Annotated in this window: 55 protein-coding genes, 1 pseudogene and 2 riboswitches (1 of these 58 cut by a window edge); of the genes and pseudogenes, 28 read left to right on the top strand and 28 right to left on the bottom strand. The window is 74.1% G+C overall.

Features of this window, described 5'->3' with window-relative positions; genetic code table 11:
• Both ACI79K_RS11680 and metF read right to left on the bottom strand, forming a co-directional pair.
• Positions 1-1065, bottom strand: the 5' portion of a protein-coding gene (locus tag ACI79K_RS11680; protein WP_456589507.1) for an AI-2E family transporter. 138 nt of this gene lie to the left of the window's left edge; the window shows 1065 of its 1203 coding nt (coding positions 1-1065); the start codon lies at positions 1063-1065; the stop codon falls past the left edge of the window.
• Between the two features lie 40 nt (positions 1066-1105).
• The gene (gene metF, locus ACI79K_RS11675; protein WP_456589508.1) at positions 1106-2011 is read right to left on the bottom strand and encodes a methylenetetrahydrofolate reductase [NAD(P)H]; all 906 of its coding nucleotides are present in this window, start codon (positions 2009-2011) and stop codon (positions 1106-1108) included.
• A gap of 133 nt (positions 2012-2144) precedes the next feature.
• On the opposite strand from metF, the gene ACI79K_RS11670 reads away from it, so the two are divergent.
• The 3 genes from ACI79K_RS11670 to ACI79K_RS11660 are packed head-to-tail and all read left to right on the top strand — an operon-like array spanning position 2145 to position 5787.
• Complete coding sequence (locus ACI79K_RS11670; RefSeq protein WP_456589509.1) at positions 2145-3341, top strand: polyprenyl synthetase family protein; 1197 nt, start codon at positions 2145-2147, stop codon at positions 3339-3341.
• Positions 3341-4837: a phytoene desaturase family protein gene (gene crtI, locus ACI79K_RS11665; RefSeq protein WP_456589510.1), complete on the top strand. Its 1497-nt coding sequence runs from the start codon at positions 3341-3343 to the stop codon at positions 4835-4837. The genes ACI79K_RS11670 and crtI overlap by 1 nt, the downstream gene beginning before the upstream one ends.
• The gene (locus ACI79K_RS11660) at positions 4834-5787 is read left to right on the top strand and encodes a phytoene/squalene synthase family protein (protein WP_456589511.1); all 954 of its coding nucleotides are present in this window, start codon (positions 4834-4836) and stop codon (positions 5785-5787) included. The genes crtI and ACI79K_RS11660 overlap by 4 nt, the downstream gene beginning before the upstream one ends.
• Here ACI79K_RS11660 and ACI79K_RS11655 read toward each other — a convergent pair.
• The 3 genes and pseudogenes from ACI79K_RS11655 to ACI79K_RS11645 all read right to left on the bottom strand — a co-directional run.
• Positions 5784-5945: pseudogene (locus ACI79K_RS11655) on the bottom strand (lycopene cyclase domain-containing protein); the annotation flags it as partial. The gene ACI79K_RS11660 and the pseudogene ACI79K_RS11655 overlap by 4 nt on opposite strands.
• Positions 5946-5989: 44 nt before the next feature.
• Positions 5990-6334, bottom strand: coding sequence for a lycopene cyclase domain-containing protein (locus ACI79K_RS11650; RefSeq protein ID WP_456589512.1), 345 nt, complete (start codon positions 6332-6334; stop codon positions 5990-5992).
• A 43-nt stretch (positions 6335-6377) separates the two neighbouring features.
• Positions 6378-6701, bottom strand: a complete 324-nt coding sequence (locus tag ACI79K_RS11645) for an Rv2175c family DNA-binding protein (protein ID WP_456589513.1) — start codon at positions 6699-6701, stop codon at positions 6378-6380.
• A gap of 13 nt (positions 6702-6714) precedes the next feature.
• Here ACI79K_RS11645 and ACI79K_RS11640 point away from each other — a divergent pair, with 13 nt between their 5' ends.
• The 4 genes from ACI79K_RS11640 (at position 6715) to ACI79K_RS11625 (ending at position 12486) form a co-directional block, all read left to right on the top strand.
• Positions 6715-7869, top strand: a complete 1155-nt coding sequence (locus tag ACI79K_RS11640) for an alpha-hydroxy acid oxidase (RefSeq protein WP_456599768.1) — start codon at positions 6715-6717, stop codon at positions 7867-7869.
• Positions 7870-7873: 4 nt separating this feature from the next.
• A riboswitch (ZMP/ZTP riboswitch) is annotated at positions 7874-7958 on the top strand.
• A 23-nt stretch (positions 7959-7981) separates the two neighbouring features.
• Positions 7982-9448, top strand: coding sequence for a glycine hydroxymethyltransferase (locus ACI79K_RS11635; RefSeq protein ID WP_456599767.1), 1467 nt, complete (start codon positions 7982-7984; stop codon positions 9446-9448).
• Between the two features lie 148 nt (positions 9449-9596).
• A complete protein-coding gene (pknB, locus tag ACI79K_RS11630) occupies positions 9597-11582 on the top strand; it encodes a Stk1 family PASTA domain-containing Ser/Thr kinase (RefSeq protein ID WP_456589516.1) in 1986 nt (661 codons plus the stop codon).
• 4 nt (positions 11583-11586) lie between these two features.
• Positions 11587-12486: a deoxyribonuclease IV gene (locus ACI79K_RS11625; protein WP_456599766.1), complete on the top strand. Its 900-nt coding sequence runs from the start codon at positions 11587-11589 to the stop codon at positions 12484-12486.
• Between the two features lie 108 nt (positions 12487-12594).
• Here the strand turns inward: ACI79K_RS11625 and ACI79K_RS11620 are convergent, their stop codons facing one another.
• Together ACI79K_RS11620 and ACI79K_RS11615 are read right to left on the bottom strand one after the other, a co-directional pair.
• The gene (locus ACI79K_RS11620) at positions 12595-13596 is read right to left on the bottom strand and encodes a threonine aldolase family protein (protein WP_456599765.1); all 1002 of its coding nucleotides are present in this window, start codon (positions 13594-13596) and stop codon (positions 12595-12597) included.
• A gap of 27 nt (positions 13597-13623) precedes the next feature.
• Entirely contained in the window at positions 13624-14961 is a 1338-nt protein-coding gene (locus ACI79K_RS11615; RefSeq protein ID WP_456599764.1) for a class II 3-deoxy-7-phosphoheptulonate synthase, read from the bottom strand.
• 240 nt (positions 14962-15201) lie between these two features.
• Between ACI79K_RS11615 and ACI79K_RS11610 the strand changes: the two genes are divergently transcribed.
• Positions 15202-17352, top strand: a complete 2151-nt coding sequence (locus ACI79K_RS11610; protein WP_456599763.1) for a methyl-accepting chemotaxis protein — start codon at positions 15202-15204, stop codon at positions 17350-17352.
• 63 nt (positions 17353-17415) lie between these two features.
• On the opposite strand, the gene ACI79K_RS11605 is transcribed toward ACI79K_RS11610, so the two are convergent.
• From ACI79K_RS11605 to ACI79K_RS11585, 5 genes are all read right to left on the bottom strand, one after another.
• Positions 17416-17709: a GlsB/YeaQ/YmgE family stress response membrane protein gene (locus ACI79K_RS11605; protein ID WP_456599762.1), complete on the bottom strand. Its 294-nt coding sequence runs from the start codon at positions 17707-17709 to the stop codon at positions 17416-17418.
• A 133-nt stretch (positions 17710-17842) separates the two neighbouring features.
• The gene (locus ACI79K_RS11600; RefSeq protein WP_456589522.1) at positions 17843-18316 is read right to left on the bottom strand and encodes an STAS domain-containing protein; all 474 of its coding nucleotides are present in this window, start codon (positions 18314-18316) and stop codon (positions 17843-17845) included.
• Positions 18317-18423: 107 nt separating this feature from the next.
• Positions 18424-19632 carry a PucR family transcriptional regulator gene (locus tag ACI79K_RS11595; RefSeq protein ID WP_456589523.1) on the bottom strand — a complete coding sequence of 403 codons (1209 nt, stop codon included), beginning with the start codon at positions 19630-19632 and terminating at the stop codon, positions 18424-18426.
• Between the two features lie 55 nt (positions 19633-19687).
• Positions 19688-20170: a polyadenylate-specific 3'-exoribonuclease AS gene (locus ACI79K_RS11590; RefSeq protein WP_456589524.1), complete on the bottom strand. Its 483-nt coding sequence runs from the start codon at positions 20168-20170 to the stop codon at positions 19688-19690.
• A gap of 154 nt (positions 20171-20324) precedes the next feature.
• Positions 20325-21086, bottom strand: a complete 762-nt coding sequence (locus ACI79K_RS11585) for a lysophospholipid acyltransferase family protein (protein ID WP_456589525.1) — start codon at positions 21084-21086, stop codon at positions 20325-20327.
• A 110-nt stretch (positions 21087-21196) separates the two neighbouring features.
• Here ACI79K_RS11585 and ACI79K_RS11580 point away from each other — a divergent pair, with 110 nt between their 5' ends.
• The 3 genes from ACI79K_RS11580 to ACI79K_RS11570 are packed head-to-tail and all read left to right on the top strand — an operon-like array spanning position 21197 to position 23933.
• Positions 21197-22015 carry an alpha/beta hydrolase gene (locus ACI79K_RS11580; protein ID WP_456599761.1) on the top strand — a complete coding sequence of 273 codons (819 nt, stop codon included), beginning with the start codon at positions 21197-21199 and terminating at the stop codon, positions 22013-22015.
• The gene (locus tag ACI79K_RS11575) at positions 22012-22692 is read left to right on the top strand and encodes a hypothetical protein (RefSeq protein ID WP_456589527.1); all 681 of its coding nucleotides are present in this window, start codon (positions 22012-22014) and stop codon (positions 22690-22692) included. The genes ACI79K_RS11580 and ACI79K_RS11575 overlap by 4 nt, the downstream gene beginning before the upstream one ends.
• A 2-nt stretch (positions 22693-22694) precedes the next feature.
• Positions 22695-23933: an ornithine cyclodeaminase, nickel-pincer nucleotide-dependent gene (locus ACI79K_RS11570; protein WP_456599760.1), complete on the top strand. Its 1239-nt coding sequence runs from the start codon at positions 22695-22697 to the stop codon at positions 23931-23933.
• Here ACI79K_RS11570 and ACI79K_RS11565 read toward each other — a convergent pair.
• From ACI79K_RS11565 to ACI79K_RS11550, 4 genes are read right to left on the bottom strand one after another with little or no spacing between them, the layout of a single operon-like run.
• Positions 23930-24919, bottom strand: coding sequence for an ROK family glucokinase (locus ACI79K_RS11565; RefSeq protein WP_456589529.1), 990 nt, complete (start codon positions 24917-24919; stop codon positions 23930-23932). The two genes, ACI79K_RS11570 and ACI79K_RS11565, sit on opposite strands and share 4 nt — an antisense overlap.
• Positions 24916-25263, bottom strand: a complete 348-nt coding sequence (locus ACI79K_RS11560) for a hypothetical protein (protein ID WP_456599759.1) — start codon at positions 25261-25263, stop codon at positions 24916-24918. Before ACI79K_RS11560 ends, ACI79K_RS11565 begins: the two co-directional genes overlap by 4 nt.
• The gene (locus tag ACI79K_RS11555; RefSeq protein WP_456599758.1) at positions 25260-26408 is read right to left on the bottom strand and encodes an ArsA family ATPase; all 1149 of its coding nucleotides are present in this window, start codon (positions 26406-26408) and stop codon (positions 25260-25262) included. The genes ACI79K_RS11560 and ACI79K_RS11555 overlap by 4 nt, the downstream gene beginning before the upstream one ends.
• A gap of 5 nt (positions 26409-26413) precedes the next feature.
• Positions 26414-26845, bottom strand: coding sequence for an SRPBCC family protein (locus ACI79K_RS11550; protein ID WP_456589532.1), 432 nt, complete (start codon positions 26843-26845; stop codon positions 26414-26416).
• Between the two features lie 157 nt (positions 26846-27002).
• Here ACI79K_RS11550 and ACI79K_RS11545 point away from each other — a divergent pair, with 157 nt between their 5' ends.
• The gene (locus tag ACI79K_RS11545; RefSeq protein WP_456589533.1) at positions 27003-28796 is read left to right on the top strand and encodes an AMP-dependent synthetase/ligase; all 1794 of its coding nucleotides are present in this window, start codon (positions 27003-27005) and stop codon (positions 28794-28796) included.
• Between the two features lie 42 nt (positions 28797-28838).
• Here ACI79K_RS11545 and ACI79K_RS11540 read toward each other — a convergent pair whose 3' ends face one another.
• The 5 genes from ACI79K_RS11540 to ACI79K_RS11520 all read right to left on the bottom strand — a co-directional run bounded on the left by ACI79K_RS11540 (position 28839) and on the right by ACI79K_RS11520 (position 35053).
• The gene (locus ACI79K_RS11540; protein WP_456599757.1) at positions 28839-29963 is read right to left on the bottom strand and encodes a glycosyltransferase family 4 protein; all 1125 of its coding nucleotides are present in this window, start codon (positions 29961-29963) and stop codon (positions 28839-28841) included.
• Positions 29960-31225, bottom strand: a complete 1266-nt coding sequence (locus ACI79K_RS11535) for a M48 family metallopeptidase (RefSeq protein ID WP_456599756.1) — start codon at positions 31223-31225, stop codon at positions 29960-29962. Before ACI79K_RS11535 ends, ACI79K_RS11540 begins: the two co-directional genes overlap by 4 nt.
• Positions 31226-31465: 240 nt before the next feature.
• Entirely contained in the window at positions 31466-32545 is a 1080-nt protein-coding gene (locus ACI79K_RS11530; RefSeq protein ID WP_456599755.1) for an NlpC/P60 family protein, read from the bottom strand.
• Between the two features lie 17 nt (positions 32546-32562).
• Positions 32563-32739: riboswitch (cyclic di-AMP (ydaO/yuaA leader) on the bottom strand.
• Between the two features lie 176 nt (positions 32740-32915).
• On the bottom strand, positions 32916-33224 hold the full coding sequence (locus ACI79K_RS11525) for a hypothetical protein (protein WP_456599754.1): 309 nt from the start codon (positions 33222-33224) through the stop codon (positions 32916-32918).
• A gap of 83 nt (positions 33225-33307) precedes the next feature.
• Entirely contained in the window at positions 33308-35053 is a 1746-nt protein-coding gene (locus ACI79K_RS11520) for a D-alanyl-D-alanine carboxypeptidase family protein (RefSeq protein ID WP_456599753.1), read from the bottom strand.
• 196 nt (positions 35054-35249) lie between these two features.
• On the opposite strand from ACI79K_RS11520, the gene ACI79K_RS11515 reads away from it, so the two are divergent.
• Positions 35250-37025, top strand: a complete 1776-nt coding sequence (locus ACI79K_RS11515) for a DEDD exonuclease domain-containing protein (protein ID WP_456599752.1) — start codon at positions 35250-35252, stop codon at positions 37023-37025.
• Complete coding sequence (locus tag ACI79K_RS11510) at positions 37022-37309, top strand: Lrp/AsnC family transcriptional regulator (protein ID WP_456589540.1); 288 nt, start codon at positions 37022-37024, stop codon at positions 37307-37309. Before ACI79K_RS11515 ends, ACI79K_RS11510 begins: the two co-directional genes overlap by 4 nt.
• 11 nt (positions 37310-37320) lie before the next feature.
• Here ACI79K_RS11510 and trpD read toward each other — a convergent pair whose 3' ends face one another.
• On the bottom strand, positions 37321-38379 hold the full coding sequence (gene trpD / locus ACI79K_RS11505; protein WP_456589541.1) for an anthranilate phosphoribosyltransferase: 1059 nt from the start codon (positions 38377-38379) through the stop codon (positions 37321-37323).
• A complete protein-coding gene (locus tag ACI79K_RS11500; RefSeq protein ID WP_456589542.1) occupies positions 38376-38804 on the bottom strand; it encodes a hypothetical protein in 429 nt (142 codons plus the stop codon). Before ACI79K_RS11500 ends, trpD begins: the two co-directional genes overlap by 4 nt.
• A 132-nt stretch (positions 38805-38936) precedes the next feature.
• On the opposite strand from ACI79K_RS11500, the gene ctaE reads away from it, so the two are divergent.
• The 4 genes from ctaE to qcrB are packed head-to-tail and all read left to right on the top strand — an operon-like array spanning position 38937 to position 43201.
• Complete coding sequence (ctaE, locus tag ACI79K_RS11495; RefSeq protein WP_456597193.1) at positions 38937-39554, top strand: aa3-type cytochrome oxidase subunit III; 618 nt, start codon at positions 38937-38939, stop codon at positions 39552-39554.
• 7 nt (positions 39555-39561) lie between these two features.
• Complete coding sequence (qcrC, locus tag ACI79K_RS11490) at positions 39562-40407, top strand: cytochrome bc1 complex diheme cytochrome c subunit (protein ID WP_456589544.1); 846 nt, start codon at positions 39562-39564, stop codon at positions 40405-40407.
• Positions 40404-41516 carry a cytochrome bc1 complex Rieske iron-sulfur subunit gene (qcrA, locus tag ACI79K_RS11485; protein WP_456589545.1) on the top strand — a complete coding sequence of 371 codons (1113 nt, stop codon included), beginning with the start codon at positions 40404-40406 and terminating at the stop codon, positions 41514-41516. The genes qcrC and qcrA overlap by 4 nt, the downstream gene beginning before the upstream one ends.
• Entirely contained in the window at positions 41516-43201 is a 1686-nt protein-coding gene (qcrB, locus tag ACI79K_RS11480) for a cytochrome bc1 complex cytochrome b subunit (RefSeq protein ID WP_456599751.1), read from the top strand. The genes qcrA and qcrB overlap by 1 nt, the downstream gene beginning before the upstream one ends.
• Before the next feature lie 761 nt (positions 43202-43962).
• Here qcrB and ACI79K_RS11475 read toward each other — a convergent pair.
• Positions 43963-44367 carry a cytochrome c oxidase subunit 4 gene (locus tag ACI79K_RS11475; RefSeq protein ID WP_456599750.1) on the bottom strand — a complete coding sequence of 135 codons (405 nt, stop codon included), beginning with the start codon at positions 44365-44367 and terminating at the stop codon, positions 43963-43965.
• 51 nt (positions 44368-44418) lie between these two features.
• Positions 44419-45318, bottom strand: a complete 900-nt coding sequence (ctaC, locus tag ACI79K_RS11470; protein WP_456599749.1) for an aa3-type cytochrome oxidase subunit II — start codon at positions 45316-45318, stop codon at positions 44419-44421.
• Between the two features lie 318 nt (positions 45319-45636).
• Between ctaC and ACI79K_RS11465 the strand changes: the two genes are divergently transcribed.
• The 3 genes from ACI79K_RS11465 to asnB are packed head-to-tail and all read left to right on the top strand — an operon-like array spanning position 45637 to position 48320.
• Positions 45637-46002: a metalloprotease gene (locus ACI79K_RS11465; protein WP_456597188.1), complete on the top strand. Its 366-nt coding sequence runs from the start codon at positions 45637-45639 to the stop codon at positions 46000-46002.
• Complete coding sequence (locus ACI79K_RS11460; RefSeq protein ID WP_456599748.1) at positions 45992-46348, top strand: DUF3817 domain-containing protein; 357 nt, start codon at positions 45992-45994, stop codon at positions 46346-46348. The genes ACI79K_RS11465 and ACI79K_RS11460 overlap by 11 nt, the downstream gene beginning before the upstream one ends.
• 40 nt (positions 46349-46388) lie before the next feature.
• A complete protein-coding gene (asnB, locus tag ACI79K_RS11455) occupies positions 46389-48320 on the top strand; it encodes an asparagine synthase (glutamine-hydrolyzing) (RefSeq protein WP_456599747.1) in 1932 nt (643 codons plus the stop codon).
• A 208-nt stretch (positions 48321-48528) separates the two neighbouring features.
• On the opposite strand, the gene ACI79K_RS11450 is transcribed toward asnB, so the two are convergent.
• The gene (locus tag ACI79K_RS11450) at positions 48529-48876 is read right to left on the bottom strand and encodes a HesB/IscA family protein (protein ID WP_456589552.1); all 348 of its coding nucleotides are present in this window, start codon (positions 48874-48876) and stop codon (positions 48529-48531) included.
• A gap of 152 nt (positions 48877-49028) precedes the next feature.
• Between ACI79K_RS11450 and ACI79K_RS11445 the strand changes: the two genes are divergently transcribed.
• Positions 49029-49646 carry a DUF3043 domain-containing protein gene (locus ACI79K_RS11445; RefSeq protein WP_456589553.1) on the top strand — a complete coding sequence of 206 codons (618 nt, stop codon included), beginning with the start codon at positions 49029-49031 and terminating at the stop codon, positions 49644-49646.
• Between the two features lie 97 nt (positions 49647-49743).
• Entirely contained in the window at positions 49744-50727 is a 984-nt protein-coding gene (locus tag ACI79K_RS11440; RefSeq protein WP_456599746.1) for an aldo/keto reductase family protein, read from the top strand.
• Between the two features lie 39 nt (positions 50728-50766).
• Here the strand turns inward: ACI79K_RS11440 and ACI79K_RS11435 are convergent, their stop codons facing one another.
• Positions 50767-50979: a hypothetical protein gene (locus tag ACI79K_RS11435; protein WP_456589555.1), complete on the bottom strand. Its 213-nt coding sequence runs from the start codon at positions 50977-50979 to the stop codon at positions 50767-50769.
• Between the two features lie 123 nt (positions 50980-51102).
• Between ACI79K_RS11435 and ACI79K_RS11430 the strand changes: the two genes are divergently transcribed.
• From ACI79K_RS11430 to ACI79K_RS11415, 4 genes are all read left to right on the top strand, one after another.
• Positions 51103-51549 (top strand): phage holin family protein, encoded by a 447-nt coding sequence (locus tag ACI79K_RS11430; protein ID WP_456589556.1) that lies wholly within the window; start codon positions 51103-51105, stop codon positions 51547-51549.
• Entirely contained in the window at positions 51546-51995 is a 450-nt protein-coding gene (locus ACI79K_RS11425) for a DUF3618 domain-containing protein (protein WP_456589557.1), read from the top strand. The genes ACI79K_RS11430 and ACI79K_RS11425 overlap by 4 nt, the downstream gene beginning before the upstream one ends.
• Entirely contained in the window at positions 51992-52264 is a 273-nt protein-coding gene (locus ACI79K_RS11420) for a DUF4235 domain-containing protein (protein WP_456589558.1), read from the top strand. The genes ACI79K_RS11425 and ACI79K_RS11420 overlap by 4 nt, the downstream gene beginning before the upstream one ends.
• A gap of 87 nt (positions 52265-52351) precedes the next feature.
• A complete protein-coding gene (locus ACI79K_RS11415) occupies positions 52352-53491 on the top strand; it encodes a YihY/virulence factor BrkB family protein (protein WP_456589559.1) in 1140 nt (379 codons plus the stop codon).
• Positions 53492-53504: 13 nt separating this feature from the next.
• On the opposite strand, the gene gcvT is transcribed toward ACI79K_RS11415, so the two are convergent.
• Entirely contained in the window at positions 53505-54623 is a 1119-nt protein-coding gene (gene gcvT / locus ACI79K_RS11410) for a glycine cleavage system aminomethyltransferase GcvT (RefSeq protein WP_456599745.1), read from the bottom strand.
• Positions 54624-54830: 207 nt separating this feature from the next.
• Here gcvT and ACI79K_RS11405 point away from each other — a divergent pair, with 207 nt between their 5' ends.
• Complete coding sequence (locus ACI79K_RS11405) at positions 54831-56342, top strand: leucyl aminopeptidase (RefSeq protein ID WP_456589561.1); 1512 nt, start codon at positions 54831-54833, stop codon at positions 56340-56342.
• Positions 56343-56401: the final 59 nt, after the last annotated feature.

Here is a 56401-nt window from a genome sequence, read left to right as displayed (position 1 = left end):
CTCCCGGCCGCGCAGGTAGTCCACGACCCGGGCCACGCAGGCGGCGATCGGCACCGCCAGGAAGGCGCCGAGGACGCCGTAGGTCACGCCCCCCACCGTGACCGCGAGGATGATCGCGAACGGGTGCAGCCGCAGCACAGGGCTCAGGATCAGCGGTTCGAGCAGGTTCCCCTCGGCCTGCTGCACCACCACGACGAGGGCCAGCACCAGCAGCGCCGTCGTCAGCCCCTGGTCGGCCAGCGCGACGAGGACGGCCAGCAGCCCCGAGACGAAGGCCCCCACGATGGGGAAGAACCCGCCCAGGAAGACCAGCACCGCCAGCGGCATGGCCAGCGGGACGCCGAGGAGGACCAGCCCGATCCCGATCGCCACGGCGTCCACGAGGGCGACGATCAGCTGGCCGCGGAAGTAGGCGCCGAGGGTCCAGAACAGCTGCCCGGACACCCGACCGACGTGCTGCCGGGTGCGCTCGGGCAGCAGGCTGATGATCCCCGACCAGATGCGCCCCCCGTCGCGCAGGTAGAAGAACAGGGCCACCAGGAACAGGACGACGGCGGTGGCGACGTCGCCGAGCGTCCGCGCCACCTGCAGCCCGCGGTCGACGACGTCGCTGCCGCCGCCGCCGAGCGCACCGGCTGCCTGCTGGGCCATGTCGGCGAGCCCACCGTCGCCGACGTCGAAGGGCAGCGAGAAGGGCGTGTCAGCGACCAGCTCCGCCAGGTCGCTGAGCGCCTCCTCGACGCTCTCCGCCAGCGCCGGGATCTCGTCGGCGAAGCGCGGCACCACGAACCAGATCGCCAGCCCCAGCAGCCCGAGGAGGGAGATCAGCAGCAGCAGCGCGACGACGGTGGAGGGCAGCCCCTTCCGCTTCAGCCAGGCCGCGACCGGCCAGAGCACGGCGGCCGGGAACAGGGCGATCGCCAGCGGGGTGGCGACGACGCTGACCTCGCGCAGCAGCAGGTACGCCAGCACCGCCAGGGCGAGCACACCGAGCGCGGCCCAGGCCCGCCGCCCGGCGCGCACCAGCCAGGAGTACCGATCCACCTGCTCCTCTTCCGCGACCATGGGGCCTCCATGCCCCGTCGCGCGCCCGGGCAGACCCTGGTCAGCGGACGGCCGGTGCGCTCCCGGCCAGGTTGGCGAAGACCTCACGCGTGGCGGTGGACCGGTTCATGGTGATGAAGTGGATCCCCGGCACCCCCTCGTCGAGCAGCCGCCGGCACAGGTCGGTGGCCACCTCCACGCCCAGCGCCCGCACCGCGGCCTTGTCCTCCGGCCGGTCGCCGTCCAGCGCGGCGAACCGGTCGGCGAGCTCCGCCGGGAACGCCTGACCGGACAGCTGGACGATCCGGGTGATCTGCCGGACGTTGGTGACCGGCATGACCCCGGCGATGACCGGGACGTCGCACCCGCGGGCGACGACCCGGTCCCGCATCCGCAGGTAGTCCTCGGCCCGGAAGAACATCTGGGTGATGGCGAAGTCGGCACCGGCCCGGCACTTCGCCACGAACATCTCGACGTCGGTGTCGAAGTCCGGCGAGCGCGGGTGGCGCTCGGGGAAGGCGGCGACGCCCACCGAGAAGTCGCCGACCGAGCGGATCAGCTCCACCAGCTCGGCGGCGTAGCGCAGCCCCTCCGGGTGGGCCACCCACTCCGCCTGCGGATCGGCACCCGGTGGGTCACCCCGCAGGGCCATGATGTTGCGGACCCCTGCCGCCGCCAGGCGGCTGATCACGTGCCGCAGCTCCGCGACGCTGTGGTCGACCGCGGTCAGGTGCGCCAGCGGCGTCATCGTGGTGTCCGCCGCGATCCGCTCGGTCATCGCCACGGTGCCCTCGCGGGTCGAGCCGCCGGCGCCGTAGGTGACCGACACGAACGAGGGGTGCAACCGCTCGAGTTCGCGCAGCGCCGTCCAGAGGAGCTCCTCACCCGCCGGGGTCTTCGGCGGGAAGAACTCGAACGACCACGTCGGGCGCTCGGTGGCCAGGAGCTCACGGACGGTGGGTGTCACGGCACCCGAGGGTACGGGCGGTGCGGCAGCCCGCCCGCGACCGTCCTGTCGGAGAACTCCCCCGGCAGGTGCATCCGCAGCGCTCCCGCGCCCGGAAGATGGCGTGTCCCGACCACCGAGCGACGGAGGAACGATGCAGCGGAGCACCCCCGCCGCCCTGCTGGTGCGGCGGCACCCCACCGGATCGGGCGATACTGACCAGATGATCGTCGGGGCGCAGCCGCGCGAGTCCGCCCGCCCCGCACCTCCGCTGTCGGTGGCCGACCTGGACCGGGTGCGCGCCGCGGTCGCCGAGGCGCTCACCCGCTTCCTCGACCAGCAGCGCAGCACGCTCGCCGCGATGGACGCCAGCCTCGTCCCGGTGGTCGACGAGGTCTGCGCCGTCGCCGCGGGTGGCAAGAAGCTGCGCCCCTCGTTCGCCTACTGGGGATGGCGGGGAGCGCGCGGACAGGGCCCGGGCGCCGGCGAGGACGAGGACGCCGTCCTGCGCGCGGTCGCGGCCCTGGAGTTCGTGCACGCCAGCGCGCTGGTGCACGACGACGTCATGGACGCCGCCGGCACCCGGCGCGGCCGCCCCACCACCCACATCGGCTTCGCCGACCGGCACACCACCCACGGCTTCTCCGGCGACCAGGACCTCTTCGGCGTCGGCGCGGCGATCCTCGTCGGCGACCTGGCGCTGGTCTGGTCCGACGAGATGCTGCGCTGCTCGGGCATCTCGGAGCCGGCCCTGGGCCGGGCGCGCGCCGTCTGGGACGCCATGCGCACCGAGGTCACCGCCGGCCAGTACCTGGACCTGCTGCGCGCCGCCGGTGGGCTGCCCGGGCCCGACGGCGCGCTCACCGTGGCCCGCTACAAGAGCGCGGGGTACACGGTGCAGCGCCCGCTGCAGCTGGGCGCCGCCATCGCCGGGGCCGGCCCGGCCGTGGTCGAGGCCTGCTCGGCCATCGGGCTGCCCCTGGGCGAGGCGTTCCAGCTCCGCGACGACCTGCTCGGGGTCTTCGGCGACCCCGAGGTCACCGGGAAGTCCGTCGACGACGACCTGCGCGAGGGCAAGCAGACGCTGCTGGTCGCGCTGGCCGAGGAGGCCGCCGACGACGCCGGGCGCCGGCTGCTCGGCGACCTGCTCGGCAACCCCGCGGCCGGGCCCGACGAGTTCGAGGCGCTGCGCGCGCTGCTGGTCACCACCGGCGCCCGCGACCGGGTGGAGGAGCGCATCGCCGCCAGCACCGCCCGGGCCCGCCAGGCCATCGCCGAGGCACCCCTCGCCGAGGACGCCCGCGCGGCGCTGGACGCGCTCGCGGTCGCCGCGACGTCACGCACCGCCTGATGGTGCGCACCGTTCCGGGTCGCACCGACCGCGTCGTCGTCGTCGGGGCGGGGCTCGCGGGGTTGGCCGCGGCGCTGCGCCTGCGCGGGGCCGGCCGCGAGGTCACCGTCGTCGAGCGCGCCGGGGGGCCCGGCGGGCGGGCCGGGCGCATCGAGCGCCGCGGTTACGCGCTCGACACCGGGCCGTCGGTGTTCACCGCGCCGGAGATCGTGGCCGAGACCCTCGCCGCCGTCGGCGAGCGGCTGGAGGACCGGCTCGAGCTGCGCGCGCTGCGGACGAGCTACCGGGCGCAGTTCGCCGACGGCACCTCGCTCGACGTGCACGCCGACCCCGCGGCGTTCGCCGCCGAGGTGGCCGCGCTGTGCGGGCCGGCCGAGGCCGCCGCCCTGCGGCGCTACCTCGCCGACCTCGCCGAGCTGTACCGGCTGCAGCTCACCACGTTCATCGACCGCAACCTGGACTCGCCGCTGGACCTGCTGGGCCCCGAGCTCCTGGCGCTCGCCCGCCGGGGTGGCTTCGGCCGGTTGTCCCGGCACGTCGCGCGGTACTTCGCCGACGACCGGCTGCGCCGGCTGTTCAGCTTCCAGGCCCTCTACGCCGGGGTCTCTCCCTTCCGCGCCATCGCCGCCTACGCGGTGATCGCGCAGCTCGACATCGGTGCCGGCGTGTGGCACCCGGTGGGTGGGATCGGCGCGGTGCCGCGCGCGCTGGCCGGCGCCGCCGCCGACGCCGGGGTGGTCCTCCGGTACGACACCGCCGTCGGCGAGCTGGAGACGCTCGGCAACCGGGTGACCGGCGTGGTCCTGGCCGACGGCGATCGGCTGCCCGCCGACGCCGTCGTCGTCACCACCGACGCGCCGCACGCGCTGGTGCCGGGGCTGCGCGGCCCCCGCCGCCCGGTCTACTCGCCCTCCTGCGTCGCGCTGCACCTCGGCGTGCGGGCCGAGCTGCCGGGGCAGGCGCACCACACGATCAGCTTCGGGCACTCCTGGCGCGGGGTGTTCGACGAGCTCACCCGCGACGGCCGGCCGATGAGCGACCCCAGCCTGCTGATCAGCATGCCCTCGGTCACCGACCGGTCCCTGGCCCCCGAGGGCGGGCAGGTGCTCAGCGTCGTCGCGCCCACCCCGAACCTGGACCCGCGCAGCGGCGGCAACCCGGACCTGGACTGGGCGGCCCTCGGGCCCCGCTACCGGGACGAGCTGCTGGCCACCCTGGAGGCCCGCGGGTTCACCGGCGTCACCGGCGCGATCGAGGTGGAGCACATGGACACCCCGGCCACCTGGGCCGCCCAGGGCATGGCGGCCGGAACGCCGTTCGCGCTGGCGCACACCTTCGGCCAGACCGGCCCGTTCCGCACCCCGACGCTGCCCCGCCGCGGCCCCGAGAACGTGGTGCTCGCCGGGTCGTCGGTGCAGCCGGGCGTCGGGGTCCCCATGGTGCTGATCAGCGGCCGGCTGGCCGCCGAGCGGATCACCGGGCCGGTGGCGCGGTGAGCCCGCTCCGGCCGCCGGGTACCCAGGCCGCCCGGCAGGCGCAGCTGGCGGCCGCCTACCGGCACTGCGCCGCCATCGCCGCGGAGCACGGCAAGAGCTACCACCTGGCCACCCGCCTGCTCACCCCCGAGCGGCGGCCGGCGGTGCACGCCCTCTACGCCGCGGCGCGGGTCGCCGACGACTTCGTCGACCACCCCGGCGCCGACCCGGCCGGCGACCTGATGACCTGGTCGGCGGCGCTGCTCACCGAGCTGGAGACGGGCTGGTCCGACGACCCGGTGCGGCTCGCGCTGGTGCACACCTACCGGCGCTACGGCATCCCGGTCGAGCACCTGGTCGACTTCCTCGCCGCCATGACCAGCGACCTCGACGTCACCGGCTACGCCGACCTCGACGCGCTGGACCGCTACATGTGGGGGTCGGCGTCGGTCATCGGCCTGCAGGTGCTCCCCGTGCTGGGCACCGCTCCGGGCATCGCCCGCGAGGAGGCGGCACCGCACGCCGTCGCCCTCGGCGAGGCGTTCCAGCTGACGAACTTCCTGCGCGACGTCGGCGAGGACGTCGACCGCGGCCGGGTCTACCTGCCCGCCGACCTGATGGCCGCGCACGGGGTGACCCGGGAGCAGCTGGCGGCCAAGCGGTTCGACGACCGGTTCCGGCAGCTGATGCGGGAGATGGTGGCGATCGTGCGCCGCCGGTACGACGACGCCGCGCCCGGCACCCCGATGCTGGCGCCGGAGTCGCGCGACTGCGTGCGCGCGGCCACCGCCCTCTACGGCGGGATCCTCACCGAGATCGAGCGGGCCGACTACCGGGTGCTCGACCGGCGGGTGTCGGTCTCCAGGCCGCGCCGCCTGGCCGTGTTCGCCCGGCGGTTGACCGCCGCCCAGGTGGCGAGGGTGAGGGTGACCATGGCGAAGCCGAAGAGCAGGTCCTCCACCGGCGCGTAGGCGATCCGCGGCCCCCAGATCGTGGCCGGGTCGTAGGTCACCACGTCCAGCCCGGTGAGCACGCCGTTCATCAGCAGCTGGAAGAACACGATGATCGCGTAGGCGACCCAGAACACCCGCCGGGTGACCATGCGGGTGCGGAGGACCGCCAGGTCCACCACGAGGACGGCGGCGACCGCGGTCACCGCCAGGGCGCTGTAGCTCACCTCTCGGCCTCCCTCGCCGGATAGCCCGCATCCCAGCCGGTCACCTTCCGCACCGCCTCGAGCGCGAGCACCGAGCACAGCGGGACGACGAGGAAGAACAGGACCTCCTCCACCGGGATCCCCCCGGGCAGCCGGACGCCGACGGTGCGCGCCGCCGAGTAGTCCCAGTGGCCCTGCGCGATGGCGTAGAGCACCCAGCCGACGAAGACGACGAACATCGGGAGGACGGCGAGGAGGAACCGCCGCCAGCGCGCGTAGACGCGCACGCCCAGCAGCAGCTCCAGCGGTGCGGTCACCACCAGGCAGCCGACCAGCAGGCCCAGGTACGTCAGCCGCTCCACGGAACCCGCTTCCGTCCCCGGCCCGCCCCCGGATGCACCCGGCTCAGAGCGCCAGCGCCTGCGCCCGCCGGGTGACCTCGGTGTGCCGGTCGTCCCGCAGCGCCTGCACCGGGGTGCCGGGCAGCGACTCGTCCTCCCGGAACAGCCACTCGAAGGCCTCCTCGTCGCTGAAGCCGCCGTCCCGGAGGACCGTCAGCAGCCCGGGCAGGTGCTTGAGGACCACCCCGTCCTGCACGAAGTCGGCGGGGATCTTGCCGTTCCCGCTGCCGGGGACGGCCATCAGCTTCCCGTCGCGCAGCAGCTGCCGGACCCGGTTCGGGGAGGTGCCCAGCAGCTGGGCGACCTCCGCGGGGGTGAGCGTCTCCATAGAGTGTCAGCCTATGGCGAACAGCGGACCAGCGGGCAGCCCGGTGCCGGGACCGACCGGCCGGCACGACGGGGCGGAGGCCGCCGAGGTCACCGAGGTTGCCGAGGACCCCCGCCCGGAGCCGCCGTTCGTCGACCTCGTCGACCTCGAGGCCCGGTCCCGGGAGCTGCTGCCCCGGCCGGTCTACGACTACTACGCCGGCGGCGCCGAGACCGAGACGACGATGGGCGAGGCGACGGCGGCCTGGCGCACCTGGCGGCTCCGGCCCCGGGTGCTGCGCGGCACCACCACCGCCTCGCTCGCCACCGAGCTGCTGGGCACGTCGGTGGGCACCCCGATCGGCATCGCCCCCTGGGCCTACCAGGCCATGGCGCACCCCGACGGCGAGCTCGCCACCGCCCGGGCCGCCGCCGCCACCGGTGCCCTGATGACCGTGTCCACCAGCGCGACCCACAGCCTGGAGGAGGTCGCCGCCGTCGAGCCCGGCAGCCCGAAGTGGTTCCAGCTCTACCGGATGCACTCCGAGCGGCACACCGACGACCTCGCCCGCCGCGCCGGGGACGCCGGCTACCGGGCGCTGGTCATGACCGTCGACGTCCCGCTGCTGGGGCGCCGCCGGCGCGACCTGCGCCACGACTTCGTGCACCGCGCCGGCGTGCGGATGGCCAACCGGCCCCCGGAGGGCGAGGAGCCGACCCTCGACGGCCTGGCCACCGCCACCTGGACCTTCGACGAGATCGCCCGCTTCGGAGAACTCTCCGGCCTGCCGGTGGTGGTCAAGGGCGTGCTCCGGGGCGACGACGCCGTCCGCTGCGTGCAGGCCGGCGCCGCCGCCGTGTGGGTCACCACGCACGGTGGCCGGCAGGTCGACCCCGCGGTGAGCAGCGCCCAGGCGCTCCCCGAGATCGTCGACGCCGTCGGCGAGGACGTGGAGGTCTACGCCGACGGCGGCATCCGTTCCGGGTCGGACGTGCTCACCGCGCTCGCCCTGGGGGCCTCGGCGGTCTTCCTCGGCCGGCCGGTCGTCTGGGGGCTCGCCGCCGGGGGCGAGCAGGGCGTGGCGCGGGTCCTCGGCGGCCTCGCCGAGGAGCTCGAGCACACGATGGTCCTGTGCGGGCTCGACGACGTCCGGTCGGTACCCGCCGACACGGTGGTGGCGGCGCGATAACCTCCCGGAGGGCCGTGACTGGCGCGTCGAGGTGGGCCACCACCGGGGAGCGGCCCGCACCACCGTCGCCGTGCGCCTGGGCACCTCACCGTCGTTCAGCGCAGGAGCCCTCATGACCACCGCCCCCCGCATCACCCACTCCTTCGACGGCACCGCCGCCTCGGCCGCCTACCGCAACGCCCTGGCCGTGATCGGCGCCGTCGAGCCCCGGGTCGCCGACGCGATCAGCCAGGAGCTGACCGACCAGCGCGCCTCGCTGAAGCTGATCGCCAGCGAGAACTACGCCAGCCCCGCCGTGCTGCTCACCATGGGCAGCTGGTTCAGCGACAAGTACGCCGAGGGCACCGTCGGGCACCGCTTCTACGCCGGCTGCCAGAACGTGGACTCCGTCGAGGCGCTCGCCGCCGAGCACGCCCGCGAGCTGTTCGGCGCGCCGTACGCCTACGTGCAGCCGCACTCGGGCATCGACGCCAACCTGGTCGCCTTCTGGGCCGTGCTCGCCCAGCGGGTCGAGCTGCCCGCCCTGCAGGAGGCCGGCGCCCGGCACGTGAACGACCTCACCGACACCGACTGGGCGCAGCTGCGCCGCGCCCTGGGCGACCAGCGGATGCTCGGGATGTCGCTGGACGCCGGCGGTCACCTCACCCACGGCTTCCGCCCCAACATCAGCGGCAAGATGTTCGAGCAGTCGTCCTACGGCACCGATCCGTCGACCGGGCTGCTCGACTACGCCGCCGTCCGCGCCCGGGCCCGCGAGTTCCGGCCGCTGATCCTCATGGCCGGCTACTCCGCCTACCCGCGGCGGGTGGACTTCGCGGCGATGCGCGAGATCGCCGACGAGGTGGGCGCCACCCTGGTCGTCGACATGGCGCACTTCGCCGGCCTGGTCGCGGGCAAGGTGCTCACCGGCGACTTCGACCCGGTGCCGCACGCGCACGTCGTCACCAGCACCAGCCACAAGTCGCTGCGCGGCCCGCGCGGCGGATTCGTGCTGGCCCAGCCGGAGTTCGCCGACGCCGTCGACCGCGGCTGCCCCATGGTGCTCGGTGGCCCGCTGCCGCACGTGATGGCCGCGAAGGCGGTCGCCTTCGCCGAGGCCCGCCGCCCCGAGTTCGCCGGCTACGCCCAGGCGGTCGCCGACAACGCGCAGACCCTCGCCGAGGGGCTGACGAAGCGCGGCGCCCGGCTGGTCACCGGCGGCACCGACAACCACCTGGTGCTCATCGACGTCACCGGCTTCGGCCTGACCGGCCGCCAGGCCGAGTCCGCGCTGCTGGACGCCGGCATCGTCACCAACCGCAACGCAGTGCCGGCCGACCCCAACGGCGCCTGGTACACCTCCGGCGTCCGGCTGGGCACCCCGGCGCTGACCAGCCGCGGCTTCGGTCCGGCCGAGTTCGACCGGACGGCGGAGCTGATCGTCGACGTCCTCTCCGCCACCACCCCGGCGGCGACCCGCGACGGCGCGGCCTCGCAGGCGAGGTACGTGGTGGCCGACGGCGTCGCCGACCGCACCCGGGCGGCGGCCGCCGAGCTGCTGGCCGCGCACCCGCTGTACCCCGGCCTCGACCTCGCCTGATGCGGCCTCCCCGCAGGGGCCCGGCGCGAGCTCGCGAGCGCCGGGCCCCTGCAGGGAGGTCCTTCTCCATCCGTCACAGGCGCCCCGGTGATCCCCGTCGCCGCGTCGTGGAGCGACCAGGCCCCTCCCCGCTCCTACACTCGGCCGTGTGGACACCGCCGTGACCGACCCCGTGGTCGGCCTCGTTCTCGAGGGGCGCTACCGCCTCGAGGAGCGGGTGGCGCGGGGCGGCATGTCCACCGTCTACGCGGCCACCGACCTCCGGCTGCACAAGACCGTCGCGGTCAAGGTCATGGCCGAGCACCTGGCCCACGACCCCACGTTCGTCGACCGGTTCACCCGCGAGGCGCGGGCGGCGGCGATGCTCAGCCACGTCAACGTCGTCGGGGTCAGCGACCAGGGCAGCGACCAGGGGCTGGTCTTCCTGGTCATGGAGCTCGTGCGCGGGCGGACGCTGCGCGACCTGCTCAGCGCCCGCGGCCGGCTCACCGTCGGCGAGGCCTTCGCCGTCCTGGAGCCGGTGCTCGCCGGGCTCACCGCCGCGCACCGGGCCGGGATCGTGCACCGCGACATCAAGCCGGAGAACGTGCTCATCGGCGTCGACGGCGTGGTCAAGGTGGCCGACTTCGGCCTGGCGCGCGCCGTCGTCGGCACCGGCCAGACCAGCCAGACCGGCGGGGTGCTCATCGGCACCGTCGCCTACCTCTCCCCCGAGCAGCTCGAGCGCGGCCGCGCCGATGCCCGCAGCGACATCTACGCCGCCGGCATCGTGCTGTACGAGATGCTCACCGGGCATCCGCCGTTCGGCGGTGACACCCCGCTCGCGGTGGCCTACCAGCACGTCCACCACGACGTGCCCGCACCGTCCGCGGAGGTTCCCGGCCTGCCCTGGCAGGTCGACGAGCTGGTGGCCCGGACCACCCGCCGCGACCCGGCCGGGCGACCCCTGGACGCCGGTGCGTTCCTCGCCGAGCTGCACGACGTCCGCACCGACCTCGGCATCGACCCGGTCCCCGTGCCGACCGGGCAGAGCACGGCCGGCCCGGCCACGCTGCGGCCCACCAACCGCCCGACCCGGCCCCGGCCCGGCCACCCCAGCGATCCCGGCACCGAGGTGCTCGGCGGCCGCGGCTCGCGCGCCGGGCGCACCAGCATGCTGCCGGGGATGGGCGCCGGTCCCACGACCGACGTGCAGGGCCGTCGCCCCGGGCCGGCGCGGCCGCGTCCCGGCGTCCCCGACCACATCCGGCGGCGCCGCGCCCGGCTGCTGGTCGCCGTCGTCCTGCTCATGGCGATCACGGTCGGCGCGGTCGGCTGGTGGCTGGGCTCCGGCCGCTGGACCGACGTCCCCGCGCTGACCGGCAAGCAGGAGGCCGCGGCCATCGACCTGCTGCAGGACGCCGGGCTCGACCCCGACCCGGTCGTGCGGGAGTGGAGCGAGTCGGTGCCGGAGGGCGTGGTCATCTCGACCGACCCGTCGTCGGGCGAGCTCATCCGCGGCACCGACGTCCGCGTCGTCGTCTCCAAGGGGCCCGAGCGCTACACCGTGCCGCCGGAGCTCGTGGGCCAGCCGGTCGACGACGTCGAGGCGCGCCTGCAGGCCGACCTGCCGATCCAGATCACCCGGGGCCAGGCCTACGACGACGCCGTGCCCCCGGGCAATGTGATCGGCTTCGACCCGCCCGCGGGCACCGCGCTCAAGCGCGACCAGGTCGTGACGGTCGTGGTCAGCCAGGGCCGGGCACCGGTCGCCGTCCCCGACGTGACCGGGCAGACCCCGGAGCAGGCGCGGGCCAACCTCGAGGCGCAGGGCTTCACCGTCGAGCGCGACGAGGACGGGCGCAGCGACCAGGTCGACAAGGGCGAGGTCATGGCCGTCGAACCAGGTCCCGGCGCGGGCCCCGTCCCCTACGGCAGCACCGTGCGCATCCAGGTCTCGGCGGGCGTCCCGCTGGTCACCGTGCCCGACGTCGTCGGCAAGAGCGGCGACGAGGCCACCGCGATCCTGCGGGCCGCCGGCCTGCAGGTGGAGGCCACCCGGTTCTTCGGCAACCGGGTGCTGCGGCAGAGCCCCGCTGCCGGCGAGACCGTGGAGCGCGGCACCCCCGTCACCATCCTGCTCACCTTCGGATAGGTCCTTGTCGCACACCTCCCCCGGTGTGCCCGCCATCGGCGCGCACATCCAGATCAAGGGCGGCCTGGCCACGGGCGGGCTCGCCTACACCGACGCCGTCGCCGCCCGCGCCGTCCAGGTCTTCGTGGGCAACCCCCGCGGCTGGAAGCTCACCGACGGCGACCCGGCGCAGGACGCGAGGTTCACCGCCGGCTGCGCCGAGCGCGGCGTGCCCTCGTTCATCCACACCCCGTTCCTGGTGAACGTCGGCTCGCCGACCGAGGCGACCGTGACGCAGTCGGTCGCCTCGATCGCGCACAACCTGCGGCGCGGCGCGCAGCTGGGCTGCCAGGGCGTCGTCGTCCACGCCGGGTCCGCCGTCGGGGAGGACCGGTACGAACCGGCCCTGCGCCAGCTCCACGAGCAGCTGCTGCCCGTGCTGGAGGCCGCCGACCCCGACGGGCCGCGGCTGCTGATCGAGCCGACGGCCGGCGGCGGCAAGGCCCTCGCCGCCACGGTCGAGGAGCTCGGCCCCTACTTCGCCGCGCTGGAGCACCACCCGCTGCTGGGCGTGTGCTTCGACACCTGCCACGCCTGGGCCGCCGGCCACGACCTCGCGGCCCCCGGCGGGATGTCGGCCACCCTCGAGGCGCTGGAGGCCACCGTGGGCCCCGGCCGGCTGGGCCTGGTGCACGTGAACGACTCGCTCGACGCCTGCGGTTCCAAGCGCGACCGGCACACGACCATCGGCGAGGGGCTGATCGGGTCGGGCGAGTACGGCACCGGCCCGTTCGCCGAGCTGCTGCGCCACCGCACCACCGCCGGGGTGCCCATGGTCGTGGAGACGCCGAGTCTGCGCGACGGCGACCCGTGCGGCGGCCACGCCGCGGACATCGAGCTGCTGAACTCCCTGATCGGCGACTGACCCCGGCCGGACCCGGGCGAGATCTGCACACTCGCCCCCATCAGCCGCCCGATGCGGGCCACATCGCAGATCTGGCGGTGCCGGCGCTCTCACCGGTCCGCCCGGCGGCTAGCGGTCGAGGAGGTCCGCGAGGACGTCGGCGGCGTGGTCGACCGCGACGCGATCGACGTCCAGGTGGGTCACCAGCCTGATCCGGCGCGGGCCGACCTGCCCGACCAGCACGCCCCGCGCCCTGGCCGCCTCGGCGATCATCGGGGCCGGCACCTCGTCGACGACCACCATGTTGGTCTCCACCGACGCCGGGTCGACCCCCAGCCGCTTGGCCAGCAGCTGCGCGTGCTCGTGGTCCTCGCCCAGCCGCGGCAGGTGGTGGTCGAGAGCGTGCAGGCCCGCCGCGGCCAGCACCCCGGCCTGCCGCATGCCACCGCCCAGCCGCTTGCGCCACAGCCGGGCGGCCGCGATCCGCTCCGCCGACGCGACCAGCACCGACCCCACCGGCGCCCCCAGGCCCTTGGACAGGCACACCGAGGCGGTGTCGGCGAGCCGGCCGTAGGTCGCCAGGTCGACGCCGGAGGCGACGTGCGCGTTCCAGATGCGGGCGCCGTCGAGGTGGACGGCGACGTCGGCGCCGCGCGACCAGTCCCACAGCCGCTGGAGCTGGTCGAGCGGCTGCACCCGGCCGAAGCCGCGGTTGTGGGTGTTCTCCACGGCGACGGCCGCGGTGGCGGTGAGGTGCCAGTCGTCCTTCGGCCGCACCTGCGCGATGACCTGGTCCGCGTCCAGCCGACCCCGGTCGGAGACCACGGTGCGGGTGGAGATGCCGAAGACCGCCGCCGCGGCACCCATCTCGTAGGTGACCACGTGCGCGTCGGCGTCGCAGAGCACCTCCTGGCCGGGCTCGCAGACCAGCCGCATGCCGATCTGGTTGCCCATGGTCCCCGAGGGGACGAACAGGCCGGCCTCGTGCCCGAGCATCGCCGCCACCCGCTCCTCGAGCGCGGTGATCGACGGGTCCTCGCGGTAGACGTCGTCGCCCACCTCGGCCTCGGCCATGACCCGGCGCATCGCCTCCGTCGGGCGCGTCACCGTGTCCGACCGCAGGTCGATCACGGCGCCGTCCAGCGGATGACGCGGTCCTCAGGCACGCAGCATCTCCGCCACGAGGAATGCCAGCTCCAGCGACTGACCGGTGTTCAGCCGCGGGTCGCAGGCGGTCTCGTACCGGCTGTTGAGGTCCTCGTCGCTGATCTCCATCGCCCCGCCGAGGCACTCGGTGACGTCCTCACCGGTCAGCTCCACGTGGATGCCGCCCGGCCAGGTGCCCAGCGCCCGGTGCACGTCGAAGAAGCCGAGCACCTCGTCGACCACGCGGTCGAAGTGCCGGGTCTTGTAGCCGGTCGAGGACTCGTGGGTGTTGCCGTGCATCGGGTCGCACTGCCAGACGACGGTGTGCCCGCTGGCGGTGACCTTCTCCACGATGCCCGGCAGGACGTCGCGGATCTTCCCGTTGCCCATCCGGCTGATCAGGGTGAGCCGGCCCGGCACGCCGTCCGGGTCGAGGCGCTCGACGAGCTCCACGGCCTGCTCCGGCGTCGTCGTCGGGCCGATCTTCACGCCGATCGGGTTCGCCAGCTTCGACACGAACTCGATGTGCGCGCCGTCCATCTGGCGGGTCCGCTCCCCCACCCAGACGAAGTGGGCGGAGAGGGCGTACGGCCGGCCCTCGTGCATGCGCAGCAGCGCGCGCTCGTAGTCGAGGATCAGCGCCTCGTGCGAGTTGAACAGCTCCACCCCGCGCAGCGCGTCGGAGTCGATGCCGCAGGCCCGCATGAACGCCAGTGCGCGGTCGATCTCCCGGGCGATCACCTCGTACCGCACGCCCGCCGGCGAGTTGGCGACGAAGTCGCGGTTCCAGTCGTGCACGGCGTGCAGGTCGGCCATGCCGCCGCGGGCGTAGGCCCGGATCATGTTCATGGCGGCGGCGGAGTTCGCGTAGGCCCGCACCAGGCGGTTCGGGTCGGGGATGCGCTTCTCCAGCACCGGCTCCAGGTCGTTCACCATGTCGCCCCGGTAGGAGGGCAGGCCCAAGGCATCGGTGTCCGACGAGCGCGGCTTGGCGTACTGCCCCGCCACGCGGCCGACCTTGACCACCGGCACGCTCGCGCCGTAGGTGAGCACGATGGCCATCTGCAGCATCGTGCGGGTGGTGGCCTGCAGGTGCGGCTCGGTGTTGAGGTCGAACGTCTCCGCGCAGTCACCACCCTGCAGCAGGAACGCCTTGCCCTGCGCGACGTCGGCCAGCTGGGCGCGGAGGGTGTCGACCTCGCTCGGGGCGACGATCGGCGGGACCGAGGAGAGAGTCGCCAGCACGGCGTCCAGCGCGGCCCGGTCGGGCCACCGCGGCTGCTGGGCGGCGGGCAGTTCCCGCCACCGGTCCAGACCGGGGACCAGCTCGGCAGGTTCGGGGAGGCTCACGCCCCGAGGGTACGGCGAGACCCCTCCGCGCTGGCCAGGGAGTCGTCCCACGAAGCGGGACGGCGTCCCGGCGCGGGCGCCGGCGGACCGTGGAGCGACTCCATCCAGGCGCACCACCCGCCCCGCGCGGTGACGATCAGGCCACAGACGGTCGCTCCCGCGGCGAACCCCGCGCTGAGCTGCCGATATCCCGGTCGAGCGGCGGCACCCAGATCGCCGCCCCTACCTGGAAGGCAGAACATGCGCTGGACGAACCTGCCCGCCTGGGCGGTTCCCTCGAACACGGGCATCCGGACCAAGGTCGTGGCCCTCGCGGTGGCCAGCGTCACCGCGACCGGCGTGGCCATGGGCGGCGTCAGCGCCTGGCAGAGCAGCCGGTTCGCCGACGACGCCGCGCAGCACATGGACGCCCTCGTCGAGCAGGACATCAGCCGGGCGGCCCGCGGCACCTACGACGTCGTCGCCACCCAGGGCGCCTCCACCGCCGCCAAGGTCGACTCCGACCTCGCCACCGCCCGGTACGTCCTGCAGCAGGCCGGCGGGTTCGCGATCGACGACTCCGGCACCGGGTTGGTCCTCTGGGACGCCAAGAACCAGCTGACCGGCGAGGTCACGCCGCTGACCCTCCCCCGCGTCCTCGTCGGCGGCGAGTGGCTGGGGAAGAACAGCGACGCCGCCGTCCCCACGCCGGTGGTCGACACCGTCAAGACGATGGTCGGGGCCACCGTGACCATCTTCCAGAAGACGCCCTCGGGCGACTTCCTGCGCGTGGCCACGAACGTGCAGGCCGCGAGCGGCGCCCGCGCCATCGGCACCTACATCCCCGCCGTCAACCCCGACGGCGCGCCGAACCCGGTCGCCTCCGCCGTGAGCAAGGGCGAGACCTACCGCGGCAACGCCTTCGTCGTCGACTCCTGGCTGGTGTCGGCCTACGAACCCATCCTCGGGCCCGCGGGTGACGTGGTCGGCGTCCTCTACGTCGGGGTGAAGCAGGAGAACCTGCCCGCGCTCCGCGAGGGCCTGCAGGCCACCACCATCGGGGAGAACGGCCACGTCGAGATCTACGGCGGCACGGGGGACCGCGCCGGCACCGTGCTGATCAGCCCCGACGGCAGCCGCGACGGCGAGCAGATGCTCTCGGCCACCGACGCCGACGGCACGCCCTACGTGCAGCAGATCGTCGACGCCGCCCTGCAACTGCAAGGCGGCGAGCAGGCGACCGTGCGCTACGACGACCCCCAGGCCGGGCCCACGACCGTCCGGGTGTCGTACTACGCCCCCTGGGACTGGGTCATCGCCACCGTGGCGCGCGACGAGGACTTCGCCGGCGCCCAGGAGTCCCTCGCGTCCGGCCGCTCGTCCATGATGTGGGCGATGGTGGTCGCCGGCCTGGTGATCGCCGTGCTGGGCGGGGTGCTCGCCCGGTGGGTCGGGCACCGGCTGACCCAGCCCCTGACCCACCTGCGCGACCGCATGGCCGAGATCGCCGACGGGGAGGGCGACCTGACCCAGCGGATGGACGACTCCCGCGACGACGAGGTCGGGCAGCTCTCCGGCGCCTTCAACCGCTTCGTGGAGAAGGTGGCCGGCACCGTGCGCGACATCCACCGGTGCGCGCAGGACGTCGCCGCCTCCGCCGCAGGGGTGTCCACCGTCGCCGACGGCCTGGCGCAGCGGGCCTCCCGCAGCCGGGACCAGGCGCAGGGGGCCCACGGCGTCGCGGCGGAGATCAGCAGCAGCGTCTCCTCCGCGGCCGCCGGCGCCGAGGAGATGGGGGTCTCGATCACCGAGATCGCCCGCAGCGCCGCCGAGGCGGCGGAGGTCGGCCGCCAGGCGGCGTCCCTCGCCGAGCAGACCGAGACGACGATCGCCGCGCTCGGGGCGAGCTCCGCGGAGATCGGGGACGTCGTGAAGGTCATCTCCGGGGTGGCCGAGCAGACCAACCTGCTGGCCCTCAACGCCACCATCGAGGCGGCCCGCGCGGGCGATGCGGGCAAGGGCTTCGCCGTCGTCGCCAACGAGGTCAAGGAGCTCGCGCAGGAGGCGGCGAAGGCCAGCGAGGAGATCGCGCAGCGGGTGCAGGGCATCCAGTCCGAGACCACCGACGCGGTGCGGTCGATCTCGCGCATCGCCGAAGTGGTCCGGGCGATCAACGACCACCAGACGACGATCGCCAGCGCCGTCGAGGAGCAGACGGCGACCACCCGGGAGCTCAGCCGCAGCGTGGCGACGGCGGCGGAGGGCGCCGGCACCGTCACCACCACGCTGACCACGGTGAGCCGGGACGCCGACGACAGCGCGACCGACGTGGAGCGGGCCCGCTCGGCGGCCCAGGAGCTGGACGGGCTGTCCAAGGAGCTCAACCGGCTGCTCGCCGTCTTCACGGTGTAGCCGCCGCCGCGTGGCGGAAGGCCCTCTCCCGGCGACGGGAGAGGGCCTTCTGCGCTTCTCAGGTCAGCGCACGCCGCGCCGTGCCCCCGAGCCGGCCTGGCGCCGGCCGGAGAACCGGTTGTAGAGCAGGAGCACGAGCACCGCTCCCAGGACGGAACCGATGATCCCGGCGGGACCGAAGCCGCGGTCCCGGAAGCCACCGAAGAGGAGGCCGAGGAGCAGGCCACCGACGACGGAGCCGCTCACCCCGAGCAGCAGCGTGGCGCCCAGGCTCATGGTGTCCTTGCCGGGCACGAGCGCCCGGGCGAGGAAACCGGCGATCAGACCGACGACGAGCAACCAGAGCAGGGAGAGCACGGGGAACCTCTTCACGACGACGTGGCGGACGTGCTGCGGATGTCCGGGGCGGTGGGAGCGCACCCGGTCGGGACCGGGCAGCGTTCCGGGGGCCGTCTCTTCCCGGTGGCGGCAAGCGGCTCGCCGCGACGGCTCAGGCGCCGCCGGACCGGGGACGGCCGCGGCGGGGGCGACCGACGCCGTGCCGGATCTCGCCCGGCGGGGGGATCGGGAGGCCCAGCAGCCGCAGCACCCGGGCGACCACCGGCGAGGCCGCCACCAGGACGACGTCGCGGGCGAGCGCCGGGGAGAGCCCGTGCGAGTCGATGAAGCTGACGCGGCCGAGGTCGACCGCGATCGGCCCCGGATCGGTGGCCCGCACGTGGGCGAGGAGGGCCGCGAACAGATCAGCGCCCGCCAGGTCGAGCTCACCGGACACCTCGACGAGAGGACGGCGCCCGCCCCACCGGATATCCAGGGTCAGCTCGGCACCGTCCGCGACCGCGCCGGTGTGCCGGGACGCCGGGTGCCCGGCGCGCAGCCGCTGCGCGGATCGGCCGGGTCGGGCCACCGACGGGGTGGCCGGGGAGGCGGTGGGCCGCGGGAGCGGGTGGGAGGTCCGAGCCATGTCCCGACGCTAGGACGGCGCGCCCGCCGCCGGCAGGGGCCGGGCCGGACGACACCCGCTGCCACTCGTTGCCGAGATCCGGCAGCGTCGACCGGGCAACCCGCTGCTCAGCGGAGGGTGAGGGGCCTCGCCGGCCAGTCGAGCAGGCGCGCTCCGGTGACGGCGACGAGGAGCGGCAGCTGGTCGGCCGGATCCGCCGGGTCGTACCCGCTGAGCTCCCGGATCCGCTGCAGCCGGTAGGTCACCGCACGCACGCTCAGGTGCAGCCGACGGGCCGCCGAGGCCGCATTGCGCCCGCCGGCGAAGTACGCCTCTGCCGTCGCGACGAGGGGTTCGGGGCCACCCCGGGCGTCCACCAGCGGACCGAGCACCGTGCCGACGAGGTCGGCGATCGCCTCCTCGTCCCGGAGCAGCACCCGGTAGACGAGCATGTCCCGCGCGTGGACCACCGGTTCGGGGAGGCTCAGCCGCTGCGCGACCTCGAGGGCGTCCACCGCCTCGCGGTAGGAGCGGAGGACCCCCCGCGGACCGGGGTACGAGCGCCCCACCCCCACCCGCCACCGCGCACGGCGGGTCAGCCGGCCCACCGCCTGGCCGGACAGCTCGGCCAGCGCGTCGTCGTCGGGGGCCCGCCCACCCGGCGCCGGGACCGAGGACAGCACGCAGACGAGCCGACCGTCCTTCGCCGCGACGAGCAGCCCTCGGTCGCCGAAGCGGGCGCGCGCCTCCGCCTCCAGCCACCCGGTCAGGGGCATGCCGGAGTCGGTGGGCCGGTCGGTCGCCGCCACCGTCACGGTGTGGCTGCCGGTCAGCGCCAGCCCCAGCCGGGCGGCCCGCTCGACGAGCGCGCCGACCTCCGACCGGCCGGTGAGCAGGTCGTCGACGAACTCCCGCCGGAACGCCTCCTCGCGACGGACCACGTCCCGCTCGGCGTCGACGTGCCCCGCGGCCAGGGCCGCCAGCGCCGTGTCCGCCCCGCGCCACACCGCCTCGCCGACGGACACCAGGTCGACGGAGCCCGACCGTCCGCGGGAGTCACCCACGAGGCCCGGGAGGCGCGGCCAGAGCCTGCGCGACGCGGTCATGTACAGGTCCACCAGCGCGGGCAGCCCGACCCCCTGCTCCGCCGCCCTCGCGCCGAGCTGCCGGCAGTGGGCCTCCTCGGCGGCCGTCAGCCGGCGCCCCTGCACCGCCACGGCGGTCAGCGCGGTCAGGTACCCGTCGAGCAGGGACGCCGGCACCCCGTGCTCCCGGGCGGAGGCGTCCTCCACCTCCGCCAGCACCTCGGACTCCGGGCGCTCGCTGGGTCGACCCACACCGGGCACTGTTCCGTCTCCCGCCCCCGGGGTCCACCTGCGGGTGGTGGGCACGTCAGCCCGCGGCCTCGATGGCGTGCCAGCGCGCGAGGTTGTACCGGGCGTCGACCAGCGCGTCGTGGGTGCCCTGCGGCTTCGGCGGCAGCGGCGGCTGCCCCCGGTCGTCCCAGCGCTGCCGCAGCTCCCGGGTGAAGCGCGGGATGGGCCGGGGCAGCGCCGGCATCGCGCCCCACAGCTGGCACAGCGCCACGTGGTCGTAGGCGGCGAACCAGGCCCACAGCTCGATCTCCTCCCCCGGTGCGGTCAGGAAGGAGAGCAGGTCCTCGCGGATCCGCTGGCGGCTGCGCCACGCCTTGTCCGCCGGCGGGGGCAGCTGGTCGAGCACGTTGCGGCGCACCCAGGGAATGGCCTTGCCGGGGTCGAACTCCGTGCTCACGGCGTAGAACTCCCGGCCGGTCTCGTCGACGACGCCGATGGAGACGAGGTCGATCGTGGTGCCGTCCTCGATGAACTCGGTGTCGTAGAAGAAGCGCCGCACGCCGTCCACCGTAGGTCGCCGCCGACGGCAGCTGATGCGCGCGTTCTTCTCCGTCACCGAGGACCTCGTCGCCCAGTGGGTCCGGGAGCCCCACGATGCTCCGAGCCGCGCTGCTCACGCTGCTGCGCGACGTGCTCGACCGGCTGCTGCCCCGTCAGCCGGCGAGCGTCGTGGGTGCGCGGTCGGCGGCCTCGGTGACCGGCGGCTGCAGGGTCGCGATGACGTCGTTGGCGCTGGCGCCCGTCGCGTCCATCGACTTCTTCACCGTGGCGCCGTAGACGTCGACGTACTCCTGGCCCGACAACGTCATGATCTCGTACATGATCTCGTCGGTGATGGAGCGTTCGACGAACCGGTCCCCGGCCAGCCCCTCGTATCGGCTGAAGTCCAGCGGCTCCCCGAAGACGACCTTCACCCGCATCAGCTCCTTGCCGAAAGGCAGCTTCCGGGAGCTGTAGCACATGGCCACCGGGATCACCGGGACACCGGTCTCCAGCGCCATGCGGGCGACCCCGATCTTGCCGCGGTAGAGCCGGCCGTCGGGCGAGCGCGTGCCCTCCGGGTAGATGCCGAGCAGCTTGCCCTGGCGGAGGATGCGCAGGCCGGTCTGGATGGCGTTCTCGGCCGCCGACGCGCTGGACCGGTCGATCGGCACCTGGCCGGCGCCGGAGAAGAAGGCACGCTGCAGGAAGCCCTTCACGCCCTTGCCGGTGAAGTACTCCGCCTTCGCCAGGAAGGTCACCCGCCGCTTCAGCTGCAGGGGCATGAAGATCCAGTCGGCCGCGGAGAGGTGGTTGCTCGCCAGGATCGCCGCACCCGTCGCCGGCACGTGCTCGACGCCCTCGGCCTTCGGGCGGCAGACCACGGTCACCGCCGGACCGATCGCGACGAACTTGAGGAACCAGTAGAACAACACGCCTCCCTCGGGGACTGCCAGACTAGGGAGCCTGGGGCCCCGATCACAATCCGGGACCCGTCGTGAGGTAGCCGACACCGGCGCGACGCCGGATGCCGAGGAGGAGCGCCGTGCCCGGACCGACCCCCGTTCCCGAGGTCATGCCCGGCGCCGAGCCGTTCGAGTTCCCCGGCGGCGAGGGGCCGGCGGGGCGCACCGGCGTGCTCCTCGTCCACGGGTTCACCGCGACGCCGATGAGCGTGCGGCCCTGGGGCGAGCACCTGGCCGCCGAGGGCTTCGCCGTCCGGTGCCCGCTGCTGCCCGGCCACGGCACCCGCTGGCAGGACTGCAACGCCAGCACCTCCGACCAGTGGACGCAGACGGTGGAGCACGCGTTCGACCAGCTCGCCGCCACCTGCGACCGGGTGTTCGTCGCCGGCCTCTCGATGGGCGGGACGCTGGCCACCCGCCTGGCCGAGGTGCGCGCGGGCGACGTCGCCGGACTGCTCCTGGTGAACCCGGCGCTGACGACCCAGCGGCTGGACGCCAAGCTGCTCCCGCTGCTGGCCCGGCTGACCCCCAGCTGGGCACCGATCGCCAGCGACATCAAGAAGCCCGGCGTCACCGAGCTCGCCTACCCGAAGCTGCCCACGCGCGCGATGCTGCAGCTGCGCGGCCTCTGGGCCGCCACCCGCGCCGACCTGGGGCTGGTCACGGCGCCGGTCATCGTCTTCCGCAGCGCCGAGGACCACGTCGTGGAGCCCGTGAACAGCGCCCTGCTGCTGGCCGGTGTGGCCAGCCCGGACACCACCGAGGTCGTGCTGGAGGACAGCTACCACGTGGCCACCCTGGACAACGACGCCCCGCTGGTCTTCCGCCGGTCCGCCGAGTGGATCCGCGCGCGCGTGCCGGTGGACGAGACCGGCGCCTCGTCGGGCGGGCGTCGGTGACCGAGCGGCGCGGACGGGGCCGCCGCGACAACGGCCTGGACGCCGCGCTCTGGAGCCCGGTGCGCGACGTCGACCCACGCGTGGGCGAGCACCTCCTCGACGTCCTCGAGGCCGCCGGGATCGCCGCCTACCTGGAGCCGGCCGCCGACGTCGGCCCCTACACCCGGTCGGTCGTCCTCCCCAGCCCGCCGTCGGACCGGCTGTTCGTCGACCGGTCGCGCCAGGCCGAGGCGCGGGGGCTGGTCGAGCAGCACGCCGACGAGCACCCGGCCGAGCCGCGCGTGCTCCGCCGGCCCGCCGGGCGCGACCTCGACGAGGACGCCGAATGGCGCCGCATCGTGGCCGCCTTCGAGGCCGAGCACGGCCCCACGGCCGTCGACGGGGCGCCGTCGGACGCGCCCCCGCCGACGCCGCACGAGGTGCCGGTGCTCGACCGGCCGGAGGAGCACTTCGAGCCGCCGGCCCCGCCGCCGCTGCCGGTCCCCGCACCGGCGGTCCTCTACGCACTGCTGCTGGTGGCCGCCGGCATCCTGCTCATCGGCGTCCCCTCGATCATCGGCCTCTCGGCCGACGCCGGCCTCGTCCTCGGGGTGGGCGTGGTGGCCGGTGGCGTGGCGCTGCTGGTCTCCCGCATGCGCGACCGCTCCGACGACGGCGACGACGGGGCGGTGGTCTGAGCATGGGCACCGCCACCGCCACCGTCACCGTCGCCGGCCACCTGATGGACACCGGCACCCTCGCCCGCATCCTCGACGACGTCCTGGAGTACGGCGGGGACTACCGGATCGCCGACCTGGCCCTGGGGCGCGAGCACGCCGACGAGTCGACGGCGCTGATCGAGATCACCGCCGACGAGGCCGAGCGGCTCGAGCGGATCCTCATGCGGGTGCAGGTCCACGGGGCCAACGCCGTCGATCCGGGGACGGCGACGACCCGCCCCGCCCCCGCGGACGGGGTCTTCCCGGACGACTTCTACTCGACCACCAACCTGGAGACCCTCGTCCGCCTGGACGGGGAGTGGCTGCGGGTGCGCAACCCGGAGATGGACTGCGGCCTGGTGGTGTCCACCGAGGAGACCGGCACGGTCGTGCGCACGGTGCCCGTGAGCGACGTGCGCGCGGGAGACACCGTCGTCTGCGGGGCCCAGGGGGTGCGGGTGGAGCTGCCCGTGCAGGCCCCACGCGGCACGGAGGACGACTTCGGGTTCATGTCCTCCACGGTGTCCAGCGAGAAGCCCCAGGCGCTGCTGGTCCGGCAGATCGCCGAGCGCATGCGCGAGGTCAGGGCCGCCGGGAAGCGGGTGCTGTGGGTGGGCGGGCCGGCCGTGGTGCACACCGGCGCCGCCCCCGCGATGGTGCGGCTGATCCGCGCCGGCTACGTCGACGTCCTCTTCGCCGGCAACGCCCTGGCCACCCACGACATCGAGTCGGCGCTGTTCGGCACCTCGCTGGGGGTCGACCTCGCGAAGGGCTCGGGGGTGCCGCACGGCCACGAGCACCACATCCGCGCGATCAACACGATCCGGGCGGCCGGCTCCATCCCGGCGGCCGTCGACTCCGGCGTCCTCACCGGCGGGGTCATGCACGCGATGGTGCAGGCGGGGAGACCGTTCGTGCTGGTCGGCTCGGTGCGCGACGACGGGCCGCTGCCCGACGTGCACACCGACGTGATCGAGGGTCAGCGCGCGATGCGCGCCGAGCTGCACGACGTCGGCTTCGCGATCATGGTGGCGACGATGCTGCACTCCATCGCCACCGGGAACATCCTGCCGGCGTCGATCCCGCTGGTCTGCGTCGACATCAACCCGGCCACGGTCACCAAGCTGGCCGACCGGGGCAGCGCGCAGGCGATCGGCATCGTCACCGACATCGGCCTGTTCCTGGAGCAGCTGGCCCGGGAGCTGGCGCCGGCGGACTAGGCCTCGCCCTCGGCGACGGCCCTCCGCACCAGGTCGGCCGCGCCCACGATGCCGGCCTGCGGCCCCAGTTCGGCGACGACGACCCGGGGGCCGGGGCGGAAGCCGCGGCCGGGCAGGGCGCGCTCCAGCCGCTCCCGGGCGGGCCGCAGCACCATCTCGCCGAGCACGCTGACCCCGCCGCCGATCACCACGACCTCGGGGTCGAGCACCGCCGCCAGGTCGGCGATCCCCTGGCCCAGCCAGTACCCCACGTCGGTGACGAGCTCGAGCGCCAGCGGGTCGCCGTCGTAGGCGGCGCGGGCCACGTGCTCGCCGGTCAGCCGGTCGGGCTCGCAGTCGACCCGCTCCAGCAGCAGCGCGGCGGCCGCCGGCGAGGTGCGGGCCACCTCCCGCGCGGTCTGGCCCAGCGCCGTCCCGCTGGCGTACTGCTCCCAGCAGCCCCGGTTGCCGCAGGCGCACAGCCGCCCGTCGGGGACCACGCGCATGTGCCCCCACTCCCCCGCGACCCCGTGCGAACCCCGGCGCAGCCGCCCGTCGAGCACGATGCCGCCCCCGATGCCGGTGCCGAGGGTGATCATCAGCGCCAGGTCGGCACCCCGGGCGGCGCCGTAGCGGTACTCGGCCCACGCCGCGGCGTCGGCGTCGTTGCCCACCCACAGCGGGCGCTGCAGCCGCGCGCCCAGGTCCTTGCGCAGGGTGGAGTTCCGCCACGCCAGGTGCGGGCTGAACAGCACGGTGTCCCCCGTGCGGTCGAACCAGCCGGCGGCACCCACGCCGACGCCGACGACCTCGTCCCCCAGCCCCCCGGCGAGCTCGTCGACGACGGCCGCGATGGCGTCCTCGGTGTCGCTCACCGAGGCGCCGGGCGTCGCCCGCCGCGCGGTGGCCACGATCGTGCCGTCGGGCGCCACCAGCCCACCGGCGACCTTGGTGCCGCCGATGTCGATGCCGAGCGCCGGGCGGGCCGTCACCCCCGGCCCGGTCACGCGATGTCGATCCGCTGGACGGCCGGCTGGCCGGTGGACTGCTCGGTGGGCTGCTCGGGGGGCTGCTCGGGGGCGCGGTCGCCGGTCGCCGGGGTGGCGCCGCCGGCGCCCTGGTCCTCCGCGAACGCCCGGAGCGCGGCCGCGGTGGTGGTGAGGACGTCGGCCAGCGCGGCGGTCACCTCGGGACGCTCACCACGGACGACGGCGGCCGCCTGGCAGACCGGGCACCAGCGGCAGTCCCCGCCATGCCCGTCGCCGGAAGCGGCGGCGGGCCGCTCGGCGCTGGCCCGGACGACGTCGAACAGGCGGCGGGCCTGGTCGAGCCAGTCGGCACCGGTGGTCATCTGATCCTCCCCTCGGCCGCCAGGAGGTCGGCCGGCCACTGCTGCGGATCCGGGCGGAAACTGACCTCGAGGCGGGCGTCGGCGGTGCCGGGGGCGAGCAGCCGTCCCCCCGTCACCTCGCACCGGCGCAGCAGCGAGTCCAGGCGCAGCGAACGACGATCCTCCCCTACCGACAGCACGAGGTCATCGCCCCACCGGGTCAGCCCCACGGCGGCGCGGTCGGCGAAGGGCAGCGGGACGACCAACTGCCACCCGGACCCGCCCCGGTGCGGGGCCGGTCTCGCCGGCCCGCCGGACGCCGGGAGATCCAGCCCGTCCAGCAGGGCCCGGGCACCGGCCACGTCCGCCGGTGAGGCCGGCAGCTCGGGGACGTCGTGCACGGCGGCCACCTCCGCCAGCCGGGACCGGGCGGCGTCCTGCTCGGCGATGCGTCCCGCCCACCACTCCCCCGGACCGCCGGCCGGCAGCACCCGGGCGAGCACGGTGGCGACCCGCAACCCGTGCAGGGCCAGCACGGTCGCCGCGTTCCGCAGCTCCGGCACGGCGGGGCCGCGGGCGGCGGCGGCCAGCCAGACCGCCGTGGCGGTCGGATCGGCCAGCCGCTCCTGCGCGAGCAGCCGCTCGAGCCCGGGCAGCGCGGCGAGCAGCGCGTCCACCGGTCCCTGGCGGGCCGCCCCCGCCGCCACCGTCGCCGTCCGCACGGCGGCCAGCGCCCGGGCCGTCGGCGGCAGCGCCTGGTCCAGCCACCAGCGCAGGACGCCGGGCAGGGCCGCCAGCGCGAGCCCGTCCCGCAGGGGGCCGGCGTCGACCACCACCAGGTCGGCGTCGGCGGAGCCGAGGGCCGCCATCAACGCGAGCTCCTCGGCGCCCGGCAGCGGCACCACCGAGCTGGCCGGCGGCAGCTCCAGGTGCGGCAGCAGCGCACCGAGCGCACCGGCGTGGGCTCCCCACAGGTCCTCGACCGCCCGGCGTCCCTGCACGCGCAGCGTGCGCAGCCCCGGGACCTCGTCGAGGCCGGGCACGGGTGGCGGCTGCCGGGAGAGCAGCAGCGTGCGCCGGCCCTCCTGGGCGGCGCGGACGGCCGCGGCGGCCGCCAGCGTCGAGGAGCCCGTCCCGCCGGGGCCGGTGACCAGGAGGGTGCGCACTCGGCTCAGCCCTCGACGCGCTTCTTGAGCTCCTTGAGCGCGGTGTCGAGGATGACCTTCTCCGCCTTGCGCTTGATCATGCCGAGCATCGGGATGGAGAGGTCGATGGTGATCGAGTAGGTGACCTCGGTGCGGCCGCCGGTCTCGGCGAGGGTGTAGGAGCCCTCCTGCCGCTTCTGCATCTGTCCCTGGACCAGCGTCCAGGAGACCCGGCGGTCGTCGTCCCAGGTGTACTCGAGGACGTAGTCGTCCTTCACCGCGCCGGCGTCCAGCACGAAGTGCACCCGCCGGGCCCGGCCGTCCGCGCCGGTCTCGAGGACCTCGACCTTCTTCGCGGCGGTCACCCACTGCGGATACGAGGGGAAGTCGGCGATCACCGCCATGACCTCGGCCGCAGGCGCCTCGACGACGATCGACTGGGTGGACTGGTCGGCCATGGGCAGCAGGCTAGCCGCTCCCCGCCGTGCCCGGCCCCCGTACACCACGGCACTCGGCTACTCCCGGGTAGCACCAGCCGCTAGATTGTTCGGACGTCCCCGTACCGGGGCCGCGGGCGACGGTGCCTCCGGACGGTCGGGGAGGAAAGGACCGGGCGTGCGCGAGTTCAGCGTTCCAGCAACCCACGAGGTGGGCCCCGACGAGGCCCTCACCGACATGCTCACGACCAACGTCGCCGAGCACGGGAACGAGGTCGGCCTCCGGCGCCGGGTGGACGGCCGCTGGACCGACGTGACCTGGCAGCAGTTCGGCGAGGAGGTCCGGGGCGTCGCCAAGGGCCTGATCGCCGCGGGGGTGGCCGCCGGCGACCGCGTCGCCCTGCAGGCCAAGACGCGCTACGAGTGGACCGTCCTCGACTACGCCATCTGGACCGCCGGCGCGGTCGTCGTCCCGGTCTACGAGACCTCCAGCGCCGACCAGGTGGCGTGGATCCTCTCCGACTCCGGGGCCACGGTCGCCGTCGTCGAGCGCGACGAGCACGCCGCCGCCATCGAGTCGATCCGGGACCAGGCGCCCGAGCTGAAGGCCGTCTTCGTCATCGACGACGGCGCGGTCGAGCAGCTGACCGCGACCGGCCGGGAGGTGCCCGACAGCGAGCTCGACGCCCGCCGGGCCACGCTCCACGCCGACAGCCCGGCCACGCTGATCTACACCAGCGGCACCACGGGCCGCCCCAAGGGCTGCGAGCTGACGCACGCCAACTTCCTGTTCGAGATCGGCAACGGCATCACGCTGCTCGACCGGTTCATGAACGTGCAGGGCTCGCTCCTGCTGTTCATCCCGCTGGCCCACGTGCTCGCCCGCGTGCTGCAGGTCGGCGCCATCAAGAACCGCACCGTCATCGGCCACACGCCCGACGTGAAGAACCTCGTCGAGGACCTCGGCGAGTTCAGGCCGACGTTCGTGCTCGCCGTCCCCCGGGTCTTCGAGAAGGTCTTCAACTCGGCCAAGGCCAAGGCGGAGGGCGACGGCAAGGGCAAGATCTTCGACCGGGCCGCACAGGTGGCCATCGACTGGTCCCGCGCCCAGGACACCGGCGGCCCGGGGCTGGGCCTGCGCGTGCAGCACGCGCTGTTCGAGAAGCTGGTCTACGGCAAGCTGCGGGCCGCCCTGGGCGGGCGCTGCCTGGGTGCCATCTCCGGCGGTGCCCCGCTGGGTGAGCGGCTCGGCCACTTCTTCCGCGGCATCGGCGTCACCGTCTTCGAGGGCTACGGCCTCACCGAGACCACCGCGGCCGCCTCGGTGAACCACGACGCGGCCCTGCGCATCGGCACCGTCGGCCGGCCGCTGCCCGGTGTCACGTTCCGGATCGCCGAGGACGGCGAGGTGCTCATCCGGGGCGGCATCGTCATGCGCGGCTACTGGAACAACCCGGAGGCGACGAAGGAGGCCATCGACTCCGAGGGCTTCTTCCACTCCGGTGACATCGGCGAGCTCGACTCGGACGGCTTCCTCAGGATCACCGGCCGGAAGAAGGAGATCCTGGTGACCGCGGGCGGCAAGAACGTCGCCCCGGCGGTGCTGGAGGACCGGCTGCGCGCCCACCGGCTGGTCAGCCAGTGCATCGTCGTCGGCGACCAGCGGCCCTACATCGCCGCGCTGGTGACCCTCGACGAAGAGGCGCTGCCGCAGTGGCTGGAGTCCAGGGGCAAGGACACCTCCCTCACCGCGGCCCAGCTGCGGGAGGACCCCGACGTGCTCGCCGAGCTCGACGCCGCGGTGCAGGAGGCCAACAAGGCGGTCTCCCAGGCCGAGGCGATCAAGAAGTTCACGGTGCTGGCCACCGACTTCACCGAGGACAACGGGATGCTGACGCCCAGCCTGAAGCTGAAGCGCAACGTGGTCATGAAGGAGTTCGGCTCCGACGTGGACGCGCTCTACAGCCGCTGAACGCCGCGTACCGAGGCCCGCCGCGCCCCTGCGCGGCGGGCCTCAGTGCTTCGTGAGGAGCTCGTCGAACGTCGCGGCGATCGACGTCCAGGACCACCGCTGCTCCACCCAGGCCCGCCCGGCCAGGCCCATCGCCCGGGCGCGCCCCGGGTCGTCGAGCAACCCCACCAGCGCCGTCGCCACCGCCTCCGGTGACCGCGGGTCCACCACGTGCCCGGTGACGCCGTCGCGCACCGCCTCCGGCGCACCGCCCGAGGTGCCCGCGACGACCGGGCGGGCGCAGGCCGCGGCCTCGAGGAAGACCATGCCGAGGCCCTCGACGTCGAGTCCCCCGCGCCGGGTGCGGCAGGGCATGGCGAACACGTCTCCGGCGGCGTAGTGCGCCGGCAGCTCGTCGTGGTCCACCGGGCCGGTCAGCACGACGGAGCCCTGCAGGCCGCGGGCGGCGATCGCACGACGCAGCTTGCCCTCGTCCGGCCCACCACCGACCAGCAGCAACCGGGCCCCCGGGTGACGGGCGAGCACCCGCGGCCACCCCGCCACGAGCACGTCCTGCCCCTTGCGGGCGACCAGCCGGGAGACGCAGACGACCACCGGTGCGTCACCGAGCCCGTGGCGGGCACGCACCGCCGTCCCGTCGACCCCGGGGGCGAACCGGTCGACGTCGACCCCGGGCGAGAGCTGGGCCAGCCGGGCGCGGCCCCCGAGCGGCGGGGCGAGGCGCTCGCGGGTGTACTCGCTGATGTAGGTGAGGACGTCCAGCCCCGTGGCGATCCGCTGCATCACCTGCCGGCTGCCCGGGAGGGCGACCCAGCCGGTCTCGTGGCCGTGCGTGGCCCCGACCAGGTGCCGGACCCCGGCGGCGCGCAGCGCGGGCGCGAGCAGCCCCAGCGGCGCGGCCGCCCCGAAGAACGCGGTGTCGCAGCCGTACCGCTCCACCAGCTCCACGGCCGCGCGGGCGGTCGCCCGCGTCGGGAGGAGCATCCCGGTCGGCCGGCGCACCACCGGATAGGGCAGGGATCGGTCGTGCTCGGCCGAGCCCGGTGCGTCCGACGCCAGCACGACCAGCGAGTCCGGCGGCCGTCGCTCCAGCAGCGCCGCCACGAAGGTCTGGATGCCCCCTTGCCGGGGCGGGAAGTCGTTGGTGACGACGAGCGTCCGGCTCACGGCCCCTCCAGGCGCGCCCAGTCCTCGGCCATCGCGATGCGCTGCGCGGTCGTGGGGTGGCTGCCGAAGAACCAGTGCCAGGCCGCCGGCGGGTCCGGATCGCCGAGGTTGGCCGTGGCGAGCCGCTGCTGCATGGCGATGAAGGCCTCCGGATCGCGGGTGAGGTCGAGGGCGTGCAGGTCCGCGCGGGCCTCGACCTGGCGCGACACCAGGTTCTGCACGGGTGTGGCCAGCAGGCTGCCCACGGCGACGAGGAACAGCAGCAGGGGGACCACGCGGGGGTCGCCGGCCGAGGGCGCCCCGGCGCGGCGCAGCAGCGGCGTCCACGTCAGCAACCAGCCGAGCAGGGCGGTCGCCGCGCCCGCGCCGAGCGCGCCCATGAGCGTGCCGGTGAGGACGTCGTCGGTGGCGACGTGCCCGAGCTCGTGCGCCGCTATCGACTCGATCTCCGCGTCGGGCAGCTCGCCGAGGACGGTGTCGTAGACCACGATGCGCCGGGTGGAGCCGAACCCGGAGACGTAGGCGTTCAACGCCGTGGTCCGCCGGGAGGCGTCGGAGACCAGCACGTCCTGCACCGGGGTGCCGTTCTCCTCGGCGAGCGCCAGCAGGTCACTGCGCAGCTCACCCGCCGGCAGCGGCTCGAAGGAGTTGAACGCCGGCTCGATGACCACCGGGTAGAGGAACGAGCCGACGACGACGAAGCCGGCCACTGCCGCCCCGCCCCAGGCCCACCAGGTGCGTGGCGCGCGACGGACCAGCCACAGGAAGGCCAGCACCACGACCACTGTCAGCGCCGCGCTGATGGCCCACGAGACGGCGACGTCGCGCAGCCAGAGCCCCCAGCCGCGGGTGGACAGGCCGTAGCGCGTGCGCACGGACTCCGCGTAGGCGGAGATCGGCAGGGTCACGGCGCGGCCCAGGAGGAGCAGGACCGGCACCCCCAGCACCACCCGCACGACCCAGCGGTCCCTCCACCGCGCCCCCAGCGACCGCATCAGGCGGGCCCCCAGCGGGGTGAGCCCCAGCACGGCCGAGACCGCCAGCCCGAGGACGAGGGAGAGCAGCGACGCGGGTCGCAGGGCGGCGGCGAAGGCCTCCGCGCGCTCGATCGCCGCGGGATCCAGGCCGGCGGTCGGGTCGGGCTCGGTGTGCCCTCCGGGCGGTTCGGGCAGCACGTCCCACGGGGTGCGGACGACGATGACGACGACGACGGCGATCCCCAGCAGGGCCGCGGCCACCAGGGCGGCCCGGCGAACGCTCACCCGGCCGATCCTAGGCGGGCCAACCGCAGCGGCCCGTCCCGGTTCGGGGACGTGCTGGGCGGCCTGCATCCTGCTCGACCCGGTCGCGAGGCCCGCCCTCACCGTGTTCCCGTCCTGCGGGCCTGCCCGAGGTCCTCGGGATCGGGCCCTCGGTCACCTGACCGGCCAGCGACGGCGAGGGCCGGCGACCCCTGTCGGGATCACCGGCCCTCGTTCCTCGCTGCGATGCTCCCGGAGCCGTCAGCCGGCGATGCGACGGGCGCTGTTGTAGTTCCCCATCGAGTCCACGCTCGCCACCTTCACCGGCTGGCCGGAGGTGGAGGCGTGCACCATCTGGCCGTTGCCGATGTACATGCCCACGTGGCTCACCGGGCTGTAGAAGAACAGCAGGTCGCCAGGTTGCAGCTCGCCGCGCGAGACGGGCCTGCCCATCTGGCTCTGCGACCGGCTGGAGTGCGGCAGCATCACACCCGCCGCGGCGTAGGCGTACGACGTCAGCCCCGAGCAGTCGAAGGCGTTCGGCCCGCCGGCACCCCACACGTACGGGTCGCCGATCTGGGCGAGCGCGGTGTTCACCGCCACCTGGGCGGCCGAGCTCGGCGCGATGACGGCGCCGGTGGGCGCCGGGAGGCCGGTGCCACCGTGGGCCTGCGCCACCTGCTCCTGCTGCGGCGCGGTGAGCGCCTCGTACCGGCGCTGGTAGTCGGCGATCTTCGCCTCGAGCTCCTCCTGCTGGGCGGCGATCTGCTCCACCGTCCGCCGGGCGTCCGCCGCGGCCTCCTCGGCGGCGTCGCGGGCCTGCTCCGCGTCCTCGGCCGCGCGCGACACCTCGGTGAGCACCTCGCTGGTGTGCCCGGCGATGGCGTCGAGGGTGCCCAGCTGGTCGACCAGCTGGTCGGCCGAGGTGCTGGTCAGCAGGACGTCGAGCGGCGACATGCCGCTGCCGGTGTAGACGCTGCGGGCCAGCCGGCGCATGTGGCCGTCGAGGGAGCCGAGCCGGCCCTCCGCCTCCGCGACCGCCTCGCTCGCGGCCTGCGCGTCGCGCTGGTGGCCCTCGAGGACGACGCGCGCCTCGTTCAGCTGCTCGGAGACGACCTCCAGCTCGTGGCTGGCCTCGGCCACCTGGGCGGCGATCTCGTCGGCGGTGCCGGGGACCGCCGACGCGGTACCCGGGAGGACGGTGACGGTCAGGGCTGCGACGGCGCTGACCAGGAGCCCCGAACGGAGCGGTCCGAAGCGGCGGGCGCTGGCGGAGCTGCGCCGGCCGGCGGTGTGGAGTTGTTCGGGGGCGTGCGTCAGTAGTGCGTGAGGGGTCGCCACGTGCGGCGGCTCTCCGTTTCTTCCACTTCGACCGCCGACCGAGTTAGCTGACGGGTTCGGGCTGGGAAGACTGGCCCTATCCCCCACCCACCGGCGAGCCGGCGGCGGGAGAACTCACCCCAGAGTGCGGTGGGTCCCCGGTACACCTCGGGCGCAGTGGTGCGCGCCACGCGGTGATTAGGCGGTGTCCGGTCGAGGCCATCCATCGATGGATGACGACCACCCGGCCGAACGGAGGGAACCCTACGACCGTGATGCGCCTGTGACAAACGGGGACAGCTGAGACGTGTGCGACGGGCGCCTGGCCGCCCACCTGGGCATTCACCCGATCGGGTGGTCACCCGGCCCTCGCCGCGGGGTGCGGCGGCGATCAGCCGGTGCGCCGTCCGGACCGCTCCCCGCCGTGCCCGTCGGGATGCCGCAGCGGGGGAACCAGGCCCCCCTCGGCCAGCGCGCGCACGGCGCGGCGTTCCACCTCGTCGAACTCCACCACCACGCCCGGCGGTGGCACGACGACGTCCTCGGCGGCCGCGGCCGGCCCGCCACGCGGCCGCCCGGTCATCGGCACGACGACCGGGTCGCCCCCCTGCCACCCGGGCGGGGCTCCCAGCAGCACGGTCACGACGCAGTCGGCGCAGCCGGTCCCGCGGGCGGTGCAGGTGTCGCAATCGATGAGCATCGCTTCTTCTCCTCCGTGAGTTGCTGCGCACGGTAGGAAGGGCCACCGACATTTCCGCCGCGCCACCGACGGCCCGCGCCGGATCAGCTGCCCGCGAACTCCCAGTGCCACGGCTCCTCGCGCCCGTTGCCCGGATCGGCCCACGTGGGGTGCAGGAAGCCGAACCGGCCGGCGTTGGCGGCCATCCAGGCGTACTGCGGGGTGCCGAACGTCCCGACGCCACCGCACAGGTCCACCGCCAGACCCCAGCCGTGGTTGCTGGTGCCGGGCACCGCGGCCAGGGCCGGCTTCTCCCCGTACAGCCGCACCTGGCTTGCGTAGGTCCGGTAGGAGTCGGTGATGCACAACGGGCTGCCGAAGGCGGTCGCGTAGGCCGCCGACATCGCGCGGTAGGCGGCGGCCGCGTCGCAGCGCAGCGCGTGCCCGCCGACGCCCAGCGGGCACATGGCGCTGGGCGGGATGAGGCCGTTCGGGTAGCCGCCCCATGCGCGGGCTCCGTCGTAGCTGGGCGGGTAGACGGTGTTGCCGCACTCGGTCCGCAGCGCCCCCGCGGCCGGCCCCGGGACGGCGACGGGGGGCCGCTGGCCGAGGACCGGGCGGCCGATCGCCAGCACCTGGTCGCCCGGCAGCGTGCGCACCACGACCGCGCCGGCCCGCGCGTCAGCGGTCAGCATGGTCCGCGGGTCCAGGGCGATGCCCACGTGCCCGAGCCCCGCCTCCGGGGAGCCCAGGAAGACCAGGTCGCCGGGGAGGACGTCGGCGCGGTCCACCGGCACGGCGCTCGCGAACAGCTCCTCCTGCGTCGCGGGCAGCTGGACACCGGCCCGGCCGTAGGCCACCCGGACCAGTGCGCCGCAGTCCCAGGACTCCGGCCCCGCCGTCCCCGGCGCGTACGGCTGCCCCAGGGCCTCCATCGCGCCGCTGACGGCGGCGAGGGTCTCGGCGGGCAGCACCAGGAGCGAACTCGGCCGCCCGGGCAGCTGGGCCACCCCGCGCTGCGCGCCGCCCCCGGCGGCGCCCACCGGAGCCAGGCGGTCGGGGAGGCTGCGCCCGGGTTCCCGCAGCGCAGCGGCGGGCACGTCCGCGATGCCGGCGGTCCGGAGCTGGTCGACGTAGGCCCGCCAGCTGGCCGCCGTCTGCTCGTTCACCGACGCCTGCTCCCCCTGGAGCGCCGCCAGCTGCCGGTCGACGACGGCGAGCGTGTCGTGCAGCTCCGTGGTGACCGCGTCGGCGGCCGCCTCCAGCGCGGCCACCCGCGCGGCCACCTCGTCCGCCCGCCCCTGGGCTGCGTCGAGCGCGGCCTGGGCGCGCTGCTGCTGGTCCAGGGCGGCGCGCCGGTGGCTCTCCGCGATGCCGATGAGGTGGGCGAGGTGCGCGTCGACGGCGTCGAGGAAGCCCATGCCGGCGAGGACCTCCCCCGGATCCCCACCGGCGAGCAGGAGCGTGAGGGGGGTGAGGGCGCCACCGTCCCGGTAGACGGCGACGGCGTACCCGGCGACCTCGCGCTGGTGCCCGGCCAGCACGCCCCGGGCGTCCTCGAGCACCGCCCTCGCCTCGTCCACCGACCGCTGCGCCTCGGCCAGCGCCTCGCGTGCGGCGACGACCTGCCCCTGGCGCGCGCGGAGGTCCTCCTGGACCTCGGCGGCCCGCCGTTGCAGCTGGTCCAGGTCGCGGCTGTCCAGCACGCCGGAGGTGCCACCCGGCTGGTCGCTGGGCGCGGCGGCCACCGGCCCGGCGGGCAGCAGCACGGCCGCGCCCGCCACCAGCACCGCGGCCACCACGCACCGCCGGGCCCGGGCGGGCGGGCGCCACCTGGAGCGCGCGGGCATCACCGACCACCTCTGCCTGCGGGCCGGTCGCACCGGACGCGACGGCCACTGGCAGGCATGGTGTCCCGATCGGGGCCGGAACACCAGGTCCCACTCGATGCGGGCAGCCCCGGACCCCCCGGTCAGGGGGCCGGTGCGCGGCCGGCCCCGGCGCGCGTCCCCCGGAGTGTCAGCCCCCCGACCTAGCGTCCGCCCCGTGGCACCCTCCCCCGCACCGCTGCGCTACCAGCAGGTCTCCATCGAGGAGGTCGGGACACCGCTGGCGCAGGTCACGTTCGTCGTCGTGGACCTGGAGACCACCGGCGGGTCCCCGAAGGACAGCGCCATCACCGAGATCGGGGCCGTGCGCGTCCGCGGCGGGCAGGTACTCGGCGAGTTCCAGACCCTCGTCGACCCAGGCCACGAGATCCCGCCCTACATCAGCGTGCTGACCGGGATCACCTCGACGATGGTCGCCACGGCCCCGCGGATCGGCGCCGTGCTCCCCACCTTCCTCGAGTTCGCCCGCGGCGCCGTCCTGGTCGCCCACAACGCCCCGTTCGACCTCGGGTTCCTCAAGGCGGCGTGCGCCGAGAACGGCCTGGTGTGGCCCACGGCGGCGTCCGTCGACACCGCCGTCCTCGCCCGGCGGCTGCTCAGCCGGGACGAGGTGCCCAACTGCAAGCTGGCCACCCTGGCCCCGTACTTCTCCGCCACCACCTCGCCCACGCACCGGGCCCTGGACGACGCGCGGGCCACGGTGGACGTGCTGCACGGCCTCTTCGAGCGGCTCGGCCCCCTGGGCGTCACCACCCTCGAGGAGCTGACCGGGCTGACCCGGCAGGTCGATCCGGAGCGTCGGCGGAAGCGGCACCTGGCCGACGCCGTCCCCAGCGGCCCCGGCGTCTACCTGTTCCGCGGCCCCGGGGACGAGCCGCTCTACGTGGGCACCTCCAGCGACCTCCGCAGCCGGGTCCGCAGCTACTTCACCTCGGGCGAGCAGCGCAGCCGCATCACCGAGATGGTCGGCCTCGCCCAGCGGGTGGAGCCGATCCCGTGCGCGCACGCGCTCGAGGCCGCGGTCCGCGAACTGCGGCTCATCGCCCGCCACAAGCCGCGGTACAACAGGCGGTCCCGCTTCCCCGAGCGCGCGCTGTGGGTCCGGCTCACCGACGAGCCCTTCCCGCGGCTGTCGGTGGTCCGCCGGGTCCGCCCCGACGCCGGCGTGTTCCTCGGGCCGTTCCCCGACCGCCGCGCCGCGGACGCCGCCGTGGCTGCCGTCCACGAGGTGCTGCCGTTGCGGCAGTGCACCGCCCGCCTCTCCCCCCGCACGCCGGTCAACGCCTGCGCGCTGGCCGACATGGGGCGTTGCGGCGCCCCCTGCACCGGCGCCCAGTCGGTTCCCGAGTACGCCGGCGTGGCGGCGGTCTTCGCCGCCGCGGTGGGCCACGACCCCCGTCCCCTGCTCGCCCCGCTGCTGGACCGGGTGGAGCGGCTCGCCGCCGAGGAGCGCTACGAGGACGCCGCCGTGCTGCGCGACCGGGTCGCCGTGCTGGTCCGGGCCCTCCGCCGTCGGCAACGGCTCGAGTCGCTGGCTGCCGTGCCCGAGCTCGTGCTGGCCCGTCCCGACGGCCAGGGCGGGTGGGAGCTGTCCGTCGTCCGGCTGGGGCGCCTCGCCGCGGCCGGGAACGCGCCGCGTGGCACCACCGTGCGGAGCGTGCTGCCGGGCCTGCTCGCGACCGCGGAGACCGTTCCCGGTGCGGACGACCCGACGTCGGTCGACGAGACCGAGCTCGTCCTCCGCTGGCTGGAGAAGCCCGGCACCCGGTTGGTGCAACTGACCGGCACCCTCGCCTCCCCCGCACCCGGCACCGGCGCCTACAGCGGGTTCCTGGCGCGGGTGGAGTCCGGGCGTGACGCGCAGGACCCCTTCGCCGACGGGCGGTCGCTGGGAACCCGCGCCCGGCCGGAGCGGATAACATCCCCCGCGTGATCACCGCCATCGTGATGATCGACGCCGCCACCGACTCGATCGCCGAGGTCGCCCAGGCCGTCGCCGAGCTCGACGGGGTCAGCGAGGTCTACTCCGTCGCCGGCGATGCCGATCTGATCGCCATCGTCCGCGTCCGCGAGTTCGAGCAGGTCGCGGAGGTCATCGCCGGCCGGATCAACAAGGTCGCGGGAGTCCTCGACACCGACACCCACATCGCCTTCCGCGCCTACTCGCGCCACGACCTCGAGGCAGCCTTCTCCATCGGCTTCGACACCGAAGCCTGAGCGGCCGGCGCTCAGCGGCCGGGCGGGGCGACCTCCCGGCTGACGGCGATCCAGCGGTCCAGCAGCGCCGCCGCCCGACCGTCGTCGATCGCTGCGGCGGCCCGCTCCATCCCCGCGGCCAGGGCGTCGTGCAAACGCGCGGGCCGTTCGTCGAACGCCACCAGCGCCGCGGCGGCATTGAGCAGCACGGCGTCGCGCACCGCTCCGCGGTCGCCGTCCACGAGCCGCCGGAACACCTCGGCGTTGTCCCGGGCATCCCCGCCGCGCAGCGCGTCCGGGGCGGGCGCCTCGATGCCCAGCGCAGCCGGGTCCACCCGCTCGGCCGACACGGCGCCGTCCCGGACCGTCCACACCGCCGACGTCGCCGCGGTGGTCAGCTCGTCGAGTCCGTCGTCGCCCCGGAACACCAGCGCCCGCGTCCCCCGGGCGGCGAGCACCTCGGCGAGGACGGGGGCCATGCGCGCGTTGGCGCAACCGATCGCAGCCGCCACCGGGCGCGCCGGGTTGGTCAGCGGCCCGAGGAAGTTGAAGACGGTGCCGATGCCCATCTCCCGCCTCGGGGCGGCGGCGTGCCGCATGCCGGGGTGGAAGACCGGTGCGAAGAAGAACCCGATGCCGGCCTCCCGCACGCACGTGGCCACGGCGTCGGCGGGCAGATCGATGACCACCCCGAGCGCCTCCAGCACGTCGGCGGCGCCCGAGGAGGACGACGCCGCCCGGTTGCCGTGCTTGGCCACCGGCGCGCCGGCGGCGGCCGTCACGACCGCGGCCATCGTGGAGATGTTCACCGTGTGCGCGCCGTCGCCACCGGTGCCGACGATGTCGACGCAGTCCATCGGCAGCTGCACCGGCGTCGCCTGCGCCAGCATCTCGGCGGCCAGCCCCGCGACCTCCTGCGGCGCCTCGCCCTTGGCCCGGAGCGCCACGGTGAAGCCGGCCACCTGGGCCGGCGTCGCCTCGCCGGTCATGACCTCGCGCATCGCCCAACGGGTGTCTTCGGCGGTGAGGTCCTGACCGGCGAGCAGGCGGTTCAGCAGCCCCGGCCACGTGGGGGCGGACGAGGACGTCACCGGCGGGCCACGGACCGTCCCGCGCGAGCGCGCAGGAGGTCGGCCACCACCCCGGGCGCCACCAGCGGGTCGACCGGCAGGGCCAGCGTCGCCTCTGCGCGCGACCAGTGCGCTAGCCAGCGGTCGGGCTGCCGGGCGACGAGCAGGCAGACGGCCGGCCGGTCGGCGACCTCCATCTCCAGCTGCCGGGCGAGGGCCATGCCCCCGGCGGGCTGGGCCTCGCCGTCGAGGATGCACAGGTCGATCCCTCCGGCGTCGACCGCGGCGACCACCTCGTCGCCGGTCACGCACTCCAGCCAGGTCAGCGGACCCACGTCAGCGGCGGGCCGCCGGCCGACCGCTGCGCGGACCGCGTCGCGCACCTCCGGACGGTGGCTGTAGACGAGCACGGTGGCCGGGGCGGCGGGCTTCTCGGCAGCACTCACGCCGCCGAGCCTAGTGCCCGGAGACGTCTGCGCAGGCCCGGCCGGTGAGTCGGTATCGAGCTGGTCACATTGGCGCCACGCCGTCACCACCCGCAGTCGTGACGGGGTCCTGCCGATGCCATGATGACCCCCGTGACAACGGCCCCCGTCGCGAGCAGCACCTTCGACACCTCGCGGGTGCACTCCCTGACCCGACCGAACATGGTCAGCGTCGGCACGATCATCTGGCTCGCCAGCGAGCTGATGTTCTTCGCCGGCCTGTTCGCCATGTACTTCACCGCCCGAGCACGGGCCGGCGCCGAGAGCGGCTGGCCGCCCGAGCCCACGGAGCTCAACGTCCCGTACGCGCTCGTGATCACGCTGATCCTGGTCAGCTCGTCGGTCACCTGCCAGTTCGGTGTGTTCGCGGCCGAGGAGGGCAACGTCTACGGGCTGCGCCGGTGGTTCACGATCACCTTCGCCCTGGGGCTCGTCTTCGTGCTCGGGCAGGCGTACGAGTACTACGAGCTGGTGCACCACGGCACGACGATCTCGTCGTCCACCTACGGCTCGGTCTTCTACCTCACGACCGGCTTCCACGGCCTGCACGTCATCGGCGGACTGATCGCCTTCGTGTTCGTCCTCATCCGGTCCACCATGGGCCGTTTCACGCCCGCCCAGGCGACCTCCGCCATCGTGGTCTCGTACTACTGGCACTTCGTCGACGTGGTGTGGATCGCCTTGTTCGCCACGATCTACTTCATCCGATAGGGAACCGGTGTCCACCACGAACCCTCACCCCGACGCCCCGCTCGCCGACGCCGCGAGCCCGGACCAGCGGGCCCGCGCGCGACGGAGGTCCAAGCACCGCCGTCGTCTCGCCAACGTCGCCGGCCTGATGGCCTCGCTGATCCTCACCGGGGCGCTGTACTCGGTGTTCGCGCCGGCGCAGGCCGCTCCGGCCGGCACGCAGACCGAGTCGGCGGCCGAGGCGGCCGGGCGCGAGCTGTACGAGCGCAGCTGCATCTCCTGCCACGGCTCGAACCTCGAAGGCGTGCCCAACCGCGGCCCGTCGCTGATCGGCGTCGGTGAGGCCTCGGTCTACTTCCAGGTGCACACCGGGCGCATGCCGCTGGTGCGCCAGGAGGCCCAGGCGCCGGACAAGCCCGTGGTGTTCTCCGACGAGGAGATCGACCAGCTGATGGCCTACGTGCAGGCCAACGGCGGCGGGCCGACGCTGCCCTCCGGAGACCTGCGCAACGGGGACCTCGCCATGGGCGGTGAGCTGTTCCGGCTCAACTGCGCGTCCTGCCACAACTTCGTCGGCGAGGGCGGCGCCCTCTCCTCGGGGAAGTACGCCCCGAGCCTGCACGACGCGACCGACCTGGAGATCTACACGGCGATGCTGACCGGCCCGGAGAACATGCCGGTGTTCGGGGACAACCAGCTGTCGCCGGAGGAGAAGCGCTCGATCATCGCCTACGTCCAGACCATCACGAACATGGCCGACCCGGGCGGCGCGGGCGTCGGCCGGCTGGGGCCGGCCGCCGAGGGCGTGGTCATCTGGGTCGTCGGCGTCAGTGCCCTGATGTTGGGCATCTTCTGGATGGGGAGCAAGGCGTGAGCACGCGCGACACCCGCCCCGGCTCGGCCGGCGGCGCGGACACCGAAGGGCCGCTGCACGGCGGCCCGGACGACGACTACACCCCCGAGCAGCTCGCGGCGATGAGCCGTGAGGAGCTCGACCTGCTCGGCGCGCGGTACGACGGCGTGGAGATCCTCCACGTCGACCCGGGCCCGGAACCGGGGTCCGCCATGGAGCGGCGGGCGGTGCGCCAGGTCGGCTGGACGTTCGCACTCGCCGGGGTCTTCGCCTTCCTGTTCCTCGTGGTGTACGTCGGCTCCGGCTGGTTCCTCCCCGAGTGGTCCTGGGCCGAGGAGGGGAGCACCTGGAGTGCCCTGTTCACCCCGCTCCTGGGCCTGTGCATGGGGCTGTCCCTGACGCTGGTGGGCGTGGGCCTGGTCCTCTACACCAAGAAGCTGCTCCCCCACGAGACCGCCGTCCAGGACAAGCACGACGGCTCGCACTTCGATCGGGTCACGACCGGCGCCACGCTGGTCGGCGGGTACCACAACAGCGGGCTTCCCCGGCGCAAGCTGATCACCCGGTCGCTCGGCTTCATGGGCGCCGGCGTCGGCGTCATGCTGCTGGCGCCGCTCGGCGGGCTGATCAACAACCCGAGCACCGGGAACGTGCTCGGGCGCACCGCGTGGGCCGAGGGCGTCCGCCTGGTCCGTTACGACGGCAGTCCGGTCCGGCCCGGCGACCAGGAACCCGGCTCGCTGGAGACGGTCTTCCCGGCCGTCCCCGGCGGCAACCGGCAGACCGATGCGCCCACCATGCTCATCCGGCTGCGCCCCGAGCAGATCCAGTCGCTGCGCCCGCGCGAGGGGCACGCCGACTACGGCTACGGCGACTACGTCGCCTACTCCAAGATCTGCACGCACGCCGGCTGCCCGGTGTCGCTCTACGAGCAGGAGACCAGCCGCATCCTGTGCCCCTGCCACCAGTCGATGTTCGACGTGACGCAGGGCGCCAAGCCGGTCTTCGGCCCGGCCACCCGCTCACTGCCGCAACTGCCCATCACCGTGGACGACGAAGGATTCTTCGTCGCCCGCAGTGACTACCCTGAGGCCGTCGGCCCCACGTACTGGAACCGGGAGCGCATCTGATGGCAGCTCGCACCGCCACGGCGCCGGGGGCCCCGACGACGCGGCTCGGCAAGGCCGCGCTCGAGTTCGACGACCGCATGATCGTCGCCGGACCCGTCCGGCGGACCCTCAACAAGGTCTTCCCCGACCACTGGTCCTTCCTCCTCGGCGAGATCGCGCTCTACTGCTTCATCATCCTGCTGCTGTCGGGCACGTACCTGACCTTCTTCTTCCAGGCCTCGATGACCGAGGTCACCTACGACGGGTCCTACGACCCGCTGCGTGGGCTCGACATGTCGATCGCCTACGCGTCCGCCCTCGACCTGTCCTTCGACGTCCGCGGCGGCCTGTTCATGCGCCAGCTGCACCACTGGGCCGCACTGCTGTTCGTGGCGGCGATCGTGGTGCACCTGCTGCGCATCTTCTTCACCGGCGCCTTCCGCCGCCCGCGGGAGAGCAACTGGCTCATCGGCGTCGTGATCCTGATCCTGGCGCTGCTCGAGGGCTTCTCGGGCTACTCCCTGCCCGACGACCTGCTCTCCGGCACCGGTCTGCGGATCATGTCGGCGATCATCCTGGCCATCCCGGTCGTGGGCACCTGGGTGCACTGGGCGGTCTTCGGCGGGGACTACATCGGTGAGCTGATCATCGGCCGGCTCTACATCGCGCACGTCCTGCTGATCCCGGCGATCCTGCTGGCGCTCATCGCCGTGCACCTGCTGGTCCTCGTCAAGCAGAAGCACACGCAGTTCCCCGGACCGGGGCGAACCGAGCACAACGTCGTGGGCAACCGCCTCTTCCCCACCTTCGCGGGCAAGGCGACCGGCCTGCTGTTCGTGGTGTTCGGGGTCTGCGCGGCCCTCGGTGGCCTGGCCCAGATCAACCCGATCTGGCTGTGGGGCCCGTACAACCCGGCGCAGGTCTCGGCCGCGTCGCAGCCCGACTGGTACATCATGTGGCTGGACGGCTCCAGCCGACTGTTCCCCGCATGGGACCTGAACCTGCCGGGTGACTACACGATCCCGGCGCTGTTCTGGCCGACGGCGGTTCTGCCCGGCATCATCTTCATGCTGCTGCTCTTCTACCCGATGATCGAGCGCAAGCTGACGGGTGACACCGCATCGCACCACCTGCTCCAGCGGCCCCGCGACGTGCCCGTGCGGACGTCGCTGGGCATGATGTCGATCGCGTTCTACGTGATCCTTCTGCTCTCGGGCGGGAACGACGTCATCGCCGACAAGTTCAACATCAGCCTCAACGCGATGACGTGGGCGGGCCGGATCGGCCTGGTCCTCCTGCCGCCGATCGTCTACGTGATCACCTACCGCATCTGCCTGGGTCTGCAGCAGCACGACCGCGAGGTGCTCGAGCACGGCATCGAGACCGGTGTCATCCGGCGACTGCCGCACGGCGAGTTCATCGAGGTGCACCAGCCGATCGGCCCGGTGGATGACCACGGCCACGGGCAGCTCGCCTACGGCGGTGCTCCGGTACCGAAGAAGATGAACCAGGTCGGTGCGGCACGGCGCGCGGTCCGCGGTTTCTTCTCCCCCGTGGAGGAGCCGACGACGGTCGAGATCGAGCAGCGCGGCGAGGGCCGCGGGCTCTCGGCCAGCGAGTCGGACCGGGAGCTGACGACCTCGGGACGCCCGTCCGAGGGTGGGCGCCCGTCCGACGGCGGCCGCCCGCAGGACCCGCGCGACTGATCAGCGTCTGACAGTAGGGCCCCGGTGGAATCTCCACCGGGGCCCTTCTGCATCTGCTGACCGGGAGGGGCGCGACCTGGCAGCCGACTGCCGACCCGCAGCCGGCGCGGGGACGACCACCCGAGGTCACCCGCGCCCGACGATCGCCCCGTGCCACTCCCCGGGCCACTCCTCGGGCGCCGGCACCGGCCCTGCGTGGCCTCGGGCTTCCCAGCACTCCCCCGCAGCCCGTCAGCGACCAACCGGGCGCTCCGGGTACTCCGCTGCCGGACGGGTGCAGCGGACCGGGCCAGGCCCCGCCACGCCCTGTCGACGCGTCGGCGTCCGGCGGTGCCTCGGCCGATCACCGCCCGGCTGGCAGGCGGCCGGGCGCACCGCTAGCGGCAGCCAGGCCCCAGCACGCCCACGGCCGCCAGCTGGCACGGCCCCGGCCGAGAGGGTGCGGGCCGACGAGCCGGATCGGGGGGCCCTGCGACGCGTCCGCCGCTCCGAGGGGCCACCGCACGGAGGTGCTGGGACCTCGCGAACACACCACACCCGCTGCCCCCCCCCCCCCGGCTCGGCAACCCTCGACGGCCCCGGTACCCGGCGGCCGGGGCGCAGGTGATCCCCGGGCAGGCGTCCGTGGCGGCCGCTCCAGCCGTCCAGCTGGCCGAACGGCACCGGGGAACCACTGTGCGCCGTCCGCACCGCACCCCTGGACGACGAAGGCCCCCTCCACCCGCTGCGGGTGGAGGGGGCCTTGGTGGTGGGGAGAGGTCTCAGCTCTGCTGCGCGTTCTGACCCACGTAGTACTCGAACAACAGGCCGCCGACGGCGAGCAGCAGCGCGATGGTGGCCAGCAGGATCAGCCAGATGTACCAGAACGCGATGCCCAGACCCATCAGGCCGGCGCACAGCGCCAGCGTGAAGGGCCAGTAGCTGGCGGGGCTGAAGAAGCCCAGCTCACCGGCGCCGTCGGCGATCTCGGCGTCCTTGCGGTCCTCGGGACGGGCGTCGATCCGGCGGGAGACGAACCAGAAGAAGCCACCGATGAGCAGCGTGAGCCCACCCGAGAGCGCGAGCGCCGTGGTGCCGATGGGCTCACGCGCCCAGAAGCCGTAGACGACCGCGGTGACGAAGCAGAACACCGCGAGCAGATTGAAGATCAGTGCCTCGACCTTCACGGCCGCGCCTCCTCGTACGTGTGTGGGGTCCGGTTACCGGATGCGAGGACCTCAGCCACCGGTCTGCAGCTGTTCCTCGGTCTTGTCCAGCACCAGGTCCAGCGGAGTCGTGGTGCCGGCCACGCCGGACTGGCCGATCTCCTCGAGCGCCTCGTAGGTGCCCAGGCCGGACTCGCGGGCGGCCAGGTAGGCGTCGTAGTCGTCGCCGGAGACCGCGCGGACCTCGAAGTTCATGTAGGCGTGGTAGGTGCCGCACAGCTCGGCGCAGCGGCCGACGTAGGCGCCCTCCTCGCGGACGGTCACCTCGAAGACGTTGTCCCGGCCGTTCTCGTTGCCCGGGATCACGTCGAGCTTGAAGAGGAACTCCGGCACCCAGAAGGAGTGGATGACGTCGGCGGAGGCCAGCTCGAACCGGACGGTGCGGTCGGTCGGCACGACGAGGATGGGGATCTCCGTGCTCGTGCCCACCGTGTCGACCGGCTCGCCGTCGGGGCCCGCCGTCTCGGGGTAGACGAACTGCCAGTTCCACTTGAAGGCGTTGACGGCGATGACCTCGTCGGGGTCCTCGCTGCGCTCCATCACCCGGTTCTGCGTGGTGATGGTGAAGAAGAAGAGGCCGGCGATGACGAGGAAGGGGAAGATCGTGTAGACGATCTCCAGCGGCAGGTTGTACGCCGTCTGGCGCGGCAGCTCGTCGCTGTTCTTGCGGTAGCGGATCACCGTGTAGGCGATGAGCGCCCACACGATCAGCCCGATGATCAGGGCGACCCAGGTGGACCCGATCCACAGCTCCCGCATCGCCTCGGCTTCGTCGGTGACGCCCTCCGGCCAGCCCCACCGGATGAAGTTGCGTTCCCACCATGCGCTGTCGCCGAGCTCGCATCCGGTGAGGGTCAGCACCCCCAGGAGACCGAGCGCGGCCAGCCGCGCGAGCCTGCTGCCTCGAGCCACTGCTCGCTGCCTCCTCGTCCTCCGCCCGACGTCCGGGCGGTCTCTCCAGCGGGTCCTCCACCGGTCCTCGGCAGAGTGCAACCACGCCGGACTCAGTGTGGGCCGAGACTAGCCGACCCGCCTCAGCGGCCGACCACCGGAGACGGTCCGGCGGGTCGCGGGCCCGCTCCCCGCTGGGCGCGCGGCACCCCCGGCCGCCACAGCGGCCCGTCCGCGGCTTCACCCCCCCCGGCCGCCGCCCATCAGCCGCCCTCGCCCGGCGGGACGCGCCGGTGCGGGCGGACCGGCCGCGCCTGGGTGGCGGTTAGAGTCGGTGCCGTGTTCTCCCGGCTGCTGACCCCGAAATGGGTGCTCCTGCACCTGCTCGTGGTCGCCCTGTTCGTCGCCACCTTCTTCCTCGGCTACTGGCAGCTCTCCAAGGCCGAGGCCGGCGGCGGCGCCGTCAACTGGAGCTACGCCCTCCAGTGGCCGCTGTACGGCTTCATGGGGCTGTGGTTCTACGTGCGGATGGTGCGTATCGAGCTCCACCGCGATCCGGACGACGACCAACCGGGCAACGCGGTCGTGCTCTACCAGCGCCCGCGCATCGACACCAGCGGTGACCCCGAGCTCGCCGCCTACAACGCCTACCTCGCCGAGCTCAACGAGCGGGCCCTCGGACAACGGAGCAGCAATGGCCGCTGAACGGACCGCCACGCCGACCGGGCGGGGGGACGACCGCAGCATCGGAGCGGCGCTGCAGCGCTACCGGGCCATGGCCTGGGTGGTGGGCGTGCTGCTCATCCTGCTGATCTTCGTGGCGGTGCCGCTCAACCACCTCGCCCGCATCCCGGAGCCGTCGGCGGTGCTCGGCACTGCGCACGGTTTCCTGTACGGGCTCTTCTTCCTGGCCACCGTCGACCTGGCGATCCGTGCCCGCTGGACGTTCAAGGGCACCGTGCTCACGCTGGTCGCCGGCACCGTGCCGGTGCTGTCGTTCTTCGCCGAGCGGAAGGCGACCGCGAAGACCCGCGCCGGCGAGCGCGTCTGACCTGGCCACCCCTCCCCCGACCCCCGGAGTCCCGCGCCCCATGTGTGGCCTGCTCGCCTACTTCTCCACCGACGCCCCCCGCGTGACCGACGACGTCGTCGCCGACGTCCGTGGCGCCCTGCACTGTCTGCGCCACCGCGGCCCGGACGAGAACGAGGTCTGGCACGACGACCGCGTCGTCTACGGGTTCAACCGCCTGTCGTTCATCGACATCGAGCACAGCCACCAGCCGATGCCCTACGCCGACGGCCGGTACCGCATTGTCTTCAACGGCGAGATCTACAACTACCTCGAGCTGCGCGAGGAGCTGGCCGCGGCGGGCGCCACCTTCGCCACGGAGGGCGACACCGAGGCGATCGTGGCCGGGTTCCACCTCTGGGGACAGGACGTCGTCACCCGGCTGCGCGGGATGTTCTCGTTCGTGATCTGGGACAGCCAGACCCGCACCGTGTTCGGCGCGCGCGACCCCTTCGGCATCAAGCCGTTGTTCACCACCCGCCTCGCCGACGGGGCCATCGCCTTCTCCTCCGAGAAGAAGGCGCTGCTGGAGCTCCTCGGCGGCAGCGTCGCCGCCGGGGGTGTGGACGGTGCGTCCCTGCAGCACTACCTGACGCTGCAGTACGTCCCCGAGCCCGCGACCCTGCACCGGGGGATCCGGCGGATCGAGAGCGGCACCAGTTTCACCGTCGCCGACGGCGAGCTCACCACGCAGCGGTACTTCCACCCGGACTTCCCGCTCCGGCCGGTGGCGAAGGACGAGCAGCAGGCGCTGTACGACCGGATCGCCGAGGTCCTCGACGACTCCGTCCGCGTGCACATGCGGGCCGACGTCACCGTCGGCTCGTTCCTCTCCGGTGGCATCGACTCCACCGCGATCGCGGCGCTGGCCAAGCGCTACAACCCCGACTTGAGGACGTTCACCGTCGGCTTCGAGCGCGAGGGCTTCTCCGAGATCGACGTCGCCGCCGAGTCCGCGGCCGCGATCGGGGTGGAGCACATCACCACGGTCGTCACGGCGCAGGAGTTCGCCGAGTCGATCCCCCTGGTGGTCTGGTACCTCGACGACCCGGTCGCCGACCCGGCGCTCGTGCCGCTGTACTTCGTCGCCCGCGAGGCGCGCAAGCACGTCAAGGTGGTGCTCTCGGGCGAGGGGGCGGACGAGCTGTTCGGCGGCTACAACATCTACCGGGAGCCGCTGTCCCTGGCCGCCTTCGACCGGCTGCCGCGAGGTCTCCGCCGTGCCCTCGGCACGCTGTCGACGAAGCTGCCCGACGGGATGCGGGGCAAGGACCTGCTGCGGCGCGGCTCGATCCCGCTGGAGCAGCGCTACTACGGCAACGCGCGGATCTTCCGGGACGAGGAGCTGACCTTCCTCGAGAAGCGCGACCCGGACCTCTCGCACGTCGCGGTCACCCGGGAGCTGTACGAGCGCACCCGCACCGCCGGCTACGACGACGTCACCGCGATGCAGTACGTCGACCTCTTCACCTGGCTGCGCGGCGACATCCTGGTCAAGGCCGACAAGATGACCATGGCCAACTCGCTGGAGCTGCGCGTCCCGTTCCTCGACCCCGAGGTCTTCCGGGTGGCCTCGACCATCCCGGTGGACCAGCGGGTCACCAAGGAGACGACGAAGTACGCCCTGCGGCGTGCGCTGGAGCAGATCGTGCCGCCGCACGTGCTGCACCGCCGCAAGCTCGGCTTCCCGGTCCCCACCCGCCACTGGCTGGCCGAGGACCTGCACGACTGGGCCCGGCAGATCATCGAGGACAGCCAGACCGACGAGTGGCTGGACAAGCAGCAGGTCCTGGCCATGCTCACCGCCCACCGGCAGAACCAGCGCGCCGGCTCACCGGTCGACCACTCCCGCAAGCTGTGGACCCTGCTGGTCTTCATGGTCTGGCACGGCATCTTCGTCGAGGAGCGGATCACGCCCGAGATCCCGGAGACGGTCTACCCCGTCCGGCTCTGACACCGCGATCCTCGCCGATCGCACCGCGGCCACGTGCCGTCCCCCGACCACGTGGAGCCGTTTCGTCACTCCCGCGCGGACACTCCAGGCCTCCCCTCGTCATGACCGGTCCCCGCGAACACCACGAGGCCCGGTTCCCCAGAAGGGGAACCGGGCCTCGTACGGCCCCTCTGCGCCGCCGCGAGCGGCGGGGCAGAGGGGTCCTTCGTCAGTTGAAGGAGTCGCCGCACGCGCAGGAGCCCTGCGCGTTGGGGTTGTCGATGGTGAAGCCCTGCTTCTCGATGGTGTCGACGAAGTCGATGACCGCGCCGCCGAGGTAGGGACCGCTCATCCGGTCGACGATGACCTCGACGCCGTCGAAGTCGTAGGTCTGGTCACCGTCGAGGAACCGCTCGTCGAAGAAGAGCTGGTACCGCAGGCCGGAGCAGCCACCGGGCTGGACGGCGATGCGCAGCCGGAGGTCGTCGCGGCCCTCCTGGTCCAGCAGTGCCTTGACCTTGGCTGCCGCCGCGTCGCTGAGCACGACGCCGGTGGCCGTGGTGTCCTGCACCGTCATATTTCTGTCCTCTCCCTCCGGGGTGTCCGCGTAGGCGCGTCCTGCCGCGGACGAACGCCGTCGGAACGGCTCCGCTTCCCGTGCGCACCCACTGTACGGCTCCGAGCGCGACGTCCGGGGCTCCGTTGCTCACACACGTAGACTTCCGGGCCGTGAAGCTCCGCCTGCCCGGCCGCCGTGACCATGCCGAGACGACCACCGCCGCGCCCGGCGACGACGGCGAGCTGACCGGGCAGCTGGTGAAGGCCGGCGGCAAGGGCCGGCCGACGCCGAAGCGCAACGAGGCGCAGGGCCGGCGGCAGGGCCCTCCCCCGCCGCCGCCCACCACCCGCAAGGAGGCCTACAAGCGCATGCGGGAGCAGCAGGCGCTGCGCCGCGCAGAGGCCCGCCAGGGCATCGCCCGCGGTGAGACGGAGTACCTGCCCGCCCGCGACCGCGGCCCGGAGCGCAAGCTGGTGCGCGACCTCGTCGACAGCCGCCGCAACATCGGCAGCTTCTTCCTGGCCATCGCCGCCCTGGCCCTCATCGGCACCTTCGTGCCCAGCATGGCGGTGAAGAGCTACACGAGTTTCCTGCTGCTCGGTTTCTTCCTGCTGCTGATCATGGACTCGGTGGTGCTCGGGCGGAAGATCAAGCGCACCGTCCGCGAGCGGTTCCCCGACGGGGACCACAAGATGAAGGGCCTGGTCTGGTACGGCATCAGCCGGTCGACCATGATCCGCCGGTGGCGCTTCCCCAAGCCCGAGGTCCCGCTGGGCGCCGAGGTCTGAAAGAGGACCCCCTCCTCCCCACCCCTCGCACGCTCGGGGTGGCCCCTGGAGGGGGCCATCGGGCGGTGGTCGGGCGCGGCGCCTAACGTCGCGGTCCGTGGAATTCAGACGCCTCGGCCGCTCCGGCCTGACCATCTCCGAGATCGCGTACGGCAACTGGCTGACCCACGGCGGGCAGGTGGAGGAGGACGCCGCGCACGCCTGCGTCCGGGCCGCCCTGGACGCCGGGATCACGACGTTCGACACCGCCGACGTCTACGCCGGCACCCGCGCCGAGACCGTCCTCGGGACGGCGCTCGCCGGCCACCGCCGGGAGTCGATCGAGCTCTTCACCAAGGTCTACTGGCCCACCGGTCCCGGCCGCAACGACCGCGGGCTGGGTCGCAAGCACGTCATCGAGAGCTGCCACGCCTCGCTGCGGCGGCTGCAGACCGATTACGTCGACCTGTACCAGGCCCACCGCTACGACCCGACGGTGCCGCTCGAGGAGACGATGACCGCCTTCGCCGACCTGGTCCGGTCGGGCAAGGCCCTCTACATCGGCGTCTCCGAGTGGAACGCCGAGCAGATCGCGTCCGGCGCAGCGCTGGCCCGCGAACTCGGCATCCAGCTGATCAGCAACCAGCCGCAGTACTCGATGCTCTGGCGGGTCATCGAGGCCGAGGTGGTGCCGACGTCGGAGAAGGAAGGGCTCTCCCAGATCGTCTGGTCGCCGCTGGCGCAGGGCATCCTCACCGGCAAGTACCGGCCGGGCGAGCAGCCGCCGGCCGACAGCCGGGCCGGTCACGCCGAGGCCGGGCGGTCGATGCAGGGGTTCATGACCGACGACATCCTCGGCCGGGTGCAGCAGCTGCGGCCGATCGCCGAGGACCTCGGGCTGTCGATGGCCCAGCTGGCGCTGGCCTGGGTGCTGCAGAACGGCAACGTCGCCGCCGCCATCATCGGCGCGACGCGCCCGGAGCAGGTGCACGACAACGTCAAGGCCGCCGGCGTCCGCCTGGATGACGAGGTCATGGCCAGGATCGACGAGGTCCTCGGGGACGTCGTGGAACGGGACCCCGCCAAGACCGCCCGCGGCTGAGGAGGCCGCACCACCTGACCCTCCACCTCACGTGGAGGGTCAGGTGGCGGCGAGCCCCATCGGTCCGTAGACCTTCTCGTCGCCGTCGAAGAGGGTCACCGTGGCCACCCCGCGGTCGAGCAGCTCCCGCCAGTTCTCCCCCAGCCACGACTCCGCGTCGCCCTGGTTGTCGGCCGCCGGCACCTCCACCCCCACCGCCGCGGGGTCGAGAGGGGATCCAGCGGGGTCCTCGAGACGCCAGTGCCAGCTCATGCAGGCAGGTTAGTGGCGAGGGCCACGCCGGGCGCATCGTTCCCCGGCTGTGATCACGGCGCCGGTTACGGGCCCGCCGCCGGGGGCATGGACCTGCATCGACCCCGCCCACCCGGAGGACCGATGAGCACACCCCGCCCCGACCCCACGGCCGGCGCGACCCGCGCGGCCGTGGACGCCGAGCCCCAGAACGCATCCACCGGTGAGTTGATCGGCCGGCTGACCGAGCAGATCAGCCGCCTGGTCCGGGACGAGGCCCGCCTCGCCCAGGTGGAGATGACCCAGAAGGCGAAGAGACTGGGCGTCGGCGCCGGCCTCTTCGGGGCCGCCGGCCTCGTCGCCTTCTTCGGGCTGGCCGCCCTCATCACGACCGCCATCCTCGCCCTGGCGCTGATCATGCCCGCCTGGCTGGCCGCGCTGATCGTCACCCTGGTCCTCTTCGCCATCGCGGGCGTCCTCGCCCTCGTGGGCAAGAAGGACGTCCAGAAGGGATCCCCGCCGGTGCCCACGGAAGCCATCTCCAGCGTCCAGGCCGACATCACGACCGTGAAGGAGAGTGCACGCCGGTGAGCACGCCCAGCGGGTCGCGACCCGACGACGCACAGTCCAGCAACGGGCCGACGCAGCCCGACGAGATCCGGGCCGACATCGAGGCGACCCGCGAGCAGCTCGGCCGCACGGTCGACGAGCTCAGCCAGCGCCTCGACGTGCCCGCCCGCGCCAAGGAGGGCGCCGCCCGGGCCAAGGACACCGCCGTCGAGACCTACCGCGAGAGCCCCCCGGCGTTCGCCGGCGCCGGCGCGGCGCTCGCCGGTCTGGTGGGTCTAGTGCTGTGGCGTCGGCGGCGCGCGCGGCGACGGGCCAGCACCGAGGAGCTCCTGGTCGGTGCGCGCGTGGGCCGCAGGCGTGAGGCCAAGCGGGCGCGCCGGGAACTGGCCGCCCGGCGTGCCGCCGCGCGGAAGGCTGCCAAGCGGGCCGAGAAGCAGGCCCGTCGGGATGCGAGGAGGAAGCGTTGAGCAAGGGAGCCAAGCTCGCCTACCGGCCGATCGGCCTGGCGGCGGGTATCGCGGCCGGTGCCGTGTCGGGTGCGGTCTTCAAGCAGGTGTGGAAGCGCATCAGCGGCGAGGACGACGCACCGGACGCGCTGCAGGGCGAGTACCCGATGTGGGAGATCGTCGTCTCGGCCGCGCTCCAGGGCGCGATCTTCGCGGCCACCAAGGCGACCATCGACCGCCTGGGGGCGCAGGGCTTCACCAAGCTCACCGGGGCGTGGCCGGGCGACTGACCCGGCGCGGTGGCCGGGCACCGCACCCGGCCACCGCCGACCCCACCACCCCGCGGCCGGTCGCCGGCCCAGCACCAGGGAGAGCTCATGACCGGCACCCGGCCACGGGAGAGCGCCGTCGACCGGATCCGCCAGCGGGTCGAGGAGAAGGCGGCCCGACGCGCGGCAGCGGCGAGATCCGCAGCCGGCGGCACGCAGTCCGGAGACCCCGATCGGCTCCCGCCGGACGCGCCCGCGCCCGAGCAGCTGCCGGGCATCCGGGCCGCGAACCCGCTGCAGATCCCGGCCGGCGGCTGGAAGCAGGTGCTCAAGCGCGCCTGGGCGGAGAACAACGCCGACAACATGCCGATCATCGCCGGCGGGGTGGCGTTCTTCGGCTTCCTGTCGATCTTCCCGGCGCTCCTGGCGCTGATCTCCATCTACGGCCTGGTCGTCTCCCGCGAGCAGGCCGCCGCCCAGGTCCAGGAGTTGACCACCGGGCTCCCCGAGGACGCCCGTGCGCTCATCGAGGCCCAGGTCGCCAACATCACCGACGCCGGTGGCGCGCTCACCTGGGGCCTCGTCCTGTCGATCCTCGCCGCGCTCTGGACCGCCTCCGGCGGCGTGAACAACCTGGTCAAGGCGGTGAACATCGCCTACGACGAGGTCGAGACCCGCAACTTCCTGAAGCTCCGCGCGCTCTCGCTGGCCCTGACCCTCGGTGCGATCGTCTTCGTCGTCCTGACCATCGGCCTGGTCGCCGTCGTCCCGTTCGTGCTGGACGCGCTGCCGCTGGGCGGGGTCGCGAGCGTGCTCGCCCAGATCGCCCGTTGGGTCCTGCTGCTGCTCGTCGTCAGCGGATCGCTGGCCGTCCTCTACCGGGTCGCCCCCGACCGGGACGCGCCGCGGCTGCGGTGGGTGAGCCTCGGCTCGGTCGTCGTCACCCTGGTGTGGGCGGTGGTGAGCCTGGGCTTCAGCTTCTACGTCAACAACTTCGGCTCCTACAACGAGACCTACGGCGCGATCGCCGGCGTCATCGTCCTGATGCTGTGGCTGTACCTGACCTGCTACCTGGTCCTCCTCGGCGCGGAGATCAACTCCGAGGCCGAGCACCAGACCGGGATGGACACCACCGACGGCGAGCCGCTGCCGATGGGTGAGCGGGACGCCGTGAAGGCCGACACCCTGCCGGCCAAGGCGGAGCCGGAGAAGGGCGACAGCGACCCCACCCGCAAGAACGCGCCCTAGCGAGCGGTCCCGCTCAGCGCACGTGCGAGGGCACGAAGGGCGGGCGCACGACCTCGACGGCTTCCCGACGACCCCGGACGTCGACGGCGAGCCGGTCGCCCTCGACCACACCGGCGGCGGTGTCCAGCAGCGCCAGCCCGATGCCCGTCCGCAGCGTCGGCGAGAAGGTCCCACTGGTCACCTCGCCCACGCGGGCGTCGTCGGCGCCGAGCACCGCCATGCCCGGGCGCGGGATCCCGCGCCCGGTCGCCTTCAGGCCCCAGAGCAGCCGGGCCGGGCCCGCCTCCTTCTCGGCCAGCAGGGCCGCGCGCCCCCAGAATGCCGGCTTGCGCCAGCCGACGGCCCAGCCGGCGCGGGCCTGGACGGGGCTGATGTCGCGGGAGAGCTCGTGCCCGTGCAGCGGGTATCCCATCTCGGTCCGCAGCGTGTCCCGCGCACCGAGCCCGCACGGCCGGATGCCGAGGTCCTGCCCCGCCTCCAGCAGGGCGTCCCACATCTCCCCCGCCCGGTCGGCGCCGACGAGGAGCTCGTAGCCGTGCTCGCCGGTGTAGCCGGTGCGGCACACGGTCACCTCGGCGCCGGCCCCCCCGGTGCCCGTCACGAACGACATGTAGCCGATCTCGCCCGGGACGCCGAGCAGCTCCAGCACCTGCAGCGACCGCGGGCCCTGCACGGCCAGGACGGCGACCTCGGTGTGCCGGTCCGCCACCGCGACGCCCGCCGGAGCGATGTCGGCGAGCCGGCCGAGCACCTCGGCGGCGTTCGCCGCGTTGGGCACCAGCAGGACGTCGTCCGGCCCGTGCAGGTAGACGATCAGGTCGTCCACCACTCCCCCGGCGCCGGCCTCGCCGTCGGGCACGCAGCACATCGTGTACTGCGCCTGGCCAGGCCCGATGCGGGACAGGTCGTTGGTCAGGCAGGAGTCGACGAACGCGGCGGCGCCCGGCCCGCGGACCGTGCCGGTGCCCAGGTGGGAGACGTCGAACAGCCCCACGCCCTCCCGGACGGCGGCGTGCTCGGCGAGAACACCCCCGCCGGCGTACTCGATCGGCATCGACCAGCCGCTGAAGTCGGCGAGCTTGGCTCCGGCGGCGACGTGCCGGTCGTGGAGGGGCGAGGTCAGCGGGGTCACGGGAGGGACGCTAGCGCGGCCCCGCATGGTGGCGTGCTGGAACGGCCCCGTCGCAGGAACCCGGCGCGAGCCCGGCGACGTGCTGGAACGGCCCCGTCGCAGGAACCCGGCGCGAGCCCGGCGACGTGCTGGAACGGCCCCGTCGCAGGAACCCGGCGCGGGCGGAGCGAGTGCTGGGGGGCGACGGGGTCCTTCTAGGATCGATGGGTGCCGCCGACGATCTCCGCCACCGACCACCCGCTCGAGAAGCTGACCGGCGACGCCGTCGTCGTCGCCGTCGGCAAGGGGCCCGACGGGCCGCTCCCGACACCCGGCGCGGAGGCGCTCGACCGCCTGCTCGGCGGCCGCCTGCTCCCCGCGCTGACCGACCTGGGCGCCCGCGGCGCCGAGGACGAGGTGACCCGCCTGCCCTCGTTCGGCCAGGGGCCCTTCCCGGTCGTCGCCGTCGTGGGCCTGGGCGCGCCCGAGCCGTCCGGCGGCTACCGCGCCGAGGCCGTGCGCCGGGCCGCCGGTGCGGCCAGCCGCGCGCTGCGCGGCCGGCGCTCGGTGGTGAGCCTCCTGGCCGCCGTGGGCGGGACGCCCGACGCCGAGCGGCTGCACGCCGTCGGCGAGGGGTCCCTGCTGGGTGCGTACGAGTTCACCGCCTACAAGTCGCAGCTGCCCGCCGACCGCCCGGCCCCGCCGAGCGAGTTCACCATCGTCGTGCCCGGCGCCGGTGCCGCCGAGGCGGCCCTGCGCCGCGTCCGCGCCGTCGCCGACGCCGTCGCCCTCGTGCGCGACCTGGTGAACACCCCGCCGAACGACCTGTACCCGGCCGAGCTGGCCGCCCGCGGTGCCGCCGCCGGCGAGAAGCTCGGGCTCACGGCGGAGATCCTCGACGAGGACGCACTGGCGGCCGGCGGGTACGGCGGCATCCTCGCCGTCGGGGGCGGGTCCACCCGCAAGCCGCGCCTGCTGCGCCTGGCCTACGCCGGCGCGGGCGCGCGCAAGAAGGTCGCGCTGGTGGGCAAGGGCATCACCTTCGACAGCGGCGGCATCTCGATCAAGCCCGCCGCGAAGATGGAGGACATGAAGAGCGACATGGCCGGCGCCGCGGCCGTGATCGCCACCGTGTGCCTCGTGGCACAGCTGGGGCTGCCGGTCGAGGTCGTCGCGACCGTGCCGATGGCGGAGAACCTGCCCAGCGGCACGGCCTACCGCCCGGCCGACGTGATCACCTTCCGCAACGGCAAGAAGGCCGAGATCACCAACACCGACGCCGAGGGGCGGGTCGTGCTGGCCGACGCGATCGCCCGCGCGGCCGAGGACTCCCCCGACGTCCTGCTGGAGACCTCCACCCTCACCGGCGCGCAGATGGTTGCCCTCGGCGCCCGCACCTCGGGCGTGATGGGCAGCGACGACCTGCGCGACGCGGTCATCGCCGCGGCGGACCGCAGCGGCGAGTCGATGTGGCCGATGCCGCTGCCGCCGGAGCTCCGGAAGGGGATCGACTCGACGGTCGCGGACTTCGTCAACGCCAACACCGACCGCATGGGCGGGATGCTCGTCGGCGGGCACTTCCTCGCCGAGTTCGTGCCGGCCGGGCTGCCGTGGGCGCACATCGACATCGCCGGCCCGAGCTACAACACCTCGGCGCCCTGGGGTTACACGCCGAAGGGCGGGACCGGCGTCCCGGTCCGCACCCTGCTCGCCACCATCGAGGCCCTCATCGCCGACTGACCTCTGATGATCAGGTGACCTGATCAAACGGGGTCCTGGCTCACCGTCGACGGTGAGCC

This window comes from Blastococcus sp. SYSU DS0616 (assembly GCF_054051015.1).
The sequence above is the reverse complement of the archived record's forward strand: the minus strand, read 5'-3'. Positions and strand labels throughout refer to the sequence as shown.

What these genes read in the sequence shown, in the direction of transcription:
- asnB (WP_456599747.1), top strand. Translation starts at nt 46,389, where the DNA reads ATGTGTGGCCTGCTCGCCTACTTCTCCACCGACGCCCCCCGCGTGACC.
- ACI79K_RS11430 (WP_456589556.1), top strand. Translation starts at nt 51,103, where the DNA reads ATGAGCACACCCCGCCCCGACCCCACGGCCGGCGCGACCCGCGCGGCC.
- ACI79K_RS11560 (WP_456599759.1), bottom strand. Translation starts at nt 25,263, where the DNA reads ATGACCACCGGTGCCGACTGGCTCGACCAGGCCCGCCGCCTGTTCGAC.
- ACI79K_RS11645 (WP_456589513.1), bottom strand. Translation starts at nt 6,701, where the DNA reads ATGGAGACGCTCACCCCCGCGGAGGTCGCCCAGCTGCTGGGCACCTCC.
- ACI79K_RS11610 (WP_456599763.1), top strand. Translation starts at nt 15,202, where the DNA reads ATGCGCTGGACGAACCTGCCCGCCTGGGCGGTTCCCTCGAACACGGGC.
- ACI79K_RS11525 (WP_456599754.1), bottom strand. Translation starts at nt 33,224, where the DNA reads ATGCTCATCGATTGCGACACCTGCACCGCCCGCGGGACCGGCTGCGCC.
- ACI79K_RS11415 (WP_456589559.1), top strand. Translation starts at nt 52,352, where the DNA reads ATGACCGGCACCCGGCCACGGGAGAGCGCCGTCGACCGGATCCGCCAG.
- qcrB (WP_456599751.1), top strand. Translation starts at nt 41,516, where the DNA reads ATGGCAGCTCGCACCGCCACGGCGCCGGGGGCCCCGACGACGCGGCTC.
- ACI79K_RS11520 (WP_456599753.1), bottom strand. Translation starts at nt 35,053, where the DNA reads ATGCCCGCGCGCTCCAGGTGGCGCCCGCCCGCCCGGGCCCGGCGGTGC.
- ACI79K_RS11640 (WP_456599768.1), top strand. Translation starts at nt 6,715, where the DNA reads ATGGCGAACAGCGGACCAGCGGGCAGCCCGGTGCCGGGACCGACCGGC.
- ACI79K_RS11670 (WP_456589509.1), top strand. Translation starts at nt 2,145, where the DNA reads ATGCAGCGGAGCACCCCCGCCGCCCTGCTGGTGCGGCGGCACCCCACC.
- ACI79K_RS11435 (WP_456589555.1), bottom strand. Translation starts at nt 50,979, where the DNA reads ATGAGCTGGCACTGGCGTCTCGAGGACCCCGCTGGATCCCCTCTCGAC.
- crtI (WP_456589510.1), top strand. Translation starts at nt 3,341, where the DNA reads ATGGTGCGCACCGTTCCGGGTCGCACCGACCGCGTCGTCGTCGTCGGG.
- ACI79K_RS11570 (WP_456599760.1), top strand. Translation starts at nt 22,695, where the DNA reads ATGGGCACCGCCACCGCCACCGTCACCGTCGCCGGCCACCTGATGGAC.
- ACI79K_RS11600 (WP_456589522.1), bottom strand. Translation starts at nt 18,316, where the DNA reads ATGGCTCGGACCTCCCACCCGCTCCCGCGGCCCACCGCCTCCCCGGCC.
- ACI79K_RS11450 (WP_456589552.1), bottom strand. Translation starts at nt 48,876, where the DNA reads ATGACGGTGCAGGACACCACGGCCACCGGCGTCGTGCTCAGCGACGCG.
- ACI79K_RS11460 (WP_456599748.1), top strand. Translation starts at nt 45,992, where the DNA reads ATGGCCGCTGAACGGACCGCCACGCCGACCGGGCGGGGGGACGACCGC.
- ACI79K_RS11550 (WP_456589532.1), bottom strand. Translation starts at nt 26,845, where the DNA reads ATGGCCGACCAGTCCACCCAGTCGATCGTCGTCGAGGCGCCTGCGGCC.
- ACI79K_RS11635 (WP_456599767.1), top strand. Translation starts at nt 7,982, where the DNA reads ATGACCACCGCCCCCCGCATCACCCACTCCTTCGACGGCACCGCCGCC.